This is a genomic window from Tolypothrix sp. FACHB-123 (assembly GCF_014697075.1).
Lineage (GTDB): Bacteria > Cyanobacteriota > Cyanobacteriia > Cyanobacteriales > Nostocaceae > Aulosira.
In genome coordinates, this window is record NZ_JACJRE010000006.1 from 115343 (window position 1) to 173013 (window position 57671).

The following is a 57671-nucleotide window of genomic DNA, read 5'->3' on the forward strand; positions in this document are numbered from 1 at the left end:
AGATCCCTACCCCTTATTATTCCATGCTAGAGAAACTGCCCAAGATGCGATCGCAGATAATCCCACCAATCGCCGCAAAGGATGGCAAAGGATTTCCTTATTTGCCATATACTTTCGTCCTAGCGCTGTAGAAATTACCAACTTAGGCAATATGTGGCGTGATATCTTGCAAGCCCCAAATCGCTCAAGACAAGCTTATTTTGGTTTATTTCCCTTCCGATGGCAAGAAAATTGGCAACAAACATTTGCAGCCCTCAGCAGTCATGGGCGTCCCTTTGTCGCCCCAATTTTACAAACCCTAATTCTTCCCCAAGCACCAAAAGCAGTACTTGACTGGGCTGATAAAGTTGCAAGTTGGGATTTTCAACAAATTATTAGCTGTCATTTTGATTCGCCAATTAAAACCAATCCCCAACAATTTCGCCAAGCATTCGCTTTCTTAGAGAAAAATTCTTTTGTTAACCAAACCCTACCAGAAGCCGATTTAAAATTTATTCAAGAACTTGAAGCTAATCTACTGAAACGCGGTATTGCTACACCACCGAAAGATAAAGTATAAAATTACTCAATTACAACAATACAACAAACCCATCATCGGGGCAGAGTCTCCCCCAATTAGTATCAATTTTGATGTTTTGTAACACTTACATCAGTCTGATTTCAATTGCATTAAAACAACAAAAAATATAAGCTATGATTCAAAAATTCTAGATTGCAAAAGGGGAAAATCAAACGTAACTTTTGAGCCAGCCAATTATCCAGCTTGTCTTTATGCGTCTTAGCTCACCTGTTTTGCGTTCCCTATTGCTTTTGAATTAAGTGTAAGGAGTGTTAAGGTGACTGACCACAGGATAGGACAATTTTTACAAGTAATAACTATAGTAGTTATTGCTACTAGTGGTTTAGCCCTAGGCATACTGAAGAGTGGACTAGACTACACAAAAATCATCAAACAACCAACTCCTAAAAATGCCAAGTTTCAAAATGCTGTACCAGCACCCGCTAAAAACTTAATAGTAGAAGTACCACAGACATGGCAAGGACAAACTATTTATCATGCCCAGCTTAAGCCAAATCAGAAAGTAATTGCTTTGACTTTTGATGATGGCCCAAACCCTAAACACACTGTACAAATATTAGACATTTTAAAGAAAAATCATGTCAAAGCTACATTTTTTGTAGTTGGGGCAATGATGCAAACCTACCCTCAAATTGCTAAACAAGTAGTAGCTGAGGGTCATGAACTAGGCAATCATACTTGGAATCATTCCTATCGTCGCATGGATCGCCCTACCGCGGCGAGCGAAATCGATCGCACAGGAGATATTATTTATCAAAATACAGGGGTAAAAACTGCTTTATTCCGTCCCCCTGGAGGCTACCTTAATAATGGCTTAGCCGACTACGCCAAAAACCAAAAGTATGTAGTCATGATGTGGTCAAGTCTTTGTGGTGATGCTGACCGTCATACACCACAGGTAGCAGGAATGGTTAATAATGTATTGAGAACCGCCAAACCCGGTGCAATTGTGCTACTACATGATGGTGGTGGTAATCGTTCTCGAACTGTGAAAGCCTTACCACAAATAATTGCTGGTCTGAAAGCGAAAGGTTATAAATTTGTTACTGGTTCAGAACTATTAGAAATCCAAGCCAAAGAACAAGCTACAACCATCAAAGCTGTACCTGCGGTCAAAAAAGATGGTAAATCTCAATGATTGTTGACGGTTGATGGTTGACACTTCGACAGGCTCAGTGCGGCGCGGTTGAGGGTTGAGGGACATCCAATTTTTTAAATACCCAATAAATTTGTAGTGGGAGCATCTTGCTCGCTTTTTAACATTAGCGAACAAGATGCTCCCACTACGGAATATGGGTAATTTATTTTTTGTAAGCCTGTTAAGAGTTCCCTACTTACAAGTCAGCCCCTCATGGGAAAAACCCACAACCAAGCATGAAAATCTGTCTTTCCCATGCCCAATGCCCAATGCCCCATGCCCATTTTCAAGTTAGACCGTCATGTGATAAATCACACAACGAGAGCATGAAAATCTCTCTGAACAGTCAACAGTTAACTAGCAACGTGGTTTCATAGCTTAATTTTTCAAGAAAAAGCTTCTAGCAGGTCACTAGAAGCTTGTCAAACTATTGCTTGGTAATTGCAGTATATGCATTTCTCCCTCAGAGTCTCTTCTACTAGAAGCATTAGGCTGGAGGTTAATGTACTGCATCTTAGTATTGATTTTTATGAAGCAACTTTTGAGACACATAGATTCTTCTGATATGTTTTATAGACAGAATTACTACAAAATGCAATCTGTCTAATTAATGACATTGCAAGGATATTTTCATGCAATCTCAGAATGTACCAAATTATTTGCCGCAAGCAATTCTAGTGACACTTTTCTGTTGTTTACCATTTGGAATTGTGGCGATTGTTTATGCGGCTCAAGTAAATACCAAATTACAAGTGGGAGATTATGAAGGAGCAATGCAAGCTTCCAAAAGTGCCAAAACCTGGTGTTGGGTATCTTTTGGGTCAGCATTAGTTTTCTTTGTCATATATATTCTCTTCATCATTGTGCTTTCTTCTGCATCACAAATAAGATAAAAGCTATTTATTGCATTAAACAAATGAACATAATTTCACATCGCTCATCTACTGTGTCTATAAAGACTTTAAAAGTGATAACTCTTACAGGCGTTATCGTTATAGCCACAATTATTTTATACTTTTTTAATCCCAGCAGTTCTTCAGTTTATCCCCCAAGTCCATTTCGGGCGTTGACTGGTTTATATTGTCCCGGCTGTGGTACCTTACGAGCCTTACATCAATTACTGCACGGAAATATACTCAAAGCTTTTGAGTTGAATCCTTTAATGATGGTAGCAATGCCATACTTGATTTATTCTTATATATCCTACAGTGCGCCTGTAATTCTGGGCGTAAAAGTTCCCCAGGTTTTCATCAAGCCTAACTGGATTTGGTTGATTTTGAAAATTATTTTGGGTTATTGGGTGCTGAGAAATCTTCCCTTTGCTCCTTTCTCTTGGTTAGCACCTTAATAATTCGTAATTCGTAATTCGTAATTCGTAATTTATGAGTAGGGTGTGTTGTCGCGTAGCGCAACGCACCATTAATAATGTAAATAATTAAAGCGACACATCAATATATTTTAGAGGGCACGGCAGTGCCGATGCCCCTACAATTTGTCACATTCTTTTTTCCAATTGGTATAAGTTTGTGTAAATAAACCCAAATATATTACAAAACTCTTACCAATGAACAATGACAGCCTTTGCCAGTTATATTTAATTGCACCGACCTACTTACTTTAATTTCAGCAATGACAGCGGAAAAAATATTATTGCAACCTGGCACTTTATGGCAAAGTGTGAAAGAACGGACTGAGTATGCTTTAAATTGCGGCGCATTGCTGTCGATACCGACAGAATTTGAATTTGTTGAACAAGATGGGGTGAATTTCTTGGTGAGGATTTTATCTAATCTTGTGCGTAAGGATGCAGCCAAGAAAAAACAAACTCAACAATCTGTTGCAACTGGTAAAGATTTTAATCCCTTTTTACCCTATGACGAAGATTTATTTGTCGCCAATATTTCTGAAACTCATGTCTGCATTTTAAATAAGTTTAATGTTGTTGACCATCATCTATTAATTATTACTCGCGCTTTTGCAGAACAGGAAAGCTTACTCACCCACGAAGATTTTGCAGCGATGTGGGCTTGTTTGGCAGAGTATGACGGTTTAGTGTTTTATAACGGCGGTCAAGTTGCGGGTGCAAGTCAAAGACACAAACATTTGCAGATGGTTCCGTTACCATTAACCACCGCAGGTGTAAGCATACCGATTCAGCCTTTATTTAAAACAGCAAAATTTGAGAATGCGATCGCTACTTTACCAGGTTTACCATTTAAACATGCCTTTGCTACCCTAGACCCCAGTTACTCAGCCACAACCACATTAGAACTGTATCGCGCCCTACTCCAAGCTGTCGGTATCAACGCCATCAACGATAACATGCAATCTGGGGCGTATAATTTATTAGCTACAAGAGAATGGATGTTGATTGTAGCGCGATCGCAAGAAGAATACCAAGGCATTTCCGTTAATTCCTTAGGATTTGCAGGTGCGTTACTAGTGCGTAATCAAGAACAAATGCAACTCCTCAAGCAGCAAGGGCCAATGAATATTTTAAAAAGTGTGGCGATACCCACAATCCAAAGGTAGAAACCATATTTTTGTGTTAGCTTGGGCAGCATCAATACTACTTTATTCACGAAACTTTGCGCGCGAATTTACCGACTTTGATAAGTTGTCATTGATAGGGGGATGCAAAGCAATAATCAATCACAACTGACAGCAGGCGCGCCAAGCAACTAAAAACCCCAGGAGATTTTATGCAAGCCCTAGACCTAAAATGGATACGCGCCCAATTTCCCGCCCTCACACAAACTATCAACGGTGAACCAGTAGTTTTTTGTGATGGCCCCGGTGGGACTCAAGTACCCGGTGCGGTGCTTGATGCTATCAGCGATTATTTAGTGAGGTCAAACGCCAATTCTCACGGGGTTTTCCCTACCAGCGTCCGCACAGATGCATTAATTACGGCGGCGCGTGCTGCTAGTGCCGATTTGCTAGGATGCCATAGTGATGAAATAGTATTTGGTGCGAACATGACCACCCTCACCTTTAGCATTAGCCGCGCTATTGGGAGAGAACTGCAAGCAGGTGATGAAATTATTGTGACGCGGCTTGACCATTACGCCAATGTTTCTTCTTGGTATGCTTTAGAAGAAAAGGGTGTAATTATCAAGGTGGTAGATTTTCATAGCGAAGATTGCACCTTAGATATGGCTGAATTGGAACGGTTGATTAATCCCCGCACCAAGTTAGTCGCTGTTGGTTTTGCTTCCAATGCAGTCGGGACAATTAACGATATCGCCGCTGTGGTTCGCCTCGCCCATGCGGTAGGAGCTTTAGTATTTGTTGATGCCGTTCATTACGTACCTCACGCACCAATTAACGTCCATGCTTTAGGTTGTGATTTCCTTGCTTGTTCGGCGTATAAGTTCTTCGGCCCCCATCTAGGGATTTTATATGGCAAACGCGAACATTTGGCGCGATTCACTCCGTATAAAGTTAGACCAGCACCCGATGAAGTACCATCGCGTTGGGAAACTGGAACATTAAACTTTGAAGCCTTAGCGGGATTAGTAGCGGCGATTAACTATTTAACAAAACTTGGCTGTCATGTTTCACCTTCCATTGATAGCGAATTAATTTCCGCCTTAATCGCAGCCGATAAAGAAGGTATCGAAAAATTTCACTGTCCCAGCTTCCTCACCACACCAGAACAATCTGCAACCGCCATCACATCGGCTTATCATAGCCGTCGCGCGGCTTTAGTGGCGGCGATGTCAGCAATTCAACAATATGAAAGAGAATTAAGTTACAAATTAATTCCCGGATTGCTAGGGATTCCCGGCTTAGTGTTATATGGAATTACCAATCCAGAAAAATTTACTTCCCGCACTCCCACAGTCGGATTTAGATTAGCCGGACAAACACCGGAAGCAGTTGCCAAAGCATTAAGCGATCGCGGTATATTTGCATGGTATGGTCATTTTTATGCGATCGCTCTTACAGAAAAACTCGGCGTAGAAGCTACCGGCGGCTTAGTGCGGCTGGGATTCACCCACTACAACACAATGGAAGAAGTTGAGCGAGTATTACACGCTTTAAAAGAAATTGCCGTGTAATCATCAACGTAGGGTGTGTTGTCGCGTAGCGCAACGCACCATGAATGTCGAATTTAGACAAACTCTTTTTCCAGTAACAGCAATTAAAGTTATTGTCAAAAAATAAAGACTGCCTCAGCAGCCTTTATTTTTAACTATCAAAATACAACAAATTGCCAAAGAATTTTAAATTGCCAACTTCTCACCGCGAATCGAATAATCCAACAACTCCATCGGATGAATCACCGCAATATCCTTACCTTGCAAATGCAAATGCTTAGTAATCTGCAACGTACAGCCAGGATTAGCCGAAGTAATTAACTCAGCACCAGTATTCAGCAAATTCTGCACCTTTTGCTGTCCTAATTCTTCAGCAACTTCTGGTTGCAACATATTATAAACACCCGCACTCCCACAACATAAAGCCGCATCTAAAGGTTCTTTTAACTTCACCCCAGGAATTTGGCGCAATAACTGACGCGGTTGGACGCTAATTTTTTGTCCGTGTAACAAATGACAAGCATCTTGATAAACCAAATTCACAGGTTTATCGGTAATTGGTAACAGTTTCGCCGTTAACCCCACCGTTGCTAAAAATTCTTGGGCATCTTTCACCTTAACCGCAAATTGCTGCGCTTTTTCCCGATATTCTGGGTCATCAGCTAAAATATGACCGTATTCTTTCAAAGTATGCCCACAACCAGCCGCATTGATAATTACGAAATCGACATCAGTTTTGCCGAAACTATCAATCATTTGTCTGGCTAAAGCCTTCGCCTGTTCGGTTTGTCCTTGATGTTCCGGAAGCGCCGCACAACAACCTTGAGATTGAGGAATTACAACCTCACAACCATTCGCCGTCAACACCCGTACCGTTGCTTCATTCACAGGCGAGAAAAATAGCCGTTGTACGCATCCCAAAATCACCCCAACTCGGTAACGCTTCTCACCTTTAGCTGGAATCACCGTCGGTAAATTATTTTGAAAAGTTTTCAGCGTAATTTCTGGCAGAATTGATTCCATTGCTGCCAATCGAGGAGAGATATTTTTGAGTAAACCTGTAGCGCGCACTAATTTAGATAAACCCAACTTTTGATAAGCCATCAAAGGCACAAGTAATATTCTCAAAATATCGGGATTGGGAAATAGAGAAAATATCAATTTCCGCACCAAAGTATCTGGTAGACTGCGCGTATAATTGCGTTCCACTTGGTGACGAGTAGCCGAAATTAACTTGTCATACTGCACCCCAGAAGGACAAGTTGTCACACAAGCCAAACAACCCAAACAAGAATCAAAATGTTCTACAGTGGCCGTATTTAGAGCAATTTCTCCCTCATTAATTGCATCCATTAAATAGATACGCCCTCTAGGGGAATCCATCTCTTTACCTAATACCCGATAACTCGGACAAGTCGAGAGACAAAATCCACAATGTACGCAACTATCAATTAACTTTGGTTCTGGTGGATGATTAGCATCAAACCCCTGTAAATTCTTCAAACTTGCCGTATTATTAACAGAATTTTCGGAAACTTGCATATTATCTTTTGTCATTAGTCATTAGTCATTGGGAATTGGGCATTGGGCATTGGGCATTGGGCATTGGGTATTGGGCATTGGGCATTGGGCATAGCTATTTCTCCTCTGCTCCCTGCTCCCTGCCCTTATTTCAAATCCCACCCACAAATCGACCAGGGCTTAAAATATTCTTGCTATCAAACTGTGATTTAATCTTACGCATTAATCCTAAGGCATTACCCTTATATCCCCACACATCAAGCTTTTCTTTCACTGTCGCTGGTGCTTCTAAAATAGAGAGAAACCCATTTTTAGATTGACAAATCTCCCGTATTTTCAAAGCTTGTTTTTGATTATTTAAACATAACAATCCCAAACCACTACTAATGTGGATTGTGCCCATTTCTACTTGAGTTAACACCTCAAAAGCCCCAGTCGGTAATACTCCTATTTTGCAAGTAATGGGAAAATTTGTGGCAGCAGAATGTATTTGTTCTGGCAATCTCTGCCATAGATTAGCTTCATCTTCAGCTTGATATATTGTCCCTTTTAATCCTAATTCTTGCCCAACTTCCCACAAACGGTTGGCTTGTTCGTTGACACTCTCACTAATACTTTGAAACCGCGCGATTAATCCTAACCCTGTACCTAAACCAAGGTTAGATACTAGCTTTGTCGATAGTAAATCAGCTTGGGTGGGTGTTAACGCCGAACCGCGCAAAGTCGCCGCCGCCTGTGATATCATTTCCGCTGCGCCAGTTAATACCACCGTTGTGGATGCTTCTTGTTGTGGATAAACTCGAAATGTGACTTGGGTAATAATTCCTAATGAGCCGTAAGAACCAGTAAATAACTTCATCAAGTCATAACCGGCAACATTTTTCACCACTCTCCCCCCAGCTTTGGCGATTTCACCATCAGCACGGACAAAGCTAATCCCTAACAACTGATCCCTTACACTACCATAACGCTGTCTCAGGGAACCTGTATTAGCAGTAGCGACGATACCGCCAATTGTGGCAGAATTGGGTGCTGTCGGATCAAGGGCGAGAAATTGGCGAGATTTAGCTAAAATTTCTTGGAGATGGGAAAACTTCATCCCCGCTTCTACTGTCACCGTTAAATCACCTACGGCGTGTTCAATGAGGCGATTGATGCGTTCTGTACTTACTACGACATCAATGTTTTGCGCTAAACCGCCCCAGCTAAGTTTACTAGTACTACCACAGGGAAGGATACGCCAATTTTGCCGATACGCTTGTGCAACAATGGTGGCTAGTTGTTCTTGGGTACGCGGATAGACAAGACAACTGGGAGTTTTACCCACAGCCATTGCTTTTTGGATAGAATCTTTAAGCTTGGGGTCAAGATTTTCCCAAGGATAGACAGCATTTTCTTCATTGACGATAGATGCCAGATAAGATGCGATCGCATTCATCAGTTTATTTGTTACGCCTTATTTCTAATTTACTGGTTAATTTCACTAAAAAATTGCTGAGTGCGTTGATTTTACAGCCCTCAGTTCTCTTAACAAAAAACACTGGCAAATGCAACTATGATTTATCTGCCATACTGAAGTGCGATTACTAGATAATACAAGTTATTAAAATTACTTTAATACCAGTACTACACTCTAAGTAATAATCCTGAAGCAATAATATTAATTATGACTTAAGCTGACTACAGGATAGTATCATCTAAAAATCTATATTTGTTAAATTTGGCAAATATAGACAATATATGACCATAAACTGCATCTTATTAAATCAGGGTAGCAATGTTATTAATTTATGTTCATACAGCTAAGTCTGTTGGATTACAGTACATACATTTTCATAACCACAGTATCTTTATGGCTAAGCAATCATAAGATGACTAGTTGAGTTATAAAATCATGCTGAAGTAGAGCGATGATTTACCTATCAGGGGTGCTGTTGGTAATGCCTACAGATGCTCATCAGACTGGGATTTTTGCAAAAATCAAATCGGATTGCTATATATCTAACACTGCCATGAGAATTGTAGCAGTCAAAAATTTTTCGCCTTGTTAGTGATTTTGAAACTTGTTGAGCAGAGTAATTGCCGTCTTTAAGTGGCAAAATCCAAGTTGGCTGTCATATTAACTAAATAATTATTCTCTAAAAAATCCGCTTATTGGATTGTTTGATTACTGAATTTAATTCAGGATAATTCAATTGTTATTTTTTTCATGCTTAATTATTTAACTGGATGATTTGCTCTAGTTTTTCATGAGTAATTGAGAAGTTGTCACTATGCGCGTATTAGACTATATTATTCAAAATTCTTTCTTGACCTTTCCTCCTCACAAGTCATTAAAAGAAATTATTATTCGCATGGGACAAGTAGGAGTATCTCTTGATGTAGATAATGGCTCATTTGTGACTGCTAGCAAATTCCCTACCTACCGTAATTCAGTCCAAGTCATCGAAGGAGAATCAAGTTCTACAGTTAAACCTTTAGGGATTACCAAAATAAATTCTCAAAAACCTCAAGCTAAATTGCCAATTGATTGCATATATGTTATAGATAAATGCCAATTATTAGGTATGTTAACAATTGTCGATATTATCAGGTTAATCAATTCAGGTTTAAATTTAGCAGCAGTTAAAGTTGCCGAAGTGATGCGAGAAGCTGCAATTAGTTTAGAACGAGATTTTGATGCTAATAAAACATTAGTTTTAATGCAACACTATGGTATCCGTCAGTTACCAATTGTCAACGATAAAGGTCAATTTTTAGGAATTATTACTCCAGAAAGTCTAGCTTTAGGTTTACAGAGAGAATTAGCCAAGCTGCAAGAAACTTTACAATTAGAAATTGCCCAGCGTTGTGCATTAGAGATGAGTTTTAAAAAGGCTGAAGAAGACTCTGAAAAACGCATTTTAAAAGCAACTGAAGATTTATTAAAAGCTAATAAAAAGTTACAACAAGGAATATGCGATCGCATTGCTACTGAAACACAATTATTACAAACAACATCTGAGTTACAAGAGATTTTTCAAGCTTTTCCCGATTTATATCTTCGCCTAGATCGGGATGGCACAATTTTGAGCCATTACACCAAAAATATCTCAGATTTTTACCTATTAACGGCTGATTCCCTAGGCAGAAAAGTCCAAAATATTTTACCAATTAATGTAGGTGATAAATTTATCGAAGCTATTTTAAATGTTCAGCAAACAAATGCACTTGTAGATATTGAGTATGTCTTGTCTAGAGACGGAATTAATGAAACTTTTGAAGCTCGTCTATTACCCTCAGTTCGTCACCAAATTATCGCCATCATTCGCAATATTTCTGAACGTAAGCAAGCACAAGAAGCATTACAAACAGCGAAAGTAGAACTAGAAATTCGTGTAGAAGAGAGAACGAAAGAATTAAAGAATATTAATCAGCGGTTGCTACAAGAAATTAGCGAACGTCAGCGTGTAGAGAAAGCACTGCGAGTCAGTGAAGATAGATATATTCGCGCTATTACTGCGGGAAAGGTAGGAATATGGGAATGGAATATTCAAACTAATACTATTTATATAGATCCTAACTTACAGGCTATGCTTGGCTATACAGAACAGGAGACACCTAAATATTACGATCATTGGTTAAGATTTGTTCATCCTGATGATGTTGAATCAGTCAAGAATGCAGTAAATGCTTATTTGGAAGGAGTCACACCCAAATATGAGATTGAACATCGAATGCTCAAAAAAGATGGTAGCTATATCTGGTTTTTGAGTCGGGGTATGCTCCTGTGTAATCTGCATAAACATGAATGTTTTATTGCTGGTTCTAATACTGATATTACTGCGCATAGACAAGCAGAAAACCAACTCAAAGTCTCTCTAAAAGAAAAAGAAATTTTATTAAAAGAAATTCATCATCGAGTAAAAAATAATTTACAAATTATATCTAGTTTATTACGATTACAAACTAGATATATTTATGACGAGCAAGCTTTAGAAGTTTTTCAAGATAGCCATAATCGGGTGCGAGCTATGGCAATTATTCATGAAATTTTATATCAATCTAATGATTTAACTAAAATTGAAGTCTCCGATTATATCCAAAGTATAGTTAATAATTTATTGCGTTCTTATGGTATCAATACCAATATTGATATTCAAATGAATATTAAGAAAATTTCTCTAAAAATCGATACGGCAATTTATTGTGGTTTGATTATTAATGAGTTGGTTTCTAATTCTATAAAATATGCTTTTGTCAATAATCAACAAGGTGCTATATATATAGAATTAATAACTATAGCAAATAATAATTACTCATTAATTGTCAGTGATAACGGTGTGGGCTTATCTAAAGATGTAGAAATATATAAACAAGAATCTCTCGGTTTGCAATTAGTTTGGAGCTTGGTAGAACAATTAGAAGGTAAAATTACTCTGGATAATTCCTCAGGCGCTGCATTTAAAATTACTTTCAGTGAAGCAAACTAGGAGCAGAATAAACATGAAAGAAAAAATCCTGGTTGTGGAAAATGAAATAATCATTGCTTCTGATATTAAATCTTGCTTAGAAAAAGCCGGCTATATCGTTCCGGGAATTGCAGCTTATGGAGAACACGCAATTGCTAAAGCGGCAGAATTTATGCCAGATTTAGTTTTAATGGATGTCATGTTGAAAGGCCAGATGAGTGGTATAGAAGCTGCTGCTGAAATTAACACTCGGTTTAATATTCCAGTAGTTTATTTGACTGCTTACTCCGATCAAAGTAATTTACAAAAAGCCAAAACCACGCAGCCTTTTGGCTATATCCTGAAACCATTTGAAGAAAATCAATTAATTACTACGATTGAAATTGCTCTCAACAAATATCAAAAAGAAGTTGTGATGCGTGAGGCTTTAGCACAAGAAAAAGAACAGCAAAAAAATCAAAGCCAATTTTTTTCTATGCTTAGTCATGAATTTCGTAATCCCTTAAATAATATTTCTGTTTGTACTGAATTACTTACCGATCACAGCCATCAATTAAATGAAACTAAAAAAGATGAATATCTCAATCATATTCAAAAATCCGTCCAACATCTTGAGCATTTATTGAATGATATTTTGCTGATTGGTAAAGCAGAAACAGGTAAAAATCAGTTTGATCCTAAACCATTAGATTTAGAACAATTTTGCAGAAATTTAGTTACAAATATTCAACTTAGCGCCAGCCAAAACCACCAGATTATTTTTAATATAGTAGGAAGCAACAGCAGTAAAGAAAATCCCCGATTAGTTGGTTTGGATGAAAAAATGCTACTCCATATTCTGACTAACTTACTGGTGAATGCGGTGAAATATTCGCCACAAGGTGGTAAAGTCAAGTTTGAACTTTTTTATGTAACTGGAGAAGTTATTTTCCGCATCCAAGATGAAGGTATTGGCATTCCAGAGGCGGATCAAGAAAATCTATTCTCCTCTTTTCAAAGAGGTAGTAATGTTGGTAGTATCCCCGGTAATGGTTTAGGACTAGCTATTGTGAAACATTATGTACAGTTACATGGTGGAAATATTTCTTTTGCTAGTAAACCGGGAGTTGGTACAACTTTTATTGTGAATTTGCCAATTTAGTCAGTTGTCAGTTGTCAGTTGTTGTTATTTTTTATGTTCTTATCATAATAGTGATGGGCGGAGTTTCACCGCCTATTATAGATAATTAAACTTTGATTGCTTCTCTACTGTTAGTGGACGAATAATAACTCGGATTATCGTCAAGTTTGCTTGGTGATTCTTGTTCTGTAATTAATCTAGCGCCACGATTACGGGTAACATAGTTCCACACCCATTGAATCATTACTTTTAATTTGTTGTCGAATTCAAGTAAAAAGTATATATGCACTAATAACCAAAATAGCCATGCAAAGAAACCTTTCAGCTTCATAAAACCTAAATCGACAACAGCTAAATTTTGCCCAATTATGGCTAAACTACCCCGATTAATATAATTAAATGGTGGCAGATTATTACCTTGTAACTGCTGTTCAATTAGGTTGGCGACATATTCTCCTTCTTGCTTAGCAACTGGTGCAACACCTGGTAAAGGTTTGCCATCTTGATGAGAGAAATTAGCTAAGTCGCCAATTACAAAAATATTGGCATGTCCTTTAATACTTAAGTCTGATTCAACAATAACTCTGCCTGCACGATCGAGTTCTACACCTGTGCTTTCTGCTAAGACTTTACCCATTGGCGATGCTTTTACGCCTGCTGCCCATAAGATTGTTTTTGAGGCAATTTCTCTAACGGTATCTCCTTGTTTAATAGTAACAATATCATTTTCGATATTAGTTACCAATGTTTTTGTTTGCACCAGAACGCCCAATTCTTTCAGAGATTTTTCTGCTGTTTGTGATAGTTCTGGATCAAAAGGTGGGAGGATGCGATCCAAACCTTCTAAGAGAAGAATTCTAGTTTCTGATGTATCGATGTTGCGAAAATCTTCTTTGAGGGTTTGATATGCTAATTCTGCGATCGCACCTGCTAATTCTACCCCTGTAGGGCCGCCACCAACAATCACAAAGGTTAACCAAGCACGACGTTTCACCGGATCAGTTTCTCTTTCTGCTGCTTCAAAAGCTGTAAAAATCCGGCGACGCATTTCTATTGCATCTTCTACAGTTTTTAATCCTGGTGCAAATTCTTCCCAGTCGTCTTTACCAAAGTAGGAATGTTTAGCACCTGTAGCGACTATCAACGTATCGTAAGGTATGGCTTCATCGCCTAGTATGACTTTCTGTGCTTGGGGATCGATATCATTAACAGATCCCAGCAATACTTGAGTATTTTTACTTTTACTCAACACCGATCGCAAGGGTGAGGAAATATCGGCTGGTGATAAATTACCTGTCGCAACTTGGTATAGCAATGGTTGAAATAAATGAAAGTTGCGTTTATCAATCAGCGTCACATTCACAGGCGCTTTAGCAAGTGTTTTTGCTGCATATAAGCCGCCAAAACCACCACCAATAATCACCACTTGATGGGGTGGTTTATTTTCAAGTGAATTTTCCATAAGATATATTTCCTGACGTTACGACGGTTGTAACTATTCTTCATAAATATGTATCAAACTTTGCCAAATTCTTTCTGTTCACTTTGCACAGATGAAAAAATAATTAAAGTGAGTAAAGTTACAGTTTTGGGGTATTGGGCTTCGGCTCCGCTCAGCCTATCAGGCATTAGGCGTTGCTGGAATATTATGATTTTTTGCGTTTGTGTTTGTATCTATGCGTGAGCTTTTTACGGTTTTAATGACACCAAAATATTGCGTCGGATTCTGTTGGCAAATTGGGATGAAATTTGGAATTTGAGATGAATTTGAGATTTTAGATTTAAAACCAGGAATAAAAGACTATCTCATGTTCGAGTCAGAAATGCGATCGCACTCAACTTCACCTCTTTAACTGTATTTCCGGTAAAATCAAGATCCTAAAGACTGTGGATCGGGAGAAATTAGGGGTGTCTACACTCGGCGTAAACATTGACCACATTGCGACCATTCGCCAAGCACGGCGAACGGTGGAACCTGACCCCGTGGCGGCGGCGGTGCTGGCAGAATTAGGTGGTGCAGATGGAATTACGGTGCATCTGCGAGAAGATAGAAGGCATATTCAAGATAGGGATGTGCGACTCTTACGACAAACAGTAAGAACCCATTTAAATTTAGAAATGGCCGCTACAGAAGAAATGGTAGCGATCGCTCTCGATGTTAAACCTAATTATGTAACTTTAGTACCCGAAAAACGCGAGGAAGTTACAACAGAAGGTGGTTTAGATATTGTGGGGCAAATTGCTAAAATAGGTGAGATAGTTGATAAATTGCAAAGTGCTGGCATTCCAGTTAGTCTATTTATCGACGCCGAACCGTCACAAATTGCAGCATCTGCTAAAGTACAAGCAAAGTTCATTGAATTGCATACTGGGCAATATGCTGAGGCTGTCGATGAAACTAGTCGTAAGCAAGAGTTAGCTGTATTAGCTAAGGGGTGCGAGCAAGCAATTCAAGCCGGATTGCGAGTTAATGCCGGTCATGGTCTTACCTACTGGAATGTTTATCCTGTGGCTAGTCTCCCAGGTATGGAAGAACTCAACATCGGTCATACTATCATTGCTCGCGCCGCTTTAGTTGGATTAGAAAGAGCTGTGCGGGAAATGAAACTAGCAATCCGTGGAGAATTGTAAAGCTGTTGACTGTTGACTGTTGACTGTTGACAGAGTTAAAAGCCTTTTATTGTTAGGGTTTTATCTTAGCTTGATGTCCTATCTATCTGGCTACAGCTATAGATGGTTTATTGAGTTAATAGCTCAGAGGGGTCAATAACTGCGTAATCCAGACAATTGGGAGCAAATCTTCAGCAAAGACTTCTATGAGCGCAACACAATCTAACAGTCTGCCACTTTGGGTACAGGATCGGGATAAAGTTATTGAAGGAAGTACTGATGCCCAATGGCGGTATCAAACACCTCCTGATTATTCTCGCTCAAAAGAGAATTTAGCGGCTGAAAGTACAAGTCATCATGTAGAGGGTAGCCTGGAAGCGATCGTGCAAAACCTGGTTAGAACCTTTGAGATGGAAGTATCTTTCAAAACTAATCCACAACAGTGGTTATCTGTTGTTAATGACAAGTTTCGTGTAAGTACTAATGGAGGTCAAGAATACACAGCTACAGATTTATCAGCCCAAGGTACTTACAATTTATTTATGGCTGATTCAGAGCATTACAAAGCCTCGGCTGAAACCTTTGAATCGTCAGCGCAACTCTTCCATTCAACATTTCCCCAAGGCTTTCCTTGGGAAGTTTTAGAAGTGTACTCCGGCCCGCCAACTGTGACATTCAAGTGGCGACACTGGGGACATTTTAAAGGTGCATACAAAGACTATGCGCCAACTGGAGAGATGGTAGAAATTATCGGCATGAGCGTTGCTAGGGTTACCGATGACTTGCGGATAATTTCCGTGGAACACTACTTTGACAATACGCTGTTTTTAGACAAACTAACAGCTGGCGGTAAACTGCCAAGTAGTAACAAAGCGAGTGCTTGCCCCTTCGGTTCTTGGTTTAAAAAAGTCAAGAAGAGTTAAAATAATTCGTAATTCGTAATTAAGGATGGTTACAAACGGTTATTTAAAAACTGTATGAAATCAAGCCATCTCTAACCGAATGAGAATTAAACTCACAAATTACGAATGCCAAATGACGAATTACTAATTAGTTAATTTTTCCGGGTACAGTTTATATACTGTACTCTGGAATAAAACATTAGCAAACACAGGATGAAAATGCAAACATATTATTACGTTTTGGCAAGTCAAAAATTTTTGGTACAAGAAGAACCAATCGAAGAAGTTCTTAAAGAACGTATCCGTCATTATCACGAACAAGAGAAAGAAATTGATTTTTGGTTGGTGAAACAACCAGCTTTTTTAGAAGCACCAGAAATGGCAGAAATTAAAGCTAAATGTCCACAACCGGCAGCAGCAATTATTTCTACAAATCAGCAATTTATTACCTGGTTAAAACTGCGATTAGAATACGTGATCGTTGGCGAATTTCAAGCTCCTTCCGATACAATTTCTAACCCTATAGCATCTCTAGCTACCGTATCGTAAGATACTGGGGAATGGGCATGGGGCATTGAAACAATTTTGGATTTTGGATTTTGGATTTTAGATTGGAATCCAAAAGACGCTCGCGGACTCGCTAACGCTACGCTAACGCAAATCTAAAATCTAAAATTCCTTGTCCCCCTTTTATTTCTAGCCCCTAGCCCCTAACCCCCTGCTCCCCTGCCTCTTCCCCCCTGCCTACAACTTGGGGGAACAAAATCTAGCTTGATGAAATCCTTAAAAAAATCTTCTTGTATGCCTCTTACTGTCGTGCACAGATTTCCGAATTTACCACATGCTTTAGTGTTAGCGATCGCTGGATTGATGGGTGGTATGAGTTCTGTTACCGCTCAACAGGCGATTCCTGTTTGTCAACCGCCAGAGCCTGGTGAGTATCTTTTATTAATAGTTAGTCCCACAGCAGATAATCAGAAGCAATTGCGCAATGCTTTACCTGCTGAAATCAAAAGCACTACCTGTCAATATTTAACAGATACAGTGACGCGAATCGGGGGATTTTACAAAATTGATGATGCTCAACGATGGGCAAGATACATCAATAATATTGTCGGTTTAAGTGGCATCATTACCACTAAACCCGCAGATCCAGCGACACCGCAAACAGTAACTTATAACCCTCAATCTTTAGGAGAAGGTTATGCTGTATTGGTTGATTATTTCAATCGCCCAGAGCTTGTATCTAATGTACAACAAGTTGTGGGAGGAGATGTGGGGTTTGTTTCCTACGGACAACGCCCTTACTTGCTGGCAGTGTATACCACTAACCAAAAAGAAGCATATAATACATTACAACAGCTTAACGATCGCGGCTTTGTGGCCTATGTCGTAGATAGCCGTAAAGTAATGCTACTGCGCTCAAATGTGCGATCGCAGTGATGGTTAGTTGTCAACAAGATAATAGACAGCAAAATTTCTTGATTTTGAATACTTCACGAACTTCAGTACAAGTTTTGAATTTTGAATTTTGAATTTTGAATTTTTTTGAATTTTAAATTGTTTGCTCCTCTACACTTTTGCATCAAAGACTAGTGACTAAGAAAGACCTAGCTAACCAAGTGATGGTTATGCCCAAAGCTGAACCAGCGATAACCTGAACTGGTGTGTGTCCCAGCAATTCTTTGAGGCGGTCTTGGCTAAAGTCATGCTTGTCATCAAATAATTCATCAATCATTTGATTAAGAATTCGTGCTTGTTTCCCGGCGGCTTGGCGAACTCCAGCGGCATCATACATGACGATGATGGCAAAAACTGTCGCTAGAGCAAAATCAGGCGATGCCCAGCCAAGAGTTTCACCGACACCGGTGGCCAGAGATGTAACTAGCGCTGAGTGCGCGCTTGGCATACCGCCAGTGGTGACTAAAACACGTACATTCAGTTTGCGATTTTTAAATAGCTCAATGACGAGCTTCAGAGATTGAGCAATCAAACAAGCTACCAGAGCAACCAGCAGCACCCGGTTGTCTAAGATGTTGCCTATGTTCTGCATGGTATTTTGGTGAAGTTAGTAAATATTAGCAGCAGTTATTTTTTTTGGAAACTACAAGATACAACCTGGAAAAACCCAATTGTCCGACGCTACCCTACCAGTCAAAATCCCCTGAGTGATGATTTTTTAGCACAAGTTACCCTACGGGCGACTATGCGAGTAGAATCCAAAATTGGGATGAATTCCCCGTAGGGGTTGACTTAGTTATTGCGACTGACAATGAAATGAGCGATCGCTTTTAAGGGTTGTGCTTTGTCGCCAAAGGAATCTAATTCTGCACAAGCTGCTTCAATTAGCTGTTGGGCTTTAATTCGGGATTCGTCAATTCCCCACAGGCTAGGATAAGTGACTTTCTGGGCTTTCAAATCCTTGCCAGCAGTTTTCCCTAATTCTTCTTGAGTAGCGGTGATATCCAAAATATCATCGATAATTTGGAATGCTAAACCAATATTCTGAGCATACTTAGTTAATTTTTGTAAATCTTCTGCCGATACTCCACTTAAAATTCCTCCACAAACTACACAAGCTTCTAACAATGCAGCGGTTTTGTGATTGTGAATAAAATTCAAAGTTTCTAGGGAAGTATCCGCTTTACCTTCCGATTCTAAATCCACTACTTGACCGCCAACCAAGCCTGCTGCACCTAAAGCTCTACCGAGACGCGCTACAACATGCAATACTCTGTCCCTAGGTACGCTTTGGGGTGTTTGGGTGGCGACAAACTCAAAAGCGTAAGCTAATAAGCCATCCCCAGCTAAAATGGCAATATCTTCACCATAAACTTTGTGATTTGTCAACTTACCCCGTCGATAATCATCATTATCCATTGCGGGTAGGTCATCATGAATCAATGACATAGTGTGGATCATTTCCACAGCGCAAGCGGTTGGCATAGCCATATCGATTGTCCCGCCAGTCATTTCGCAGGTAGCAAGGCACAGAATCGGACGTACACGCTTACCGCCAGCTAACAAAGAGTAGCGCATTGATTCATAGATTTTTTCGGGATAGACGACAGGGATCGCCCGATCCAAAGCAGTTTCGCAAAGCTGTTGTCGCTCTTTGAGATAAGCTGATAGGTTAAACGTGTCTGTTTGGGGCGTTTTTTTAAACTTATCAGTTGCTACCATTCTTAAAATTCCTGAGACTTTGGTATTTTTGTCATATACGTCACAATTTTAAGGGGCTTTGGTGCTTAAAACGCGAGTAATTAAGAGTTAAGAATTAGGAACAATCACTCATAATTCAGCATTTGCTATTCCTAGCCGCCTCAAATAGCTGGCAAATGTATTTTGCAACAACATAGCAACAGTCATCGGCCCAACACCACCAGGAACGGGGGTAAGAAACTCTGCTACGCCAGCTGTGGATTCCCCATCGACATCGCCAACTAAACGACTTTTGCCACTGGGATCGGTGACGCGATTCATCCCCACATCTACCACAACAGCGCCCGGTTTCACCATTTCTGCGGTAATCAATCCCGGAATTCCCACGGCTGCAATGAGAATATCGGCATTTTGGGTGATGGATTTTAAGTCATGCGATCGCGAGTGAGCAATAGTTACCGTAGCATTGGCTTCCAGCAGCATCAATGCCATTGGTTTACCCACCAAAATACTACGTCCTACTACGACTGCTTGCTTTCCTTGTAAAGGAATTTCATATTCCGCCAACAATCGCATCACGCCAGCCGGGGTACAACTGCGTAAACCTGCTTCTTGACGTACCAGTCGCCCTAAATTCACCGGATGCAAGCCGTCAGCATCTTTATCTGGATCGATTTTATTCAGCAAGCTCACAGAATCTAAATGTTGGGGTAGCGGTAACTGTACGAGAATCCCATCTACCTGCGGATCTTGATTGAGTGCAGCAATGACATCTTCTAGTTCTGCTTGAGTAGTTTCTGTAGGGAAATGCTTACCAAAGGAAGCAATTCCCACCTTAGCGCAAGCTCGCTCTTTATTGCGGACATAAGCAGCCGATGCAGGGTTATCGCCAACCATTAATACAGCTAATCCCGGAGGACGCCCAAGTTGTGGTTGTAAATCTGTAATTCGTTCTTTGAGTTGTTGCTGAATTTTTTCAGCTAAAGCTTTACCATCAAGAAGTTTGGCAGTTTTTGTTTCCATGAAAATTCCCAGAAATTCGCCTTAAATCCAAAGTCCAACATCTAGCCGGCTGTAGCGGAGTCAACAGTCATCCATAAAATGTGTCTATTGACTATGATGGTCTTGCTATTTTATGGCGTAGCGTGGTTCAAACAGCAAAATCATACTGCCTTATTTTCTCAGATCGACTGCATTATTGGCAGCAGCGCCTCCGCGACCCTCGGCGACCGGGACGGGCGGGTTCACAGATATCCTCACGAATTCATGACGATCTCACATAAACCCGCCCCAACTGACAACTGACAACTGACAACTGACAACTGACTATTAACAAATGACCAAACAAAACTTTTCTCTAACTCACAGTATTTTGCCTTACCGCCTAGCATTGTTATTGCTACTGGTATGGGGGCTTTGTAGTTGTGGTAACGTCTCACAACCTGGCTTTAACATCGGGAATTTTCACATTGGGAGTAATATCACCCCCATTGGGAAAATTCAGCCAGCACAAGCTGATAAGGCTACAGTTTACATTCAAGGTAAGGTAGAAAGGCAAGTTCCCCTTTTGCAACGCTGGGCTTATCAAATCGATGACTCCACTGGCAAAATTTGGGTTGTTACTAGTCAAAATAACTTGGCAAAAGGAGCGGAAGTGGTGATTAAAGGTAAAGTCAAGTATCAAAGCATACCTTTGGCAGGAAAGGAGTTAGGAGAAATATATATTGAGGAAGATTCTTAGGAATGTTGACTGTTGATTGTTGATTGTTGATTGTTGATTGGGAAGAAAATTTAAGTATTGTGTATGTGTTATTTATTTCATAAATATCTAGCTCAGTAAAAGTTTATGAATAATGAAAAGGTGCAGGTTGCGATCGCAATTCTCTACCAAGACAACAAGTTTCTTATGCAACTGCGGGACAACATCCCGAATATTCTCTACCCTGGTTACTGGGCGCTGTTTGGCGGACATATCGAGTCAGGAGAAACACCAGAAATAGCGGTCAAACGCGAAATATTAGAAGAAATCGGCTATGATTTTGCTGATTTCGCCCCATTTGCCTGTTATTGGGATGAAAAAATTATCCGCCATGTCTTTCATGCTCCACTCTTGGTAGGTTTAGATCGACTGGTTTTAAATGAAGGCTGGGACATGGGTTTTTTAACACCAAAAGATATTCGCCAAGGTAACTGTTACTCAAACAATGCTGGTGAAATTCGACCTTTAGGGCCGATGCATCAGCGAATTATGCTTGATTTTATTGATAGTCAATAGTTAGTTGTCAGTAGGGGCGGGTTTATGTGAGATCGTCATGAATTCGTGAGGATATCTGTGAACCCGCCCGTACAGTTGTCAGTTGTCAGTTGTCAGTTGTCAGTTGTCAATTTTCAGTTGTCAACCGTCAACCGTCAACCGTCAACAGTTCCCCCTTTTGTGGAGTTACCAATGCAATCAGTAAACAAACTACCGCGATGGTTAAGTATCGGCTTGGCATTTCCCGTTGCTATTCTCAACGGTTGGCTATTGCTTCAGGTTGTGCAGTATTTTCAACCACTAGTTAGTATTATTGTGGCTGCTGTCTTACTGGCTTTTGTGTTGAATTATCCCATTCAGTTTTTGCAGGAACGGGGGGTAAAACGCAACCTGGCTATTGTAGTAGTGTTACTTTTGGCTGTGGTAGTTTTAGTGGGTTTAGGTATCACTTTAGTACCGCTGATCATACAACAGCTCAACGAATTAGTTAATATTCTGCCCTATTGGATTGATTCTGCGGGCGAACAAATTCAAGCTTTGCAAAGCTGGGCGGCGACACAACAACTACCAGTAAATTTAGCTGGTTTAGCTACCCAAGCCTTAGAACGATTATCTAATCAGTTGCAATCTTTCACTGGGAGAATTCTCAGTGTTGCCGTTGATACTATCGGTGTAGTAGTTAACGTACTGCTGACAGTGGTACTAACTGTCTACATGGTATTAAATGGCGATCGCCTTTGGGATGGAATTTTTCAGTGGTTTCCGCCGCACATCGGCCCGAAAGTGCGGGAATTATTGCGCGAGGATTTTCATAATTATTTTATTGGTCAGGCAACATTAGGTGCTGTTTTAGGCTCGGCAATTACATTAGCATTTTTTACACTTCAAGTTCCCTTAGCCCTACTTTTTGGCATTGCTATTGGCTTTTTCTCACTCTTCCCTTTTGGTACGGGAATAGGCATAGCTATAGTTAGTTTTTTGGTAGCTTTGCAAAATATTTGGTTAGGGGTAGAAGTATTAGGTACAGCTGTAGCAATTGACCAAATAAATGCTAATTTTATTGCTCCTCGGATTTTGGGAAATTTGACAGGTTTAAATCCCGTATGGGTTGTAATTTCTTTATTAATTGGCGCTAAATTGGGAGGCGTTTTAGGGTTATTAATTGCTATTCCCATCGCCAGTTTTATTAAAGATATTGTAGATAGCTGGCGTGATGGAGCATTTAGTCAAATTATTGTATCTAATGACAACATCAAACATGCTTCCCCTGTGGAAGTTGGTGAATAAGTAGAACAGTGGAAATAATGGAAAGTTTGTAGTCAGGACTAAAGTCCTGACTACGAAATGATTGATAAATTTAAAATAGATATTCTTAATAAGAATCAAGACGGACGGGAATTGTAATTATAAACTCTGTACCTTTGCCTACTCCAGATACACATTGTAGTTGTCCGTTATGTTTATCTACGATAATTTGATAACTGATAGATAAACTTAATCCCGTACCTTGACCTATATTTTTAGTCGTAAAGAAAGGGTCAAATAATCGCTTTTGAATATCTTTGGGTATGCCTAAACCATTATCGATAATCCGAATAGTTACATAATTCTCATCTTGTAGTTCAGTCTGAATTTTAATTAGGGGATCTTTAAAAAATGGATTGGGTAAATAACTACTCAATTCTGATGTATTAAAATTATGATAAATCGCATCTATCGCATTGGTGATAATGCTCATAAATACCTGATTGAGTAACCCAGGATAGCATTCTACTAATGGGAGTTTTGCATATTCTTTAACAAGGTTAATAATTTGACCTGTTTGTTGATTTTTCAGGCGGCTTTGTAAGAGTAGTAAAGCACTATCAATTCCTTCATGGATATCAACTATTTTTTTATCAGATTCATCTAGACGAGAAAAATTGCGTAAAGCAAGAACGATTTCTTGAATGCGTTCAGTACCTACTTTCATTGACTTCAGCAGATGGACAAAATCAGCGGTTAAAAATTCTAGTTCAATATCCGCGATCGCATCTTGAATTTCTGCTGCTGGTTCGGGATAATATTTTTGGTATAGACTCACTAAGTCAAGTAAGTCCTGGCTATAGTTGAGAGCGTGAACTAAGTTGCCGGCAATGAAGCTGACAGGGTTATTAATTTCGTGGGCAATACCTGCAACTAGTTGTCCTAAAGCCGCCATCTTATCATTTTGCAGTAATCTTGTATAGTTATTTTTTAAGTTACGAAAGCCTTCTTTAGCTATTCTTGATTGTTCTTCTACTTGTTCTAGTTGCGCTAGGGTTAATACCTGAATTTGAGAGTAGGCTAAAAGTAATTGGTGGAAATCTAAAAGTTTATAATTACCTAATTTAGTTTTGACTACTATCGGTTCATAAGCTAATTGAGATGGACGCTGTAATGCAATTTGAATTGCTTCAACGATGGGTGTTTCTTCACCAATGAGACACACATCTAAGTCGAGAAATTTTAAAAGATTCTCTGTAGGACGTTTGGCAAAGAGTGCAAAACTATAGGGGCGACTCATATGTTCAAAAAATCTTTGCCGAGAAATCATACCTATATATTCTCGCTCGCCAGTCAGAATGATTCCTGGTAGTAAAGGATTTTGCTCAAAAATGATATTTAAATCCTTGGCAGGATGAGCTATTTCAACGTAAACTGACCAAAGTGGTAATTCTTGCAAAGTTGATTCTAATTGCAAATTCAGTTCCTTACCATTCTTTATGGTATCCATAGCCAGCATACTTTCAATCCTTTACTGTTGAAATATGATTCCTGGTAGTACGCACGCCAAATAACGTACTGTAATAATTGCTAAATTCAGCAAACGTTACCAATTTATATTTCCCCTTTGATTTGCCAATATCACATAGGTAGGGAAAATATTAGCTATTTAGATAAAGGTTGTAGTGTTGTCAGAATAGGTAATTTATCTAGTTGAATAATCTATGCTTTAATTTCAAAAAATATGAAAATATTTATGATGCAGTAGGGTGTGTTATGCCGTAGGCTAACGCACCGTTAATTTTTAATAAGATAGTTGGTGCGTTGCGCTGCGCGACAACACACCCTACAAGTCGAATTACGAATTACTAAAAATTCAGGTAACAGGGAAGAAACCGCATTTCCCACAAGCTGTAGGGGCGGGTTAAGCAATATTCTCGTGGGTAATTGAGCATATCTGTAAACCATTGGTGTCAACTTAAGCTAAAAGCTATATACGGCGCGTGTTGTACAAAAACCCTCGCCCTCATCCCCTAACCCCTTCTCCCTCAGGGAGAAGGGGAATTGAATCTCTTGCTCCCCGCTCCCTGAGGGAGAGGGGCTGGGGGTGAGGGCGAAACCTTGCAACCAAGCGGTTTTCACGTTAAGTTGACACCAATGATCTGTAAACCCGCCCCTACTTGGCTATCGCCATTCACCTAAGAAGGTAAACGCCGCCCAATAATTGGGATTACGCCATTTTTCTTGTTGCCACATTTTTAATTGTGCCGCCCGCAATGCTTGATTTGCTGATTTATTTTGCTGCCACATTTGCTTGTAAAATTCTTGCATAAATTCAGCTGTGCCTTTGTCATCAACTTGCCATAAAGACACGACTAATCTTTCTGCACCCGCATACATTAAGCCTCTTGTTAAACCTACTAAGCCTTCGCCTTGAATTTCTTTACCTAATCCAGTTTCGCAAGCACTCAAAACAATTAAATCTGCGGGATAATCGAGGTTAAATAAGTCTGCTAATCGCAGATATCCGCGAATATCTTTACCTTGTTTATCTACTAAAGAAAGTACAAGCCCTGATAATTCTGGGTTAGCATCGTTAACAAAGCCGTGGGTAGCAAAGTGTAAAATTCGGAATTGATTAAGATTGTTGCTAGTAGCTGCGGTGTAATTTGCGGCAAAATCTAAAAGTTGCAGATTTTTGGCATTAGGTACTAGGTTAAATATTGTCTCGGCTTCTGTGCGTGTACCTAAAAGTCGCGTCCAGCCTTGGCGATTGAGGCTATCGGCAGAACGCTTGAGGGCGGAGCGTTCTAGTTCTAAATCTAGGGAATCTTGCTTTTGCAGTTGTTTATTTTGGGCAGTGGTAACTCTTGTATCGGTAGCGTTGTATACGGGATCTGCTAGGATAGCTAAGGCTTGGGGTGCTTGGGGACGATTGGCGAGTTGTTGGCGTTGAATGGCAATGGTAGATGCGGAAGGTAAGCTGACAATTTCGTGGTTTACTAATAAAGGCTGGTAATTTAAACTCTGCGGTTGTGCTGGAGAACAGACACGAATACCACCCGCACCAGAACAAGAAGTTTCTTTTGGTTTTTCATTCTCCTGTGGTGGTGTGGAAGTTGGTTGAGAGTTTAAATCAGCTAAGGCGGCAAAGGGAATATATTGCAAAGCACCATCAGCAACAATCACGAGGCGTTTTGTGCCTAATTTACCTTTGACAGGTGAGAGAATTAGTTGACTGAGTTCTGTGGCGGCGACATCAATTTTGCGGTTTTTAATCCCAGTGCAGGGATTTTCTTTGTTAGTTACAGAAGGCGGTTTAGAGATATGTTGGCTAATTAAACAAAATAGATTAATGGCGCTTTTTTCTATCTCTTGTTTTTTGGGAAGTTCGTAAGTGTCGAGAGAATTGGGAGAAACTACCCATAAAAAACTGCGATCGCTACCTAAGGAATATTGTAATAGCAGGGTATCTTTATCGAGTTGTTGCTGAATTTGCGATAAATTTAGGGGTTGGGGATATTTAAGGTTAGCGTATTGTGGGCTAGTTTGGCGGATTTTGGTTTCTAGTTCCTTTTGTTGGCGGAGAAGTTCATCAATTTCTGCTTGTAATTTCTCGGCGTTGGCTTTATATATGGGGTCTTGAATTTTATTGCTGTTAACTATTTCAAACCTGACTTTTTCTTTACCATCAATTAATGCTTGTATGCGGCGTTCTTCGGCTAAAAGTTCTGGGTTTGCACCTTTGCGGATATTGGCGTGGGCTTCGGTTAACAGTTCTACTAATCCTCTAGCGCGGGATGCTTCGCTTGTTTCAATTGCTTGGGCATTATATCCTTTTGATGGGTCTTTTTTATGCAGTTCCATCAACAGGTCGATTTTGAATTTGTAGTAATCTTGGACTGTCGCGAAATAGGTGCTTTGCAGATCTTTGTTAGTATATGTTTTGCGTAAATCTTCGATAATTTGGATGGCACTGTCGATTTTTCTCAGTGCAGCTTGGAAATTACCTGCTTTGCGTTCTAAGTCAGCAATATTCCATAGGGTAGTCGCCTCTCCTGTCTTATACTCCACCTCCCTCATCAAAGGTAAAGAAGAGTTGAAGAATTTGAGTGCCTGCTGTTTTTCTCCCAATGAAGAGTAGACTTTACCGATATTGTTGAGGGTGGTAGCAACGCCTGCTTTATCCCCCACTTCCCGCTTCAAGGGCAAAGATTGATTCAAGAACTTCAGCGCCTGCTGTTTTTCTCCTAATGAAAAGTAGACACCAGCGATGTTGTTGAGGGTAGTTGCTTCTTGTGCTTTATTCCTCACTTCCCTCGTCAGGGTTAAACATTGATTAAAGAACTTCAGCGCCTGCTTTTGTTCTCCTAAATCAGAGTAGAGTAAACCGATATTGTTGAGGATGGCTGCTTCTTGTGCTTTATCCCCAACTTCCCTAGCTAGGGGCAAAGATTGATTGTAGAAATTCAGCGCTTGCTGTTTTTCTCCTAAATCGTCGTAGACTACTCCGATACTGTTGAGAGTGTTTGCTTCTTGTGCTTTATCCCCCACTTCCCTAGCTAGGGGCAAAGATTGATTGTAGAAATTCAGCGCCTGCTGTTTTTCTCCTAACAAGGAGTAGACTTTGCCGATATTACTGAGAGTAGTTGCAACACCTGCTTGATTTCTCACTTCCCTAGCCAAAGGTAAAGATTGATTGAAGAACTTCAGTGCTTGCTGTTTTTCTCCTAATGAGGAGTAGACCTCACCGATATTGTTGAGGGTGGTAGCAACGCCTGCTTTATCTCCCACTTCCCGCCTCAAGAGCAAAGATTGATTGAAGAACTTCAGCGCCTGCTCTTTTTCTCCTAAATCAGAGTAGACAGCGCCGATATTGTTGAGGGTAGTTGCAACGCCTGCTTTATTTCCCACTTCCTTAGCTAGGGGCAAAGATTGATTGAAGAACTTCAGTGCCTGCTGTTTGTCTCCTAATGAGGAATAGACCTCACCGATATTGTTGAGGGTGATTGCTTCGCCTGCTTTATCCCTCACTTCCCTCATAAGGGTTAAACATTGATTGAAGAACTTCAGCGCTTGCTGTTTGTCTCCTAACGAAAAGTAGACAGCGCCGATATTGTTGAGTGTACTTGCTTCGCCTGCTTTATCCCCCACTTTCCGCCTCAAGAGCAAAGATTGATTGAGGAACTTCAGCGCCTGCTGTTTTTCTCCTAAATCAGAATAAACTTTGCCGATATTGTTGAGGGTGGTTGCTTCTTGTGCTTTATCTCCCAATTTCCTCGTGAGAGGTAAAGATTGATTGTAGAACTTCAGCGCCTGCTGTTTTTCTCCTAAATCAGAATAAACTTTGCCGATATTGTTGAGGGTGGTTGCTTCGCCTGCTGTATCCCTCACTTCCCTCATGAGAGGTAAAGATTGATTCAAGAACTTCAGCCCTTGCTCTTTTTCTCCTAAATCAGAATAGATTCTACCAAGACCGAGGAGTATATTAGCTTGCCATTGTTTATCGCCGACTTTTTGCCACAGTTTCAGCGCTTCTTGCCATTTAACAATCGCCTGTCTTAATGATTCTGCTGTTCCTTGCTGAAACAATTGCCATCCTTCCTGCGTTAATCTTTCCGCTTCCGCACGAGTTGCATCTTGGCTGGTTGTCGCTGGCTGCTGGGCAATTTTTAACCCATAACTCCCCACACTGGCAACTGTTGACTCGGATAATAACAGCAGGGAGAAAAATAAAACTACAGCGCGAGAAGCCAACACAGGGAGTTTCTTATGCTTCGTCATGAGCTTTTATACTGATTTTTTATCTACAAATCAATATATTTCTCGGCGGTGTGAGGGTATGCAGGTTTACGGAAACTTTAAGATAATACGCTGTAAGGGCACGGCATCCATAATCTCTCGGCAATACAGAAATTTTATCGGTGCCGTGCCCCTACTTGTTGGATCGTTGGTTTTTTGGTATGGGGATTAAAACCCCACAGTCGGACATTGACAATCTGCTGAAACGGTAATATCGCTGTAAATGGGCACAATACACCATATTTCATAAATGAGGTACGTGCTTCGGGGCATGGCAGTGCCAATGCCCCTACAATTAACGATTATCTGTACCTCACCAAATTGCAATTCGCTGTAAAACCTTGAGCGATATCTGCTGCGGCGGTTTACGCCTACGCATTTGCTATATTTGCGAACCCATTTGTTATTTTGGCGATGCTTACGGCGGTTTATGCCTACGCATTTTCTATTTTTGATTCTACAATTGCTATTTCGGCAGTTGCATTTTCTATTTTCGATACTACAATTGCGGCTTTTGATAATACATTTGCTATTTTGGCGATCGCATTTACAGCTTTCGATAATACAAAAACAGCTTTTGATAATACATTTGTGACTTTTGCGATCGCATTTACAGCTTTTGATAATACAAAAACGACTTTTGATAATACATTTGCCATTTCTGATACTACAATTGCAATTTTGGCGATCGCTAGATTGGGATACGCCTACGCATTTGCTATAAATGCAAACCTGATACCCAATTTTCTAAAACTGCATACCCTAACCCATCATAGAGGTATATGTTACTGATAAGATTACTTAGGTAACATTTATGAAAATATACAAAACCGCAGTTCTCACCTGTATTACCCTACTTACCCCAATCGCCCAAACACCCATCAACTCATCCGCGATTGTGGGAATTACACCAGTTTCAGCGCAAACTTCAGGGGGGAAAGCTGAAGCTAATAGACTTTTGCAGCAAGGTATTAAGCAGTTTGAAACTAGTCAATTTGCAGCTGCATTACAATCATGGCAACAAGCACTCATTATCTACCGCCAAATCAAAGATCGTAAAGGTGAGGGTAATGTGTTGGGTAATTTGGGTATTGCTTATGATGCTCTGGGGGACTATCCTACAGCTATTAAATACCAGCAGCAAAGTTTAGCGATCGCCCGCGAACTTCAAGATAAACGCGGTGAAGGATTGTCGCTGGGTAATCTCGGACTTGCTTACTATGGTATGGGAGACTACCCAAAAGCCATTGAATACCAGCAGCAGAGTTTAGCAATTAAACGCGAAATTAAAGACAGATTCGGAATGTCCCAGTCTTTCGGGAATTTGGGTATTGCTTATTATTCTTTAGGAGACTACCCAAAAGCCATTGAATACCACCAACAAAGTTTAGCAATTAAACGCGAACTTCAAGACAAATTGGGCGAAGGACAGTCTTTGGGGAATCTGGGTTTAGTTTATTATTCTTTAGGAGACTATCAAAAAGCCATTGATTATCACGCCGCAAGATTAGCGATCGCTCGTCAAATTCGCGATAGGTTAGGTGAGGGACAATCTTTAAATAATCTCAGTGGTGCTTACTATGCTTTGGGCGATTACAAAAAAGCGATTGAGTTCCAGCAACAAAGTTTAATTATCAGCAGAGAAATCAAACATCGTCAGGGTGAAGCTGCGACGCTGGGTAATCTCGGTGGTGCTTACTATGCTTTGGGCGATTACAAAAAAGCGATTGAGTACCATCAGCAAAGTTTAGCAATCGCTCGTCAAATTAAAGATCGTTTAAGTGAAGGACAGTCTTTAAATAATCTAGGCGCTGCTTTCTACAAACAAGGCGATCTCCCCAACGCTGAGAAAACTTTATATGCAGCCATTAATGTTTATGAATCTCTGCGAGATCAAAGATTAGCTGATAGCAACAAAGTTTCACTTTTAGACACCCAAAGTAACACCTACAGAATTTTACAAAAAATCCTCATCGCCCAAAATAAACCAGATGCAGCTTTAGAAATAGCCGAACGCGGTCGTGCTAGGGCGTTTGTTGAATTGCTTGCATCCCGTCTATCTACTAACAATCAACAGGCTAATCAAGCACAGCGATCGCCAACAATTGCCGAAATTAAACAAATTGCCCAAAAGCAAAATGCTACTCTCGTACAATATTCAATTATTGTTGATGATTTTCAAGTAGCAGGTAAACAAGAATTTCACGAATCAGATTTGTATATTTGGGTCATCAAACCTACAGGTGAAATTGCTTTCCGGCAAGTTGACCTTAAACCACTGTGGCAAAAAGATAAAACAAGTTTAAAAGAATTAGTTAACAGTAGCCGTACAGGTATAGGTGCCCTCAGAGGTCGAGGGGGAATTGTGGTGACGGAAAATCCTCAAGGAGAAAAAAAAGAAGAATCATTACAAAAATTGCATGATTTATTAATTAAAAATATCGCTGATTTATTACCAAAAAATCAGAGCGACAGAGTTATTTTCATTCCGCAAGATTCTTTATTTCTCGCACCATTCCCAGCCTTGCGCGATGAACGAGGTAAATATTTAGTAGAAAAACATACCATGCTCACTGCCCCAGCAATTCAGGTGTTAGATTTTACCCATAAATTAGGGCGAGGCAGAACCACCAATTATAAAAATGCTTTGATTGTCGGCAATCCAACCATGCCGCTAGTCTCTACCCAACCGCGTCAACCTGCTACTAGGTTAGATCCATTACCAGGGGCGGAACTAGAAGCCAAGACAATTGCTGATATGTTAAACACCAAAGCAATTCTCGGTAAAGATGCAACTAAAGTCAATATATTGCAACGCTTATCACAAGTAGATGTAATACATTTAGCCACTCACGGCTGGGCTGATGATAACCGGGGTTTAGGTAGCTGGATTGCCCTAGCACCATCAGGAAAAGATGATGGTTTACTCAAAGCTGAGGAAATATTAGATTTAAAATTAAATGCTCAATTAGTCGTTTTAAGTGCTTGTGAAACCGGCAAAGGAAAACTTTCCGGTGATGGGGTAATTGGGTTATCGCGTTCGTTGATTTCTGCCGGTGTTCCCAGTGTATTAGTATCCTTATGGCAAGTACCGGATGAACCGACACAATATTTAATGGTGGAGTTTTACAAGAATTTAGAAACTCAGCCAGATAAAGCTGTGGCGTTGCGTCAAGCAATGTTGAAAACGAAAGAGAAATTTCCTTCTCCTGGTGATTGGGCGGCGTTTACTTTGATTGGAGAAAGATAAGTTTTAAGGTTTGTAATTTATTCCAGGACTTACGCAGGTGTCACAATTAAACAACCATTTGTAGGGTGGGTATTGCCCACCATATCCGGGTTTCGGTGGGCAGTGCCCACCCTACAAAATGAAATTCTGTGCCAAGACATTTTGGCTTGAGACAAAACTGGGGTGGGGTAAAGTTGATCTTGATGGTAGACAATCTAATTCAAAATCAAGTCTTGATAAGGCTTTCGCGTTAATTTGACACCTATGTGAGGAAATCTCGCCCCTACGTGTCAAATTAATATTACCAATGCCCCATGCCCAATGCCCCATGCCCAATACCCTATGCCCCATGCCCAATACCCTATGCCAATGCTGGTACGGGAATTTCTAGATGAGAGTATAGAGGGAAGCGATCGCATAATGCTGCTACTCTTCGCAGACAATCAGCCGCAACTTCTTCGGAATCTGGTGAGAGCAGGCGATCGGCAATAATATTCCCAATCTCGATAAATTCTGCCTCACCTAATCCTCTACTGGTCATTGCTGGTGAACCTAATCTCAAACCACTAGTAACAAATGGTGATTGAGGGTCGAAGGGAACTGTATTTTTATTAGCGGTGATATTTACACCACTGACTAACTGATCCGCTTGTTTTCCAGTCATGCCAACAGACCGTAAATCTACTAACATTAAATGGTTATCTGTTCCATTAGAGACTAGCTTTAATCCCCGCTTTTGTAATTGCGCCGCTAAAGCACGAGCATTATCAATTACTTGCGCAGAATAAGTTTTAAACTCAGGCTTTAACGCTTCACCAAAAGCTACCGCTTTCGCTGCAATTACATGTTCTAAAGGCCCGCCTTGAGTTCCGGGGAAAACTGATTTATCGAGCTTTTTACCAAGTTCTGCATCCCCAGTCAAAATTAAACCACCACGAGGGCCGCGGAGAGTTTTATGGGTGGTAGTGGTAACTACATGGCAGTGAGGAATCGGGTTAGGATGAAGACCAGTAGCCACTAAACCAGCAATATGAGCAATATCTGCTAGTAAGTAAGCACCTACTTCATCAGCAATACTGCGGAACTTTTCAAAGTCAATAATTCTGGGATAAGCCGAATAACCGCAAATTAAGAGTTTAGGACGCTCCTTCAGCGCTAATTCGCGAATTTGTTCGTAGTCTAATTGTTCAGTTTCTTGACTGACGCCATAATGACGCACTTGGAACCATTTACCCGACACATTTACTGGGGAACCGTGGGTTAAATGTCCACCATGAGACAAATCCATCCCCATAATTTTGTCGCCTGGCTCTAGGAGTGTTAAAAACACAGCAAAGTTAGCCTGTGCGCCAGAATGGGGTTGGACGTTGGCATGAGCAGCACCAAATAGCTGTTTGGCGCGGTCGATGGCTATTTGCTCAACTTTATCGACAAACTCACAACCGCCATAGTAGCGTTTACCAGGAAGTCCCTCGGCATATTTATTAGTCAGTACGGAACCTTGAGCAGCTAATACAGCGGCGGAGGTAAAGTTTTCACTCGCAATTAACTCTAAATGGTCGCGTTGACGTTTAAGTTCTTGATTCAACAAATCCGCGATCGCTGGATCGCTAGCGTTCAAAAAATCTGAATTAGTCTTACTCACTTCAGCTATCCTTAGGGAAATTGCACAAGGGTTGTTTTTGGCTGGGTGTTACATTTTAGCAACAATCCACAGTCAAGATTACATAGTTAAACGTCTATAGTTCAATGACTTTCGCTCATAGATGTTAATTTCTGCTGACTTATTTATTATGAGATGTCAGTCCCAAACTTTACAAAATACCAGCCCCAAAGATTTGGGTAAGCTATTCTGCTTTTAAGTTGCACAATCCGTTGTAAAGGCTGTTGAGCGTTGACAGTAGGGGCGGGTTTATTTAAATCTTTGTTGCTCAACGCGGATATCGGTGAATCCGCCCCTACACCCGCCCGTACAACAGTTAATAGCCCTTATTAGTAGTTGTGCAATTTAGATGCGCATTAGCTTATGCAGACTTTTGCTGAGTCTGACTAGGCTTGAACTATAAAAATATATGTATTACTTTTTACTAAAAAAACTCCGCTTAACTATACACAACATAGAATAAATATAGAGTCTACTAAGCAATTTTGATTGCTTGGCGATCGCTTTTATCTCATTGAAGTGTTTCTGCTGACAACTCCTGAGTTGCTCTCCAGCGCACTTGCGAGCTTCTACGCGCACATCATTGCCTAAGAGACATCAGCGGTTACTTTTAGGCGTTCATTGCCCAATTGAATCAGAATTTACTTTTCTCACAGGTAATTCTCCGGCTGGAGCGTCTAAAAAGCCAATCCTCCCTAAATCAAATGTAGATAATAGTGTGAATTTACAGGAGGAAATAGAATGCTAGTAATTTTAATGGAAGATCAAATCCTCACACCCCTTAAGGTTTGTCAATCTTGTTTACTAGCTGATCGCAGCGGACAACCACGTTGGAGGCAAGGTCAACTGCGTTGTGGTCAACAACTACCCACTATCAACGCCCAGCATCCAGAGCAATATGAGTGCATGATGGGTTTCCGCATTGCCAATATAGAATAATGAGATTTGCTAGCAACCGCAGGTAACTGCGTTATCCTAGGCTCAAGTAACTGTTGAAATTTAGCCACAGGAGAACGCACAATGGCTTGGCGCGGGTCTACAACGGTGTCCGATCGCATTCTTGCTTGTTTACCTTATTTACTGCCCTTAATTGATGGGTTGATGTTCGGTTATATTTCCTTATTAAGGCAATTTCCCGCACTTCGATTGTTTTTTTCGCCTCTGGAACCGATAGCTGCTATCTACGCTAGTTTAGGACAAATAGGACAACTGATTGTTTTCTTTGCCTTATTCTTTTTAGTGGTGAGAAATGAAAAAATTGCTCATTTCATCCGCTTTAATACTATGCAGGCAATCCTTTTAGATATCATTGTGTTTCTTTGCAGCATAGTTTTGCGGGTTGTCGCACTCCCTGGTATAGATTTTGCCGTGCAAACGGTAGCCAGCACAATCTTTCTCGGTTTAGTTGCAGCAGTAGGATATTCTGTAGCTCAGTCGCTGATGGGACGTTACGCAGAAATTCCCGCAATTTCTGATGCTGTTTACATGCAAGTACGTTAGCAATTAACGGGCAATCACAGTGTTTTCTAGGCGACCAATACCTTCAATTTCTACACGGACGCGATCGCCTAGTTGCAACGCGCCTATACCCTCTGGTGTTCCTGTCAGCACCACATCCCCTGGTAGCAAGGTCATCACCTGACTGATGTAGGATACTAAAACATCCGGTGGAAATACCATCTGATCGATACAGGCGGATTGCACGGGATTGACATCGTCATTTAAAAACGTCTGCAATCTCGCTCCCGGATTTAATTCTCGAACAATCCACGGGCCTAAAGGACAGAACGTGTCAAAACCCTTGGCGCGCGACCATTGACCGTCCTTTTTTTGTAAATCCCTAGCGGTAACATCATTAGCGATGGTATAGCCCCAAATTTTAGTTTGGGCTTCTTCGGGAGTACAATCACTAGTGCGATCGCCAATAATCAACGCTAACTCGCCTTCGTAGTCTACCCGTTGAGACAGCGACGGATATTTGATTTCTGTCTCTGAGGCAATAATACATGTTGACGGCTTGAGAAATAGCAAGGGTTCACTCGGTACGGGAGTTCCCATTTCTGCTGCATGATCTGCATAATTTTTGCCCACCGCCACAATTTTTGAGGGAGCACAAGGAGCCAGAATGTGATAATTTTCTGGTTCCAAAATTAAATCTGTCGGCTGTCCTTGTAGCCAAGGTGGAGCATCTAGTACTTGGACTTTCAAGGATAGTTGTAATAGCCCATAGTAAATCTGTCCTTCTGGATTTTGAACTCGCACATAGCGCTGCGCCATAACCTTGATTAATATCCTTTTGGATGCAATTAAAAGCTGTTAGCTGGTAGCCACCGTAAGTTAGCTTTTGGAAAATTACAAACAGTCAATATTCAACGGTAGAGCCTTTAGTCTCCCACCGATAGATATTGACCTTGAGTGGCTGACAACCACTAGCTGAATTCCCCTGATGAAAATTAGTCCTAGGGTTTAATTAACTGCCACTGTCGTGACTCAGCAACTTACCATTAGGATATTGCTGAAGTTGCTCATTGGGCTGTTAAACTTCAGAAGTCAAGGGGTAGCTTCTGGTGAGAAATTGAAACTTAGGCTGATTTGGCTCAAGATTCAATTTAAAAACTGGTAAGATTATAGTTCCTTGTTGCTTCAGATGTTGATCTATACCGAGATTTTTTATTGAATTTCATGTATAAATCGATATCAGCAAGCAGCCAATCTGTCCATAAGGAGACTCAAAAGCCATGTCGATAGTTTACGAAACAATGTACATCTTGCGTCCCGATTTAGGAGACGAACAGGTAGAGCAAGCAATTACCAAGTATCAGAACTTGCTCAAAGAACAAGGTGCAGGTGAGATCCAAATCCAAAATCGGGGTAAGCGTCGTCTGGCTTATGAAATTAAAAAGCAGCGTGATGGCGTTTACATTCAATTTAACTACACTGCTCCAGCAACTGCGATCGCTCCTTTAGAAAGAGCTATGCGCTTGAGTGAAGAAGTAATTCGCTACCTGACAACTAAACAGGAAGTCAAAGAAGACAAAGCAGACAAGGCAGACAAAGCAGATCAAGCAGCCGTACCTGCTTAAGCGATTGTCAATAAATCAGTGCTGAGGTCTTGCTACTCAGCACTGAGAAAATAATTAACATAAAACTTATAAAAAAATGTGCCTTTTTTGCTCCTTGGCTTGGTTAGTAATGCTAAATTAACAACAACTTACTCGCAGTAAGTTGACCGTAATTCTAACTAAAAGTGGACAAGATTCTGAATGGGAGCTGTAAGCCACTGTGAGCCAATTTGATACACCCGACATCCAAGCTCTCTCTAATGAAGTATCGCAGCTACGCCAAGAGTTGCAACTTCGCGATCAACTAGTGCAACAACTATCTCAAGAACTTTTCCGGCTAGTGAAGGGCAATACTACTTTTATGCCCCAAAAATCTGAACCGGAAAAAGATCTTCAGCAGTTGCAAGCTTTGCAAGAACAATTGCAAGCCGTCGAACAACAGGTGACTTTCTACCAAGAACAAATTACAGCGCGAGACGCTGAAATCTACCAACTGCGTCAGTCAGTCCAAGAACTCACCGATCGCAGTCGGATGTTGGAGCAAGTAGTCCAAGAGTTACCGCAAATTTATCGACGCAAATTTGAGGAGCGTATGGCTCCAGTGCGAGAAAAAGTGGCAATGCTACAAAAAGAAAATCGCCAACTTCAAGCAGAGCTGCAAAGTGTGAGTTATCGTTTGGCAGTAAAAAGCCGTAATGCTAACCATAGTGGCATCGATTTGCCAACTTTTCCCCGCCCATCTGCTGACCAAACTAATATTTCTGCTATTCCTAATAGTTAATATTAATTAACGTTGACTGCGAATTTATTCTGGGAATTTTCTAACTAGTGCGGCGGAATTCCCCTCCCTACTTTGTTGAGGGAGGGGAATTCCGCCGGATGACTACGCATTGACCCCCGAATGTTCTCAACCGTTGGGTTGATCGGGGAGTGGCGAAACATAAATAAACTTAAAACCCTTACCAAATGACCAATGACAGCCTTCTCCTGTCAAAGACGCTCTTGCTAGCTGGCTTCCCCCAGGGGTACGCCAGTATTTAATCGCGCCGACCCCTAAAACTCAAAACAGCACCTCAAACCGCCTCAAGGGCAATTGCCCTTAAGGTATGTGAATTCACTGCTGCTCTGGCAGCATAAATCTGGTAATGTAGATGATGGTGAGGGTTTCATATTAAAAATATGTTAATAATTATTAAAAAACGGGAACTCACCATCAGTTATTTGCTATGAACAAAGGTTCACCCTACTACTAATAGCCTGTTATCTTCAGCGATAGTTACGACATCCTCATAGGTATGAAAGATTTCAAACACTGAATCCAACTGAGTCAATTCGAGGATCAAGCGTACGGGTGCTTTGACATTGCACAGAACTAAGCGACAACCACTTTGATGTGCAGCCTTTAATCCTGTGACGAGAGACACTAAGCCAGAACTATCCATAAAATCGACTGCTGCTAGGTCAACCACCCAGAGTTGATGAGGTTGGGGTATTACTTGAGACATTTCTTGACTTAAGGCGATGCCACCCTGTAAATCAATACTTCCTTGGGGTTTGAACAAAACTACTTGAGTTTCTTGTGTCTGATTCATGAATTTCACGGAATTAATTGCAACACTATAACAGAAAACACAAAATTGGCACTGATACTGAGTTGGTTTTGGTTATGTAACTTCTGTGCTTACCTAAGTAAACAAGGCATAACAAAAGAGCAACCAAGACAACATTTTTCAGTACTTATGCCGTATAATTTGTCTTAACTTTCACAATATTAGGCATAAGCTACTAATAATTACAGTAGCGTGTGTATCTTTTACAGGATTTTTACATTAATTAGCGTTCAGGTAAATTTTTTATAAAAAGATTATAGTTAGTCTCAGTACCTATACGGGTATGTTAATACCTGAAAGGGGAGCTACCGTCAAGACTCTAGAGATAATGGTTAGGATAGAATAGAAGCTATTCAATCTTGTTAAGTGGCTTGATTGACACCCCAGCCAAAATGGAGCAAAGATTATAGTACAAGTAAAAATTTGTAAAGGCGGCGGTGCGGAATGTCTCTTGAGTTGATTTCACTAGAAAACATCCAGGAATTCGCCCACCATTATGGTTATTGGGCAATTTTTTTGGGAATTTTGCTAGAAAATTTGGGCATTCCCCTTCCTGGTGAAACCGTAACCCTTGTCGGTGGGTTTCTTGCAGGCAGTAATGAACTGAATTACTGGCTGGTGCTGGGGGACGCCGTTGCTGGTGCGGCAATTGGTGGTACCTGTGGTTATTGGATTGGTAGACTCGGTGGCTGGAATGTCTTGCTACAAATCGGTAAGTTGTTTCGGATCTCTGAAGAAAAACTACTAAATATTAAAGCCCAATTTAGTGAAAATGCTGTTAAGGCTGTATTTTTTGGCCGCTTTTTTGCGTTATTACGAATATTTGCTGCACCACTAGCTGGTATAGCCGATATGCCCTTCGGAAAATTCTTTGTATATAATTTAGCAGGAGCAAGTGCTTGGGCAAGCGTGATGGTAACATTGGCTTTCTTTGCGGGAAGAGTTGTTTCTTTAGAACAATTAGTTTCTTGGGTAAGCCATTTTGCGATCGCCGCCTTACTTATTTTGGTGGCTTTAATTGTTGTTCCCATTTGGTTAGAATCTCGCCAAGTTAAGCGGGCGGCGGGAGAATAATCAAGTAAAAAGTCAAAAGTCAAAAGGTAAAAGCAAGTGATTACTTTTGCCTTTTGACTTTTGCTTTTACCTAGTCTGTTGTGCCCAAATACGTGTTGGTAAACCCCAAACGTAGATAAAGCCTTCAGCGGCTTTATGATCGAATCGATCCTCAGCGCCATAGGTGGCTAAATCTGGGCTGTAAAGGGAATTATCACTCCAACGCCCGACAAGGGTAGCATTACCTTTAAACAGTTTGAGTCGTACAGTTCCAGAAACTCGCTCTTGAGTTTTTTGAATAAACCCATCTAAAGCTGCTTTGAGAGGACTGTACCAGAGACCGTTGTAAACTAATTGAGTATAAGTCTCTTCAATACCGCGCTTATAGTGACTGACATCTGCTGTCAAAGTTAAGCTTTCTAAATCTCGGTGTGCCTGAATTAACACGATCATTGCGGGTGATTCGTAGATTTCCCGCGATTTAATACCCACCAAGCGGTTTTCGATCATATCGATCCGCCCGATACCATGATTTCCAGCTACCTGATTGAGTTCTTCAATCAGCGCTACTGGGGTTTTAGCTACACCATTGAGGGTAGTAGGAATACCTTGTTGGAAACCAATTTCAATGTACTCTGGTTCGTTTGGGGTATCCGCGATCGCCTTTGTCATCTGATAAATTTCTTCTGGTGGCTCATTTGCTGGATCTTCGAGGACACCAGCTTCAATACTACGACCAAGCAAATTTTTATCAATACTATAAGGAGAAGATTTTTTCACTGGTACGGGGATACCATAGCGTTCGCCATAGGCGATGGTTTCCTCACGACTCATTCCCCATTCTCTAGCTGGTGCGAGGATTTTCAGATTGGGATTTAGCGCCGCACAGGAGACATCAAAGCGCACCTGATCGTTTCCTTTACCGGTACAACCGTGAGCGATCGCATCTGCTCCATATTTTTCTGCTGTTTCTACTAATATTTTGGCAATTAGTGGGCGAGCAAGTGCAGTTCCCAGAGGATAACGATTTTCATACAAAGCGTTAGCTTGAATCGCTGCAAAGGCGTAATCTTTTACGAAGCTGTCTTTAACATCCGCCACCAGAGATTCACTTGCACCCGATTTTAGGGCTTTTTCGCGAACTGGTTCTAATTCATCACCTTGACCTAAATCTGCGGCTAGCGTAATTACTTCTTCTACACCCCACTCATGCTTGAGGTAGGGAATGCAAACTGAGGTATCAACTCCCCCAGAATATGCTAAGACAACCTTTTTGGCGCGACCCATTAGTTTCTCCACTTAGGAAAACAAAGAATGAGTCATTATTATATCTAACTAATACACGTATATTTTATTTAACGATCGAACTCTGGAAGCTTAAATAGAAATTCCGTTAAAGGCAGAATTAGGAATTAAGTAAGTGTAAACCTACTGCCTTTAATTTTTACATTTGAAACAATATTTTTGCGCTTGATTTGCGCCTGAATTTTATTTTGTCACCAAAGGAGAAACTTGGTTCCAACTGCCAGAGAAAACAAAATTTTCTAGGTTCTTACGCTGGCGTGGAGCTAATTCGCGTTGTTGCAACTTTTCGGGTAAAGTTTGTACATCTCCGAGGTAACCCAAAGCGATCGCGGCCACAGGTTCATAACCCTCAGCTATGCCGTAAACTTGTTTGGCTTTTGCAGCATCAAATCCCGCCATTTGGTGGATATATAGCCCTAATGCAGTAGCTTGGATCGCTAAAGTAGCAGCAGCCGCTCCCACATCATGAAAAGCATGTTTGTTTTCTACACCTTTGTGCTGAAAATAAAGCTTAGCCACTGATAGCATCAGTACTGGAGCATTTTTTGCCCACTGTTGATTTCCTTCGGCTAGACAACTTAGTAGCTGTTCAAATTCCCCCGGATTATCTTTAGTCGCAATTATAAAGCTCCAAGGCTGCTCGTTAAAAGAAGATGCTGCCCATGAAGCAGCTTCTAAAACCGTACATAACTTTTCGGTTTCTACTGGTTGATCGCAGAAAGCCACCGGACTCCAACGCTGTCGCACTATCTCTGCAACTGGATATTGGGTATTAGCTATTTTATTGCTCATTTGCAGGTATTTTCTTGCACCAGTATTTATCATACCTAACGGGGGCAAGACCTTGACACTTGGGCAAGCTCAGTGTTGATAGTCAAGAGGATTAGGGAAGGAAGACAAGGAAGCAGAAGCGGGGAGGGGGAGAACAAATTAAGAATGACCAATAACCAATGACTATATGACTATTGAATATTGACCAATAATTTATTTTTATCTCCCAGGTAAATAAAGTTGAAAATAATTAGTTAAAAAAGTTTGTAAAGTCTCCACTTGCTAAGAAGAGTTGCGGTATCATAAGTAAAGATGAGAATTAATTCGGTGATAGTGTTTTTTGTTAGTATTGATTGGCTTTTTCCTTTTGGTATTTTCAGACTCTCTCCGAAATCTAAATCTCTACAAGTTGACGATTTTGGAGACATTCTATGTCAGTTTATGTAGGTAACCTTTCTTACCAAGTTACAGAAGATGCACTGACTGCGGTTTTTGCAGAATATGGTTCTGTAAAGCGAGTTCAAATACCTACCGACCGTGAAACAGGCCGTGTACGCGGCTTTGCTTTTGTGGAGATGAGTTCAGACACTGAAGAGACTGCTGCAATTGAAGCTCTCGATGGTGCTGAATGGATGGGACGCGATCTTAAAGTGAATAAAGCCAAACCAAAGGAAAATAAAGGTTCCTTTGGTGGTAATCGCGGTGGCTATGGCGGTGGTGGTAACCGCGGCGGTCGCTACTAAGTTACAGGGTTTATTAAAAAAAGTTTAGGGGCTGGTATTCATCAGATCCATTAACTTAATTAAATTTTGTAAAAGCTCAAGCAGTAATGCTTGAGCTTTTTTAATCTGGTTCAAATGAGCGGCTTGTCTAATTAGCCATAGCACGTCACGATCGCGAATCTTTGATTCTCAGGTGGGATTATTAATAATGAGTCCCGGATTTGCGATGATGTAAAGCTGTGACACCATCTTGATTTAGTACTTTGCCATTCTCGACAGTCGCATAAACTAGCCAATGATCGCCGGATTCCATGCGATTTTTCACAGAACACTCTAAATATGCTAGTGCATCATTGAGAACGGGAGAACCGTTTTCAGCTTCTTGTGTGGCGACACCAGCAAATCTATCTTGTCCGGGGCCAAAGGGTTTGAGGAAGTGTTTCATCAAGCCTAGGTGATTTCCTTCTTGGAGGATATTCAGAACAAATTTATTCCCTGAGTGCATGAGAGATTCTACAGCCCGGTCTTTAGCAACGGCTATGGTTAAACCAGGAGGACTAAAGCTGGCTTGAGATACCCAAGAGGCTAACATTGCACTAGATATATCTTCTTGCTTGGATGTGAGAACGCAAAGAGAACCAACAATTCGCCCTACTGCTTGTTCTACAGTTGTAGCGGGTACACTTTGCGATCGCACTTTTCTCGCTTTCTTCAATGCTTGCGCAAAGTCGGTTCCGGCTTCTTCACACAGTTGCAAGGTAACATCGTTGGGTTTGAATTTGACGCGGATGGTGTCAAAACCAAAGCGATAACCTGCGTCTTTGAGTTTACTTTCAATTAAATCAACAGCTTCACCACTCCAGCCAAAGGAACCGAATACACCCGCAAGTTTATTATTAGTGGCGGTGGCGAGGACAATCCCTAAAGCTGTTTGTACTGGTGTGGGTGCATGTCCTCCCAATGTCGGCGAACCCATGACAAAACCAGCAGATTTCTCTACAGCCGCGCGGATATCTTCTGGATCTGTAAATTCGCAGTTAATCGATTCTACCGCCACACCTGCTTTAGTGATTCCGCGAGCGATCGCCTGAGCTAATGTAGCTGTATTTCCATAGGCAGATGCATAAATTAGTGCGACTGTCAAGTCTGCGGAAGTTTGTTGCTGACTCCATTCCCGGTAAGCTTTGGTTAGTTCAATTAGGGCGTAACGCACCAAAGGCCCGTGTCCGGTGGCGTAAATTCTCGCGGGGAAATCGGCTAGTTTATCTAGGGCTGTTTCCACTTGACGGGCATGGGGAGCCATCAAACAATCAAAATAATAGCGGCGGTCTTCGTTAATTGATTCCCAGCCTTCATCAAACACCTGATCGCCACAAATATGCGCCCCAAAGAACTTATCTGTATAGAGAATTTCCGTTTGTGGGTCATAGGTGCAGAGGAGGTCAGCGTAGCGGGGATTGGGGGTAGGAATGAATTGTAAATCGTGACCCTTACCTAAATTTAGGGTTTCATCGCCCCGCATCACCAAAATTGGGACATCTGGATTTTCTAGCGCCCCCCGTAAAGCGATCGCCCCAGGATTAGAACAAACAAAAGTAATTTGCGGTGCGACTTCCAGCAACGCCTTTAAAGTGGCGGCGCGGTTAGGGTTGATATGACCCAAAATTACATAATCTATAGCTTTGATATCAAATCTCTGCTGCAAAGCGTCTAAATAGATTTGCGTAAAAGTTTCGCCAGGGGGGTCAATCAGGGCGAGTTTATCACCTTGAATTACATAGGAATTAGCAGTTGTACCCTTGGCTAAAGCATATTCAATTTCAAACCTTAACCTTGACCAACTGCGCGATCTCAGTACGGTGGTATCTGTAGCTATGGGAAAAACTTGAACGTCACGAGGTTTAGTAGACATAGGGCATTGGGAATAGGGCATTGGGCATGGGGCATGGGGCATTGAAACAATTTTGGATTTTGCGAAAAGTCGGAGCGCCGGCTTCCGGCGATCTGAACTTTTCAAGACGGATTTTGGATTTTAGATTGGAATCCAAAAGACGCTCGCGGACTCGCTCTAAGCGAAGCTATGCCGTTAGCGTAGCGTCTCCGATAGGAGAAGGCTTTACGCTACGCTAACGCAAATCTAAAATCTAAAATTCCTTGTCCCCCTTCTAGCCCCTAGTAATGGTTACCAACTTTACGATGATGCACAGCTGTTAGGGCTTCTGGCTTAGATACTCGTCCGGCGTAGACGGTGCTATATACTGCCCAGTGATCGCCGCAATCCATCCGGCTTTGGACTTCGCACTCGATATAAGCTAAGGCATCGGTGAGGATGGGTGCGCCATTTTCGGCTGGCTGGGTTTTTACGCCTTCAAAGCGATCGGCACCAGGGGCGAATCGCTTTAAGAAGTGCTTCATTAATGTTTGATAATTGCCTTCTTCTAAGATGTTGAGGACAAAGCGATCGCCTACTTGCATCAGTGATTCAATCGCCCGATCCTTAGCGACTGCGATGGAAAATCCTAGAGGTTTAAAGCTGGCTTGGGCTACCCAAGAAGCTAACATGGCGCTGGAAACATCGCCTTTTCTAGCAGTGATGATATATAAACCACCGCTAAGTCTACCGAGGGCTTTATCTAAGTCAGCACTCAGAGATTTCATCGCTTTAATACTGCGATCGCGTGTTACCCACTGGGCTAAGTCTGTACCAGCTTCTTCACAAAGTTTGTAGGTGTTTTCCGTGGGGGTCTGTTTGATCCGAATGGCGGGGAAAACTGTTGTTAAGCCCAAGTTTCGGAATTTACTCACTAAAGGATCTATCGGTTCGTCATCGCCACCACCAGTTTCAAATATACCAATGGCTTGTTTTTCCTTAGTAGAACCTAAAACAGTGCTGAGGGCGGCTTGGATATTAGCAGAACTGGAAACTGGCGGTACACCCACAACTAAGCCAGCACAACGACCTACTAATTCTCGCAGTTCTTGTAAATCAATGCCTGAACCTAAGTCTACCCATTCTATAGCTACCCCAGCTTTGTTGATACCATTGGCAATGGCTTGGGCGAGGCGATCGCTATGACCGTATTCCGAAACGTAAAATATGCCAATGACTGTTTCTGGTTTGGGTTGGGTTTGACTCCAACTGCGGTAAAATCCGGTAAGTTTAGCAACGTTGTGATAAAGTAACGGCCCGTGACCAGTACCAATCATTTTTACTTCGGGAAGTTCGCCCATGCGCTTTAAAGCTGACAGTACTGACCGCGCATTCGGCCCCATTAAGCATTCGTAGTAATATTTAAAATCAGGTTCAATCGCTTTTAAATCGTCATCAAAAGTACTCTCGGTGCAATAATGCATCCCAAAAGCGTCGCAGGTGTAAAGAATTTGTGTTTTATGGTCGAAACTAAAGATAGTATCTGGCCAGTGCAGGTTGGGAGCAATCACGAATTCAAATTCATGACCGTTACCAATATCCAAGCGATCGCCATTTTTAACAATCCGGCGCTTAAACGGCTGATGTACCAAATCCTCCAAAAACTGAATTGCTACTTTTGAAGCAACTACAGTAATATCTGGAGCCATCTGTAATAAATCTTTCACTAAGCCGCTATGATCTGGCTCAGTGTGGCTGACAATTAAATAATCAATTTCTTGAGGATTAATCAGCCCTGTCAGCGTATCAAAATATAGCTGGCGAAACTTCTCATGGGAGGTATCAACAAGCACGGTCTGCTCACCGCGAATCAAGAATGAATTGTAAGTTGTACCGTTTTGCAGACCAAATTCAATATCAAAGCGATCGCGATCCCAGTCCAAAGAGCGAATAGCTGTAGTATCTTCAGCAATATCCACAGTCTGAATGGTTAGCCTTTTTTCAATTCTTTCGGTGAGCGCTACCATAACTCCCCTCCTTGACAAAATGAGTATATTTTCCTCTAACTTTATTTTGACATGGCTTGATTGTAAATTTTTATTAAAAAATCTATAGGGAACTTAAGAAAATTAAATTGGGGCATGGGGCATTGGGCATTGCAAAGAAGGATATTTAGGAATCGTGAAAGAACAAGTGGGTAAAACAGACAATATTTGGTTGGCATTGGAAATTGGAAATTCTCGGCTACATTGGGCGTTATTTATCGGCGCAAAGCTTGACTGTACCTGGGATACCGACTATTTACCAGAATTAGTCATCCAGCAACTAGCACAATCTCAAACACTGGCTGATTTACCCCCAGAAATTTTCCCCGCGTCTCCGCGTCTCCATATCCCCGCGTCCCCGCGTCCTCTTCCCCTCACCATCGCCTCTGTAGTTCCCAATCAAACAGCACTTTGGCAAACTTACCCTCATGTTCGGGTAATCACCTTAGAGCAAATACCCCTCAAAAATATCTATCCCTCATTAGGAATCGATCGCGCTTTGGCTTTATGGGGTGCGGGTAAAACTTGGGGATTTCCCATGCTGGTAATTGATGCGGGAACAGCACTAACATTTACGGCTGCGGATGCTAACCATTGTTTAGTGGGAGGAGCGATTTTACCGGGTTTAGGCTTGCAATTTGCGATTTTGGGGCAAAAAACCGGACAATTACCCCAAATAGACACAGAATCTATGGCATCTCTTCCGCCACGCTTCGCTTTAAGTACCGCAACAGCGATTCAAAGCGGCGTCATTTATACCCTGTTAGCTGGAATCAAAGATTTTATTGAGGCGTGGTGGCAATTATATCCTGAAGGGAAGATTGCGATTAAAGGAGGCGATCGCACTTTACTATTCAATTATCTCCAAGTTTTGTATCCCGCGATCGCACCACGTTTAACTGTAGAACCTAATTTAACTTTTTGGGGTATAGCCGAAATATTAGCAGCCCCATAAAAGCCACGTTTGGTAAAGTAAGAGTCGAACCTTATCAAACAACAGCTATGTACGTGCTAATTGGTGGATCTGGTTTAGTAGGACTCAGCCTAGCGCAGAAATTAATCGAATTAGGACATACTGTAGCAGTCATTGACATCGATCCTAATGCTTGTCGCTACGCCCGCGAGCAAGTAGGCGCAATGGCTTTTGAAGGTAGCGCCGTCAGTACACAAGTTTTATTAGAAGCAGGAATTCGCAAAGCTGATGCTTTAGCAGCTGTGCTGCGGAGTGATGCGTTGAACTTAGCAATGGTAACCCTCGCTAAACATTACGGCGTTCCCCATATTGTGACGCGGATGCGCCATTCCGATTTTGCTGAACCTTTTAAATTAGCTGGAGCCAATCATATTATTGGCGCAGTTGAACTAGCAGTTTCCACAATGGTAAATGCAATTGAATATCCGCAAGTAGAATCAATGATGCATTTTGAGCAAGGACAAATTGAAGTTTTAAAACTAGCAATTCCCAATAACTGCTATGTGGTAAATCGCAGCATTGCCGAAATTGCTCAAGATTACCGCTTTCCTACAGGTTCTCTAATTATTGGCTATCAAGCCCATCCCCATGAAGATTTAACTATTCCTAATGGCAGTACAGTCTTAGAACCTGAATCAACTATACTAGTTGTCACCAAACCGGGTTCATTGCATCAAATGATAGATTTTATTGAAGGCTGTAAATAAAATTAATGAGGCTATATATACGTTTTTATTTAATAGCTACTTTTTTGATTTTTCTCGTAGCTTGTACATCACCCAATAAACCACAAAATTCATCACCACCAAATATTAACTCTACATCATCTCAACAAGTTGTCACTCTAGACAAAAATTTTCTTGTAGCAATGGGTCAAACTATTTATGTACCTATATATTCCCATATTTATCATAACGATGAGCGACAAATTTTAAATTTAGCAGCCACCTTGAGTATTCGGAATACAGATTTGACCAATCCTATTATTATTACTGCCGTGCGCTACTACGATTCAGATGGAAAATTAATTAAGCAGTATTTAGAGCAACCTATCCAACTCAATGCTTTAGCTTCTACAGATTTTTTCGTCAATAGAACAGATACTAGTGGTGGTTCAGGGGCAAATTTCCTTGTAGATTGGGTATCCCAAAAAGTAGTTTCTGAGCCAATTGTAGAAGCTGTGATGATTGCAACTGAATTCCAACAAGGTGTGTCCTTTGTTAGTCCTGGTAAAGTGATTAAAAATCAAAAAAACTCCCAAAGCACATCTTTAAAGTGAATCTTACAGAATTAGTCAACATTTCAATTATTCTCCTGCTCATTGCCACTATTGTAGCCCTGCTATCCCGTTGGTTACGAGTGCCTTATGTCACAGGTTTAGTGTTGGCTGGTCTACCAATCAACGAGTTATTATCTCGTCGCATTGGTTTAGATCCATCCCTAGTTTTGAATCTTTTCCTGCCAATTCTCATCTTTGAAGCTGGTATCAATACAGATGTTAGTCGCCTACGCAGCACGTTTAAACCAATTGCTTTGTTGGCTGGGCCAGGATCTTTGCTTTCCAGTGCTATTATTGCCGTTATATTGAAATTTTTACTAGGACTAACTTGGATACCTGCTTTATTTGTAGCAGTAATTTTGGCAAATACGGATACTGTTTCAATGATTGCCGTATTTAAAGATATATCAGTACCCTCTCGCCTTTCTACCATTGTCGAAGGAGAAACTCTATTCAACGATGCAGCTGCCTTAGTTTCATTTAACCTCATTTCACAAGTATATTCTACAGGTTCAATCACATTATTACAGGGAATCCAAGAACTATTATTTATTGCTCTGGGCGGCGGTATCTTGGGGTTAGTCTTAGGTTATTTGAGCATACCTGTATTCTCCCGTTTGGACGATCCTCTGAGCAGTCTCTTACTAACTGTGGCAGTTGCACTAGGAACTTTTCAAGTTGGACAATTTATAGGTGTATCTGGTGCTGTAGCTGTGGTTGTTGCAGGATTAATTTTTGGAAATTTAGGGCTTTCTAGTAATACTTCTGCTTCTAATCGCATCACCTTATTGAGTTTCTGGGAATATGCCAGTTTTAGTGTCAACACGTTTATTTTTTTGCTAATCGGTGTACAAATAAATCCAGTAGTCTTGTGGAAGACTTTAGTTGCAATTCTCCTAACAGTTTTGGCTTATCAGTTAGGGCGGATTTTTTCAATCTATCCGCTTATGGCGGTGGTTCGCTGGATTGACCGTCCAATTCCCCTCTCCTGGCAACATCTACTTTTTTTAGGGAATATTAAGGGTTCGCTCTCGATGGCTCTGGCGTTAAGCTTACCCAATACATTACCAGGGCGAGAATATCTCATTACTTTAGTCTTTGGTAGCGTGCTGGTATCATTGGTGGGCCAAGGTTTAAGCTTACCCTGGCTGGTGAAACGCTTAAAATTATCTAAATTTTCAAAGCATCAGCAGCAAGTTGAACAATTGCAAGCTCAATTAATTACAGCTAAAGCAGCACAAGATGAATTAGACACTCTCTTGAAAAGCGGTGTTTTGCCAAAAGCTGTGTATGAAGAAATGCGTTCAACTTACCAAGTGCAAATAGCAGCTGCTGAAAAAGTATTACGTGAATTTTATAATCGCCGTGCAGGTGAGTTTGATGGTGAAAGTGGAGCTTTGAGTAAACTCGATGCCATCCGTCGCCGTCTACTACTAGCAGAAAAAGGAGCGCTCAATGAAGCAATGCGTAAGCGAATTCTTTCAGAAGAAATTGTACGAGAGCGGATACAATCTATTGATGAACAATTGCTGCAACTGGACGATGATTAATGTTGTTAGTTTTGTATCCGACCGCACCACGTTTAAATGTAGAACCTAATTTTATTTTCTGGGTCATGGAAAAACAGGTAAATTGCTCAAATTTAGTCTGGTTATACCAAGGTTTTTAAGGGGTAGTCATTTTATATAGCTGCGACTCTCTGCCCTAAAAATTTATATAATTCTTGAAGATTTTGCTTTTACATATTCCTGAATATCTTCAGCTACCAGCCCTACACAAGATTCTGGTAAATTATCGCCAGCGTGAGGAATAATTTTTAATTCAGCTTTAGGTAACCGTTGTTTGTAAGTTTTACTCTTCGCTAAAGCATCAGCTGTGTCTTTGCCACCTTGTAAAATTAAAACTGAATTTGTTAGCAAATGCAATCGGTCTTGTAGATACTCTGCGGCAATTTCTGGCTTTGACCTGTTGAAGAGTAATTGACAGGCTGTTGAGTGTTGTAATAGTGTTTTACGCTTTTGTAAAGATTGTTCAATTTTTTTATGCAAACCGAAAATTCTCACTATGGGCAGAAGCGATCGCAAAATTTTAAATAATAATTTTGGCCCGTCCAATAACCACTGCATTTTTTGCCATCTTTTCTCCTCTCCTTCTATTGCCACACCCTCTGGTGATAATAATATTAAACCTTCAATTTGTTCTGGATACTTTAAAGCATAAGTACCAGCAATCCACCCGCCAAGAGAATGTCCTACTAAATATACTTTCTCCAGCTTTAACGCTTCTAGAAACTCAGCTAAACACTCTACTTGCAACTCAACTGAGTAATGAATATTAGGATTATCTGACTCACCGCATCCTAATAAATCTAAGGCAAAGCAATGAAAATGCTGTGACATAGATTCCATTACTGATACCCATTGGCTACTATCGTTCCAAGCACCATGTAAAAAAATAATCGGCATTCCCTGACCAGCTTCGCGCCAGAATAATAGCCCTTGAGAAAGTTTTCTCCGGGAGTTACGAAATAGCGTATCCATCTGAATTTTAACGATTAAGTTTTAGCATATTAGTCAATAATCATTGCTCAGTAAACATAGACAAATGACTTTATGACTAAAAAGAATGAAGTGTAAAGGATGTAGATTCAAAGCAACTTGTTGAGCCTAAAATCAAAAAAAATTACCTACCCCAAAAGTAGCTATTTTCAAAAATCAGCAGTTTGTCCCTTCATACTTTATACTTCATACTTTAGTTGACTACCGACTAAGTAAATATTGTTATGCCACTGTTGTCAAGCCATTTAAATAGTCTTGCAACTGCTGAAAGTGGTCGTGAGACATTGGTTCTAGAGGTAGGGAGTTACGAGAGAAAGCTTGAATTTCTGTAACTTCCAATGTATCCTGAATTTTCATCACACCTTGGACTTCAGCTTCCACTGCAATACAAATCGAATGAATACGAGGATCTCGGCTTGGCGAAGAATAAACTCCAACTAAACGCCGGATTTGCACTAACTCTAATCCAGTTTCCTCTAACAACTCTCGGCGGACTGTATTAGGAATATCTTCTCCCCAATCCACCATACCTCCAGGTAATGCCCAGCGACCGTTATCACTGCGCCGAATCAGCACAATCCGACCATCAGGTAGAATCGGGATAATGCTGGTGCCAGTAATGGGATGACGGAAGATAATACCCAATACTGTTTGCCCAAAGCGCCATAAGCTACGTGTGGACTGTAAAGCTATAGTAAACAAAGCAAGAACGTTCAATCTTCAAATCTTTGTATTGTATTGTAAAATTCCTGACCAATTAACATAAATGTCTCAATACCAAGTTATTTAGTTATGTATTATACAAAATGTTAATGGTAAGGAGCCTTTATTCTAACACTTTCCTAGAAGAACTTCCTGGAAGGATCTAGTTTTTATAAATTAGCTTCTATTCATAGCTAATAAAACTAATTAATTAGCAAAAATTTTCATAAAATAAAATCTTAATTTAGTAGTAATCTAGAGATTTTATATACAATTAATTAAATACATTTAAATGTGTGAATAACAAGCATTGCCAATTCTTACAATGCTTTTTCATTGCTGCATATTTGAATCAGTCTGATTATTAACTATTTTGCCTTTTAACTTGCTTGTAAAAATTTGTTTAACTATTTTATCAAATGCTTATTGAATAAAAAGTTATTTGATTTATTGATTTGAACTCAAAATTTATCCTAGATTCTAGATGTGCATAAATTTATTGATGATTGAAATTAGTTTTTCAAAAATTAAGGCTTTTCTCTTGAGTTTAAATAATGTTCCTCGATAGTTTATTATGTGTATTTACCTCTTTTGATAGATAAAAAGATTGGCATGTGTATGCTGGCTAACCAGTAATATAAATAGAATAAATGTTGACATTACCCAATTAAATAAGTTATAATTGTATGCTGTTCAAACTGTGTGATAGCTAAACTAGGCTAAATATATATCAATAACAACGGTAGCTGATATTGCCTAGTAGCTTTTTTTGTTGTTTATTTAATGAGGTGAACATGGCTAAGCGCCGTAACCCGAAAAAAGAAAAGGCGCTACGGAACCAGGCATATGCCAGAAAGTTTCGTAAACGAACTACTACAGGAAGAATGCAGAGAAGGTTCCAACAAAGACCACCTAAGAGTGAGGAAGATGAGGGCGCAGCAGCAATTGATGCTGAGTAAGCCATCTATTACAATTCTTACTCTTTAAAATCTTTGATTTTTCAGGACGTACATATAATGTACGTCCTGAATTATTTTATGGACATGGGGCATGGTGCATAGGGCATTGGGCATTGTTAACAATTTTCAAAATCTAAAATCTCTGCTTCCTTATCCCCCTAGCCCCTAGCCCCTAGCCCCTAGCCCCTAGCCCCTAGCCCCTAGTTGATTGCGTGCGGCATTAATTGCGTTACGGACTTGAGCAAAGCCTGTACCACCATAACTATTACGGGCGGCTACGACTTGACGGGGAGAGATGGCTGCATAAATATCGGCTGCAAATGCTGGATGTATTTGTTGCCACTCTTCTAATGTCAAATCTTTGAGGAGTTTACCGGCGGCAATACTGGTTTTGACTACCTTTCCTACAAGGTTGTAAGCTTCTCGGAAGGGGACACCTTTTGCTGCTAGATAATCTGCTACATCGGTGGCGTTAGAAAAGTCTTCGGCTACAGCTTCTGCTAGGCGTTGAGGACGAAATTCTAAACCTTCTCGGAGCAAAATTGTCATTGCTTCTAAACAGGCTTTGACTGTGTTAACGCTGTCAAATAAACCTTCTTTGTCTTCTTGCAAATCTTTGTTATATGCCAGAGGTAGCCCTTTCATAATTACCAACATGGCTTGCAAATGACCAAAAACACGCCCGGTTTTTCCCCTTACTAGTTCGGGAACATCAGGATTTTTCTTTTGGGGCATGATGCTGGAACCTGTAGCACAGGTATCTTTGAGGGTAACAAAACGAAATTCCTCTGATGCCCAAAGAATCACTTCTTCACTCAGGCGGCTGAGGTGAACCATAATTAGACTGGCAGCACAGAGAAATTCGATCGCAAAATCGCGATCGCTCACTCCATCCAGGCTGTTAGCATAAATACTTTCAAAATTCAAGAGTTCGGCTGTATAGTGCCGATCGATGGGGAAAGTTGTCCCAGCTAAAGCACCACAACCCAACGGTGAGATATTCACTCGGCGGTAAACATCTACTAAGCGTTCCCAGTCGCGTTGCGCCATATTAAAATATGCCAAGAGATGGTGGGCTAAACTCAGCGGTTGGGCGCGTTGTAGGTGAGTATAGCCAGGAATCAGAGTTTCGACGTTATTTTCCGCTATTTCTAGTAAAACAGTTTGAAATTCCCGTAATTGGCTCTTAATTTGTTGGATTTGGTCGCGCAGATAAAGCCTAGTATCAGTGCCAACTTGATCGTTACGCGATCGCGCCGTATGCAGCTTTTTACCCACATCACCCACAATTTCTGTCAATCGCCGTTCTACAGCAAAATGAACATCTTCCGCATCAACACCAGGCTGAAATTTTCCTTGGCGATATTCTTGACGAATTTGTTCTAACCCAGTAACTAATTTTTCTCCTTCTTCTGGGGAAATAATGCCAGTATGAGCCAGCATTTTTGCATGGGCTTGAGAACCAGTCAGGTCATATTCAATTAGTTCAATGTCAAAATTTATACTTGCGTTAAAAAGAGCGATCGCTGGATGCAACGCTGATTCAAACCGCTGGCTCCAAGTTTTTTGTTCGGTCATAAACGTTAAAGGTGGGGCAATCAACTTAAGATTTTAGATTTATTTACAATCCGTCTTGAAAAGTCAGCTCGCCGGCATTCGGCGAGCTGACGCCAGTCGCCTCAAGTCGGCAAAGCCACCCAAGGCGCTGGCTCGACTTTTCGCAAAATCTTAAATCTTAAATTACTTTAACCGTAGCTAGTTAGATTCCGAATCAGATAGCCAATAATCAAACCAATCAACAGTGCCCAAATTTGCCCTGTCTTGACAAAGTGGTTCCAACCGCTCTGCATTTGTCCTATAACATTCGGATCGTTAATCGTTTGAGCTAACCATGAAGTTACAGGCGAATGCCAAAATAACTCAGATAGCGCATCACTGAAGTAGTTCATACTTAGTACCCTGAAGGATGGTAATGTCATAACCTCTACTTGCAGGTGATGTCCAGCATTGGGAGAAGGGATGCGATACGTCGTAGGAGCACGGCACCGATAAAATTACTGTATATACTAAAAGATTGTGGACGCCTTGCCCCTACAATATTTCTTAACTGAACCGTATTGGGACAAGGGGGACAAGGAAGACAAGGAAGTGTGGGGAGTATGGGAAAAAATGACTTATGCCCAATGACGCCACTTGCTACCCTGCGGGAAGCTCCCTTCGGGTGTCTACAAGTCGGGAAACCCGCCCACGGCACTGGCTCCCCAATGCCCCATGCCCCACGCCCCATGCCCAATAACTATTTATTTAATTTCTCGGCTGTCCGCAAAATTTGCCCGGCTAATACGGCTGCGCCAAAGCCATTATCAATATTGACTACGCCGATTCCTGGCGCACAAGAGTTGAGCATTGTCAATAGTGGTGCTAAACCGCCAAAACTCGCGCCATAACCAATACTGGTAGGTACGGCAATTACAGGACAATCTGCTAATCCAGCAACTACGCTGGGTAATGCGCCTTCCATCCCGGCTACAACGATCAAAACTGATGCTGATTCGATTAAGTGGCGGTTACTCAACAAGCGGTGGATTCCAGCAACGCCGACATCCCATAGGCGTAATACGCGAAAACCAGACAGTTCTGCTGTCACTGCTGCTTCTTCAGCTACAGGTAAATCAGCGGTTCCTGCTGACAGAATGCCCATAACACCATCAAACTGCGGTGCAATTTCGCCGGGAGTAATGGCACAGATTTTTGCCAATTCATAGTAGCGTAAACCTCTCACCCTAGATTGTAAGATGGTGTAGATTGCAGGTTCAATCCGGGTTGCCATAACTACCGGATTGCGCTGACGCATCACCTCAATAATTTGCACAATCTGATCGGGAGTTTTACCCAAACCCCAAATTACTTCGGGGAAACCAGTCCTCAGCGCCCGATGGTGGTCAATTTTGGCAAAATCACCTACTCGTTCATAATCTAGGTCTTTGAGAGAGTCTAATGCTTGATTTGGCGTAACATTACCATCTGCAACTGCTTCTAAGAGCGATCGCAAGGCTTTTTCATTAGTCATGTGTAATTTGTCCTTTGTAAATCGCCACAATACCTCATAACTAATCGGTTACTCTCAGTTCATACAAATTCCAAAATGGCCCGCCTAGCGCAGTGTAGCGAATACCTTGAAAGCGATCGCGCACCGCTTGTAAATTTAACCTTTCCACTAAATGAATAAATGGCAATTGTTCTGAGGCGATGCGCTGATATTGGTAATAAATTTCCTTGCGCTTGTTTTCATCCACTTCCTGTGCGCCTTTAATGTATAGGCTATCAATTTCTTTTTCCCAGTCAGAGACTTCCCAGCCAATTAGCGGCGGATCTCCTGGTTGTGGCCCCAAATTAAAGGCGTGGGATGCACCGGCAATTCTCCAAATGTTGCTAGCACTGTGGGGTTCAACACCACCTCCAGCAAATCCTCCCAAGTAACAATCCCAATTTTGGGTAACTTTTAGTTTTTCTAGATAAGAATTAAAACTGAGAACTTGCAAATCAACCTGAATTCCAATCCGCGCCAAATCCCGTTTAATTTGAGATGCCATATCGCCCCTAACTTTTCTTTCGGAATTGGTTAAAAGCGTAAATCGGACTCGATTACCATCAGCATCTAATAGTTGATTTTGCGCATTATATTTGAACCCAGCATCTAACAGTAATTTCTTAGATTTTTCTGGTTCATAATTATATACTCTTAACCCTTTTTCTGGAGGCAGGAAGTAAGGGCTTTTCACATAAACAAATGAATTTTGAAGTTCGCCCAAACCTCGAAAAGAATTTGTTTTCATCGTTTCGCGGTCGAGGGCATAAGCTATGGCTTGCCTAAATTCCTTTTTATTAAACCAGCGCGACTTAATTGGATCTACTAAAGGCTTACCTTGAGCATTCTTAGCTTTATTCAGATTAAAAGCAATAAAAGTTGTACTTGTATCCGGGCCTCCATTATAAATTTTAAATTTTGCTCTCTTTTCTTCTCGTTTCAGCAAACTAAAACCTTCAGGAGGAACTTCCAGATCGTCTAACTGTCCAGAACGAAAACTAATCAATTGGTTTTCCGTAGATTCAATAATTTGCCAAACAATCCGCTCAATGTAAGGCTGTGGATTTCCCTGAGCATCTTTGCGCCAGTAGTAAGGATTTCGTTTAAATATAACTCGCTGGCTAGGAACATAACTTTCCATTACATAAGGTCCGTTACCGACAATTTTTGTGGGGTCGGTACCTGTTCCCCAAGTTGAAAGAAACTTAGAATTCTTATCAGAGCCAATAGTGCGAACTGCTGCTTGGAGAGCGTGGGCTGGCATAATGGGAATGCCGCCGACATATCTTAAAAAAGGAGCAAATGGTTCCTGGATACTAAATTCTATCCGACGTTCATCGATTTTTTTAACTTTTGGCAAAGTACCTTTATCGCCAATTCTTAAAGCATCTTTAATAGAGGTAGGAATTTTCGGATTCAGGTAGATTTCGTTATAAGTAAAAATAACATCATCAACAGTCATCGGCTTGCCATCTGACCACTTAATTCCGTCTCTTAAAGTGATGACAATCCGCTGTCCATCTTCAGCAACTTCCCAAGATTCTGCCAAACCAGGTTCTAGTTGTGTAGTAACAGGATTTTCATTAATTAATGAGTCATATAAGAAACCAAAAACACTATATGCTGATTCATTCAAAGCATAGTTAAAGGTTGAAGGTTCGCTCAAAACTGCGGTGACGAGTTGCGGCACTTGTGCCGCCGCAGTTTTGAATCTTGCTGGATTGCAGGCAGTAACTGTTAATGCTATTGCTGGAATCAGAATTATTGGCAACCAAAACCTTTTAACTATAGCCCATATACTAGAAAATTTCATAATTGTAATAATCACATAGTAATTTTTAACTGGACTGGGAATTTAGCCAACCTAGAAAATTCTTAGTATTAGTGAAATATTTTTCAATTCCAGCATTCTCCAAAGCTTGTTTAACTTCTAGTTTGCCAAAGTCGTTACTAT

51 protein-coding genes (2 of these 51 running past the window's edge) are annotated in these 57671 nt (G+C 40.9%); 29 read left to right on the plus strand and 22 right to left on the minus strand.

The features are described 5' to 3' along the window. The 6 genes from H6G41_RS06340 to H6G41_RS06365 form a co-directional block, all read left to right on the plus strand. Positions 1 to 559 carry the 3' portion of a DUF4336 domain-containing protein gene (locus H6G41_RS06340; protein ID WP_190744664.1) on the plus strand. The gene continues 641 nt to the left of window position 1, outside the view, so only the last 559 of its 1200 coding nucleotides appear in the window; its start codon lies off the left edge, out of view; its stop codon occupies positions 557 to 559. A 277-nt stretch (positions 560 to 836) separates the two neighbouring features. After that, complete coding sequence (locus H6G41_RS06345; protein WP_190744666.1) at positions 837 to 1718, plus strand: polysaccharide deacetylase family protein; 882 nt, start codon at positions 837 to 839, stop codon at positions 1716 to 1718. A gap of 632 nt (positions 1719 to 2350) precedes the next feature. After that, complete coding sequence (locus H6G41_RS06350) at positions 2351 to 2611, plus strand: CD225/dispanin family protein (protein WP_190744668.1); 261 nt, start codon at positions 2351 to 2353, stop codon at positions 2609 to 2611. A gap of 23 nt (positions 2612 to 2634) precedes the next feature. Next, positions 2635 to 3066, plus strand: coding sequence for a DUF2752 domain-containing protein (locus H6G41_RS06355; RefSeq protein WP_190744670.1), 432 nt, complete (start codon positions 2635 to 2637; stop codon positions 3064 to 3066). A gap of 281 nt (positions 3067 to 3347) precedes the next feature. Then, positions 3348 to 4250 (plus strand): DUF4922 domain-containing protein, encoded by a 903-nt coding sequence (locus H6G41_RS06360; protein WP_190744672.1) that lies wholly within the window; start codon positions 3348 to 3350, stop codon positions 4248 to 4250. 170 nt (positions 4251 to 4420) lie between these two features. Then, complete coding sequence (locus H6G41_RS06365; protein ID WP_190744674.1) at positions 4421 to 5782, plus strand: cysteine desulfurase-like protein; 1362 nt, start codon at positions 4421 to 4423, stop codon at positions 5780 to 5782. 165 nt (positions 5783 to 5947) lie between these two features. Here H6G41_RS06365 and H6G41_RS06370 read toward each other — a convergent pair whose 3' ends face one another. After that, positions 5948 to 7303, minus strand: a complete 1356-nt coding sequence (locus H6G41_RS06370; protein ID WP_190744800.1) for a (Fe-S)-binding protein — start codon at positions 7301 to 7303, stop codon at positions 5948 to 5950. 130 nt (positions 7304 to 7433) lie between these two features. Next, positions 7434 to 8720 carry an FAD-binding oxidoreductase gene (locus H6G41_RS06375; RefSeq protein WP_190744676.1) on the minus strand — a complete coding sequence of 429 codons (1287 nt, stop codon included), beginning with the start codon at positions 8718 to 8720 and terminating at the stop codon, positions 7434 to 7436. 835 nt (positions 8721 to 9555) lie between these two features. On the opposite strand from H6G41_RS06375, the gene H6G41_RS06380 reads away from it, so the two are divergent. Further along, positions 9556 to 11754, plus strand: coding sequence for a histidine kinase dimerization/phosphoacceptor domain -containing protein (locus H6G41_RS06380; RefSeq protein WP_190744677.1), 2199 nt, complete (start codon positions 9556 to 9558; stop codon positions 11752 to 11754). 13 nt (positions 11755 to 11767) lie between these two features. Next, positions 11768 to 12874 carry an ATP-binding protein gene (locus tag H6G41_RS06385; protein WP_190744679.1) on the plus strand — a complete coding sequence of 369 codons (1107 nt, stop codon included), beginning with the start codon at positions 11768 to 11770 and terminating at the stop codon, positions 12872 to 12874. Positions 12875 to 12959: 85 nt separating this feature from the next. Here the strand turns inward: H6G41_RS06385 and H6G41_RS06390 are convergent, their stop codons facing one another. Beyond that, positions 12960 to 14315, minus strand: coding sequence for an NAD(P)/FAD-dependent oxidoreductase (locus tag H6G41_RS06390; protein WP_190744681.1), 1356 nt, complete (start codon positions 14313 to 14315; stop codon positions 12960 to 12962). A gap of 446 nt (positions 14316 to 14761) precedes the next feature. On the opposite strand from H6G41_RS06390, the gene H6G41_RS06395 reads away from it, so the two are divergent. The 4 genes from H6G41_RS06395 (at position 14762) to H6G41_RS06410 (ending at position 17808) form a co-directional block, all read left to right on the plus strand. Then, on the plus strand, positions 14762 to 15484 hold the full coding sequence (locus H6G41_RS06395) for a pyridoxine 5'-phosphate synthase (protein ID WP_190744683.1): 723 nt from the start codon (positions 14762 to 14764) through the stop codon (positions 15482 to 15484). Positions 15485 to 15669: 185 nt separating this feature from the next. After that, positions 15670 to 16386: a SnoaL-like polyketide cyclase gene (locus tag H6G41_RS06400; protein ID WP_190744685.1), complete on the plus strand. Its 717-nt coding sequence runs from the start codon at positions 15670 to 15672 to the stop codon at positions 16384 to 16386. 198 nt (positions 16387 to 16584) lie between these two features. Beyond that, positions 16585 to 16914 (plus strand): MgPME-cyclase complex family protein, encoded by a 330-nt coding sequence (locus H6G41_RS06405; RefSeq protein ID WP_190744687.1) that lies wholly within the window; start codon positions 16585 to 16587, stop codon positions 16912 to 16914. A 252-nt stretch (positions 16915 to 17166) separates the two neighbouring features. Then, entirely contained in the window at positions 17167 to 17808 is a 642-nt protein-coding gene (locus H6G41_RS06410) for a hypothetical protein (RefSeq protein WP_190744689.1), read from the plus strand. A 142-nt stretch (positions 17809 to 17950) separates the two neighbouring features. Here the strand turns inward: H6G41_RS06410 and H6G41_RS06415 are convergent, their stop codons facing one another. Further along, a complete protein-coding gene (locus H6G41_RS06415) occupies positions 17951 to 18418 on the minus strand; it encodes a divergent PAP2 family protein (protein WP_190744691.1) in 468 nt (155 codons plus the stop codon). 6 nt (positions 18419 to 18424) lie between these two features. Between H6G41_RS06415 and H6G41_RS06420 the strand changes: the two genes are divergently transcribed. Continuing rightward, positions 18425 to 18610 carry a hypothetical protein gene (locus tag H6G41_RS06420; RefSeq protein ID WP_190744693.1) on the plus strand — a complete coding sequence of 62 codons (186 nt, stop codon included), beginning with the start codon at positions 18425 to 18427 and terminating at the stop codon, positions 18608 to 18610. 8 nt (positions 18611 to 18618) lie between these two features. Here H6G41_RS06420 and crtE read toward each other — a convergent pair whose 3' ends face one another. Both crtE and folD read right to left on the minus strand, forming a co-directional pair. Next, positions 18619 to 19548, minus strand: a complete 930-nt coding sequence (gene crtE / locus H6G41_RS06425; RefSeq protein ID WP_190744694.1) for a geranylgeranyl diphosphate synthase CrtE — start codon at positions 19546 to 19548, stop codon at positions 18619 to 18621. A gap of 108 nt (positions 19549 to 19656) precedes the next feature. Continuing rightward, positions 19657 to 20550, minus strand: a complete 894-nt coding sequence (gene folD / locus H6G41_RS06430) for a bifunctional methylenetetrahydrofolate dehydrogenase/methenyltetrahydrofolate cyclohydrolase FolD (protein ID WP_190744696.1) — start codon at positions 20548 to 20550, stop codon at positions 19657 to 19659. 313 nt (positions 20551 to 20863) lie between these two features. Between folD and H6G41_RS06435 the strand changes: the two genes are divergently transcribed. From H6G41_RS06435 to H6G41_RS06445, 3 genes are all read left to right on the plus strand, one after another. Beyond that, a complete protein-coding gene (locus H6G41_RS06435; protein WP_190744698.1) occupies positions 20864 to 21268 on the plus strand; it encodes a hypothetical protein in 405 nt (134 codons plus the stop codon). Positions 21269 to 21373: 105 nt separating this feature from the next. Beyond that, complete coding sequence (locus tag H6G41_RS06440) at positions 21374 to 21802, plus strand: NUDIX hydrolase (protein WP_190744700.1); 429 nt, start codon at positions 21374 to 21376, stop codon at positions 21800 to 21802. Between the two features lie 171 nt (positions 21803 to 21973). Then, entirely contained in the window at positions 21974 to 23068 is a 1095-nt protein-coding gene (locus tag H6G41_RS06445) for an AI-2E family transporter (protein WP_190744801.1), read from the plus strand. Between the two features lie 85 nt (positions 23069 to 23153). Here the strand turns inward: H6G41_RS06445 and H6G41_RS06450 are convergent, their stop codons facing one another. Both H6G41_RS06450 and H6G41_RS06455 read right to left on the minus strand, forming a co-directional pair. Next, positions 23154 to 24545, minus strand: a complete 1392-nt coding sequence (locus H6G41_RS06450; protein ID WP_190744702.1) for an ATP-binding protein — start codon at positions 24543 to 24545, stop codon at positions 23154 to 23156. A gap of 665 nt (positions 24546 to 25210) precedes the next feature. Further along, the gene (locus tag H6G41_RS06455) at positions 25211 to 28810 is read right to left on the minus strand and encodes a CHAT domain-containing tetratricopeptide repeat protein (protein WP_190744704.1); all 3600 of its coding nucleotides are present in this window, start codon (positions 28808 to 28810) and stop codon (positions 25211 to 25213) included. A gap of 432 nt (positions 28811 to 29242) precedes the next feature. Between H6G41_RS06455 and H6G41_RS06460 the strand changes: the two genes are divergently transcribed. Together H6G41_RS06460 and H6G41_RS06465 are read left to right on the plus strand one after the other, a co-directional pair. Next, positions 29243 to 29620: a hypothetical protein gene (locus H6G41_RS06460; protein ID WP_190744706.1), complete on the plus strand. Its 378-nt coding sequence runs from the start codon at positions 29243 to 29245 to the stop codon at positions 29618 to 29620. 22 nt (positions 29621 to 29642) lie between these two features. Next, positions 29643 to 32078 (plus strand): CHAT domain-containing protein, encoded by a 2436-nt coding sequence (locus tag H6G41_RS06465; protein ID WP_190744708.1) that lies wholly within the window; start codon positions 29643 to 29645, stop codon positions 32076 to 32078. 340 nt (positions 32079 to 32418) lie between these two features. On the opposite strand, the gene glyA is transcribed toward H6G41_RS06465, so the two are convergent. Beyond that, entirely contained in the window at positions 32419 to 33702 is a 1284-nt protein-coding gene (gene glyA, locus H6G41_RS06470; protein ID WP_190744710.1) for a serine hydroxymethyltransferase, read from the minus strand. Between the two features lie 759 nt (positions 33703 to 34461). Between glyA and H6G41_RS06475 the strand changes: the two genes are divergently transcribed. Together H6G41_RS06475 and H6G41_RS06480 are read left to right on the plus strand one after the other, a co-directional pair. Next, a complete protein-coding gene (locus tag H6G41_RS06475; protein WP_190744712.1) occupies positions 34462 to 34659 on the plus strand; it encodes a hypothetical protein in 198 nt (65 codons plus the stop codon). 81 nt (positions 34660 to 34740) lie between these two features. Continuing rightward, entirely contained in the window at positions 34741 to 35220 is a 480-nt protein-coding gene (locus tag H6G41_RS06480; protein WP_190744714.1) for a Tic20 family protein, read from the plus strand. Between the two features lie 3 nt (positions 35221 to 35223). On the opposite strand, the gene H6G41_RS06485 is transcribed toward H6G41_RS06480, so the two are convergent. After that, on the minus strand, positions 35224 to 35997 hold the full coding sequence (locus H6G41_RS06485) for a fumarylacetoacetate hydrolase family protein (protein ID WP_190744717.1): 774 nt from the start codon (positions 35995 to 35997) through the stop codon (positions 35224 to 35226). A 461-nt stretch (positions 35998 to 36458) separates the two neighbouring features. On the opposite strand from H6G41_RS06485, the gene rpsF reads away from it, so the two are divergent. Then, on the plus strand, positions 36459 to 36803 hold the full coding sequence (rpsF, locus tag H6G41_RS06490; RefSeq protein ID WP_190744719.1) for a 30S ribosomal protein S6: 345 nt from the start codon (positions 36459 to 36461) through the stop codon (positions 36801 to 36803). 199 nt (positions 36804 to 37002) lie between these two features. Continuing rightward, positions 37003 to 37563, plus strand: coding sequence for an Npun_F5560 family protein (locus tag H6G41_RS06495; protein WP_190744720.1), 561 nt, complete (start codon positions 37003 to 37005; stop codon positions 37561 to 37563). Between the two features lie 457 nt (positions 37564 to 38020). On the opposite strand, the gene H6G41_RS06500 is transcribed toward H6G41_RS06495, so the two are convergent. Further along, on the minus strand, positions 38021 to 38374 hold the full coding sequence (locus tag H6G41_RS06500; RefSeq protein WP_190744721.1) for an STAS domain-containing protein: 354 nt from the start codon (positions 38372 to 38374) through the stop codon (positions 38021 to 38023). A gap of 462 nt (positions 38375 to 38836) precedes the next feature. Here H6G41_RS06500 and H6G41_RS06505 point away from each other — a divergent pair, with 462 nt between their 5' ends. Further along, positions 38837 to 39466, plus strand: a complete 630-nt coding sequence (locus H6G41_RS06505) for a DedA family protein (protein WP_190744722.1) — start codon at positions 38837 to 38839, stop codon at positions 39464 to 39466. Between the two features lie 66 nt (positions 39467 to 39532). Here the strand turns inward: H6G41_RS06505 and H6G41_RS06510 are convergent, their stop codons facing one another. Both H6G41_RS06510 and H6G41_RS06515 read right to left on the minus strand, forming a co-directional pair. Continuing rightward, positions 39533 to 40732 (minus strand): argininosuccinate synthase, encoded by a 1200-nt coding sequence (locus H6G41_RS06510; RefSeq protein WP_190744723.1) that lies wholly within the window; start codon positions 40730 to 40732, stop codon positions 39533 to 39535. Positions 40733 to 40933: 201 nt separating this feature from the next. Next, the gene (locus tag H6G41_RS06515) at positions 40934 to 41542 is read right to left on the minus strand and encodes a nitroreductase family protein (RefSeq protein ID WP_190744724.1); all 609 of its coding nucleotides are present in this window, start codon (positions 41540 to 41542) and stop codon (positions 40934 to 40936) included. A 410-nt stretch (positions 41543 to 41952) separates the two neighbouring features. On the opposite strand from H6G41_RS06515, the gene H6G41_RS06520 reads away from it, so the two are divergent. Further along, a complete protein-coding gene (locus tag H6G41_RS06520; protein WP_190744725.1) occupies positions 41953 to 42264 on the plus strand; it encodes an RNA-binding protein in 312 nt (103 codons plus the stop codon). Between the two features lie 181 nt (positions 42265 to 42445). Here the strand turns inward: H6G41_RS06520 and H6G41_RS06525 are convergent, their stop codons facing one another. Then, positions 42446 to 44155 carry a diflavin flavoprotein gene (locus H6G41_RS06525; RefSeq protein ID WP_190744727.1) on the minus strand — a complete coding sequence of 570 codons (1710 nt, stop codon included), beginning with the start codon at positions 44153 to 44155 and terminating at the stop codon, positions 42446 to 42448. Positions 44156 to 44415: 260 nt separating this feature from the next. Beyond that, positions 44416 to 46140: a diflavin flavoprotein gene (locus H6G41_RS06530; RefSeq protein WP_190744729.1), complete on the minus strand. Its 1725-nt coding sequence runs from the start codon at positions 46138 to 46140 to the stop codon at positions 44416 to 44418. Positions 46141 to 46291: 151 nt separating this feature from the next. On the opposite strand from H6G41_RS06530, the gene H6G41_RS06535 reads away from it, so the two are divergent. The 4 genes from H6G41_RS06535 to H6G41_RS06550 are packed head-to-tail and all read left to right on the plus strand — an operon-like array spanning position 46292 to position 49960. Next, positions 46292 to 47113, plus strand: a complete 822-nt coding sequence (locus tag H6G41_RS06535) for a pantothenate kinase (RefSeq protein WP_190744802.1) — start codon at positions 46292 to 46294, stop codon at positions 47111 to 47113. Between the two features lie 47 nt (positions 47114 to 47160). Then, entirely contained in the window at positions 47161 to 47838 is a 678-nt protein-coding gene (locus H6G41_RS06540) for a TrkA family potassium uptake protein (RefSeq protein WP_190744731.1), read from the plus strand. A 5-nt stretch (positions 47839 to 47843) separates the two neighbouring features. Then, positions 47844 to 48410, plus strand: coding sequence for a DUF3124 domain-containing protein (locus H6G41_RS06545; RefSeq protein ID WP_190744733.1), 567 nt, complete (start codon positions 47844 to 47846; stop codon positions 48408 to 48410). After that, a complete protein-coding gene (locus tag H6G41_RS06550) occupies positions 48407 to 49960 on the plus strand; it encodes a cation:proton antiporter (RefSeq protein WP_190744734.1) in 1554 nt (517 codons plus the stop codon). The genes H6G41_RS06545 and H6G41_RS06550 overlap by 4 nt, the downstream gene beginning before the upstream one ends. Before the next feature lie 162 nt (positions 49961 to 50122). Here the strand turns inward: H6G41_RS06550 and H6G41_RS06555 are convergent, their stop codons facing one another. Beyond that, positions 50123 to 50950, minus strand: a complete 828-nt coding sequence (locus H6G41_RS06555; RefSeq protein ID WP_190744736.1) for an alpha/beta fold hydrolase — start codon at positions 50948 to 50950, stop codon at positions 50123 to 50125. 240 nt (positions 50951 to 51190) lie between these two features. Next, positions 51191 to 51685 (minus strand): NUDIX domain-containing protein, encoded by a 495-nt coding sequence (locus tag H6G41_RS06560; protein ID WP_190744738.1) that lies wholly within the window; start codon positions 51683 to 51685, stop codon positions 51191 to 51193. A 779-nt stretch (positions 51686 to 52464) separates the two neighbouring features. Between H6G41_RS06560 and H6G41_RS06565 the strand changes: the two genes are divergently transcribed. Then, the gene (locus H6G41_RS06565) at positions 52465 to 52629 is read left to right on the plus strand and encodes a hypothetical protein (RefSeq protein WP_009457656.1); all 165 of its coding nucleotides are present in this window, start codon (positions 52465 to 52467) and stop codon (positions 52627 to 52629) included. A gap of 186 nt (positions 52630 to 52815) precedes the next feature. Here the strand turns inward: H6G41_RS06565 and argH are convergent, their stop codons facing one another. The 5 genes from argH to H6G41_RS34975 form a co-directional block, all read right to left on the minus strand. Continuing rightward, positions 52816 to 54207 carry an argininosuccinate lyase gene (gene argH / locus H6G41_RS06570; protein ID WP_190744740.1) on the minus strand — a complete coding sequence of 464 codons (1392 nt, stop codon included), beginning with the start codon at positions 54205 to 54207 and terminating at the stop codon, positions 52816 to 52818. Positions 54208 to 54374: 167 nt separating this feature from the next. After that, entirely contained in the window at positions 54375 to 54578 is a 204-nt protein-coding gene (locus tag H6G41_RS06575) for a hypothetical protein (protein WP_190744742.1), read from the minus strand. 347 nt (positions 54579 to 54925) lie between these two features. Continuing rightward, positions 54926 to 55699, minus strand: a complete 774-nt coding sequence (larB, locus tag H6G41_RS06580) for a nickel pincer cofactor biosynthesis protein LarB (protein WP_190744744.1) — start codon at positions 55697 to 55699, stop codon at positions 54926 to 54928. Between the two features lie 40 nt (positions 55700 to 55739). Continuing rightward, positions 55740 to 57530: an ABC transporter substrate-binding protein gene (locus tag H6G41_RS06585; protein WP_190744745.1), complete on the minus strand. Its 1791-nt coding sequence runs from the start codon at positions 57528 to 57530 to the stop codon at positions 55740 to 55742. A 25-nt stretch (positions 57531 to 57555) separates the two neighbouring features. Further along, positions 57556 to 57671 carry the 3' end of a hypothetical protein gene (locus H6G41_RS34975; RefSeq protein ID WP_242037820.1) on the minus strand. The gene runs 142 nt beyond the window's last position, so only the last 116 of its 258 coding nucleotides appear in the window; the start codon falls outside the window, past its right edge; it ends in the stop codon at positions 57556 to 57558.

Bases quoted from the DNA above. Each gene is read 5' to 3' on its own strand.
- H6G41_RS06355 (WP_190744670.1), top strand. From the start codon at position 2,635: ATGAACATAATTTCACATCGCTCATCTACTGTGTCTATAAAGACTTTA.
- H6G41_RS06435 (WP_190744698.1), top strand. From the start codon at position 20,864: ATGACCAAACAAAACTTTTCTCTAACTCACAGTATTTTGCCTTACCGC.
- H6G41_RS06410 (WP_190744689.1), top strand. From the start codon at position 17,167: ATGCCTCTTACTGTCGTGCACAGATTTCCGAATTTACCACATGCTTTA.
- H6G41_RS06480 (WP_190744714.1), top strand. From the start codon at position 34,741: ATGGCTTGGCGCGGGTCTACAACGGTGTCCGATCGCATTCTTGCTTGT.
- larB (WP_190744744.1), bottom strand. From the start codon at position 55,699: ATGACTAATGAAAAAGCCTTGCGATCGCTCTTAGAAGCAGTTGCAGAT.
- H6G41_RS06445 (WP_190744801.1), top strand. From the start codon at position 21,974: ATGCAATCAGTAAACAAACTACCGCGATGGTTAAGTATCGGCTTGGCA.
- H6G41_RS06510 (WP_190744723.1), bottom strand. From the start codon at position 40,732: ATGGGTCGCGCCAAAAAGGTTGTCTTAGCATATTCTGGGGGAGTTGAT.
- H6G41_RS06585 (WP_190744745.1), bottom strand. From the start codon at position 57,530: ATGAAATTTTCTAGTATATGGGCTATAGTTAAAAGGTTTTGGTTGCCA.
- H6G41_RS06365 (WP_190744674.1), top strand. From the start codon at position 4,421: ATGCAAGCCCTAGACCTAAAATGGATACGCGCCCAATTTCCCGCCCTC.
- H6G41_RS06350 (WP_190744668.1), top strand. From the start codon at position 2,351: ATGCAATCTCAGAATGTACCAAATTATTTGCCGCAAGCAATTCTAGTG.
- H6G41_RS06400 (WP_190744685.1), top strand. From the start codon at position 15,670: ATGAGCGCAACACAATCTAACAGTCTGCCACTTTGGGTACAGGATCGG.
- H6G41_RS06360 (WP_190744672.1), top strand. From the start codon at position 3,348: ATGACAGCGGAAAAAATATTATTGCAACCTGGCACTTTATGGCAAAGT.
- H6G41_RS06460 (WP_190744706.1), top strand. From the start codon at position 29,243: ATGCTTACGGCGGTTTATGCCTACGCATTTTCTATTTTTGATTCTACA.
- H6G41_RS06475 (WP_190744712.1), top strand. From the start codon at position 34,462: ATGCTAGTAATTTTAATGGAAGATCAAATCCTCACACCCCTTAAGGTT.
- folD (WP_190744696.1), bottom strand. From the start codon at position 20,550: ATGGAAACAAAAACTGCCAAACTTCTTGATGGTAAAGCTTTAGCTGAA.
- H6G41_RS06465 (WP_190744708.1), top strand. From the start codon at position 29,643: ATGAAAATATACAAAACCGCAGTTCTCACCTGTATTACCCTACTTACC.
- H6G41_RS06405 (WP_190744687.1), top strand. From the start codon at position 16,585: ATGCAAACATATTATTACGTTTTGGCAAGTCAAAAATTTTTGGTACAA.
- H6G41_RS06530 (WP_190744729.1), bottom strand. From the start codon at position 46,140: ATGGTAGCGCTCACCGAAAGAATTGAAAAAAGGCTAACCATTCAGACT.
- H6G41_RS06375 (WP_190744676.1), bottom strand. From the start codon at position 8,720: ATGAATGCGATCGCATCTTATCTGGCATCTATCGTCAATGAAGAAAAT.
- H6G41_RS06545 (WP_190744733.1), top strand. From the start codon at position 47,844: ATGAGGCTATATATACGTTTTTATTTAATAGCTACTTTTTTGATTTTT.
- H6G41_RS06390 (WP_190744681.1), bottom strand. From the start codon at position 14,315: ATGGAAAATTCACTTGAAAATAAACCACCCCATCAAGTGGTGATTATT.
- H6G41_RS06450 (WP_190744702.1), bottom strand. From the start codon at position 24,545: ATGCTGGCTATGGATACCATAAAGAATGGTAAGGAACTGAATTTGCAA.
- H6G41_RS06485 (WP_190744717.1), bottom strand. From the start codon at position 35,997: ATGGCGCAGCGCTATGTGCGAGTTCAAAATCCAGAAGGACAGATTTAC.
- H6G41_RS06455 (WP_190744704.1), bottom strand. From the start codon at position 28,810: ATGACGAAGCATAAGAAACTCCCTGTGTTGGCTTCTCGCGCTGTAGTT.
- crtE (WP_190744694.1), bottom strand. From the start codon at position 19,548: ATGGTAGCAACTGATAAGTTTAAAAAAACGCCCCAAACAGACACGTTT.
- H6G41_RS06525 (WP_190744727.1), bottom strand. From the start codon at position 44,155: ATGTCTACTAAACCTCGTGACGTTCAAGTTTTTCCCATAGCTACAGAT.
- rpsF (WP_190744719.1), top strand. From the start codon at position 36,459: ATGTCGATAGTTTACGAAACAATGTACATCTTGCGTCCCGATTTAGGA.
- H6G41_RS06380 (WP_190744677.1), top strand. From the start codon at position 9,556: ATGCGCGTATTAGACTATATTATTCAAAATTCTTTCTTGACCTTTCCT.
- argH (WP_190744740.1), bottom strand. From the start codon at position 54,207: ATGACCGAACAAAAAACTTGGAGCCAGCGGTTTGAATCAGCGTTGCAT.
- H6G41_RS06555 (WP_190744736.1), bottom strand. From the start codon at position 50,950: ATGGATACGCTATTTCGTAACTCCCGGAGAAAACTTTCTCAAGGGCTA.
- H6G41_RS06415 (WP_190744691.1), bottom strand. From the start codon at position 18,418: ATGCAGAACATAGGCAACATCTTAGACAACCGGGTGCTGCTGGTTGCT.
- H6G41_RS06520 (WP_190744725.1), top strand. From the start codon at position 41,953: ATGTCAGTTTATGTAGGTAACCTTTCTTACCAAGTTACAGAAGATGCA.
- H6G41_RS06370 (WP_190744800.1), bottom strand. From the start codon at position 7,303: ATGCAAGTTTCCGAAAATTCTGTTAATAATACGGCAAGTTTGAAGAAT.
- H6G41_RS06575 (WP_190744742.1), bottom strand. From the start codon at position 54,578: ATGAACTACTTCAGTGATGCGCTATCTGAGTTATTTTGGCATTCGCCT.
- H6G41_RS06515 (WP_190744724.1), bottom strand. From the start codon at position 41,542: ATGAGCAATAAAATAGCTAATACCCAATATCCAGTTGCAGAGATAGTG.
- H6G41_RS06540 (WP_190744731.1), top strand. From the start codon at position 47,161: ATGTACGTGCTAATTGGTGGATCTGGTTTAGTAGGACTCAGCCTAGCG.
- H6G41_RS06500 (WP_190744721.1), bottom strand. From the start codon at position 38,374: ATGAATCAGACACAAGAAACTCAAGTAGTTTTGTTCAAACCCCAAGGA.
- H6G41_RS06440 (WP_190744700.1), top strand. From the start codon at position 21,374: ATGAATAATGAAAAGGTGCAGGTTGCGATCGCAATTCTCTACCAAGAC.
- H6G41_RS06385 (WP_190744679.1), top strand. From the start codon at position 11,768: ATGAAAGAAAAAATCCTGGTTGTGGAAAATGAAATAATCATTGCTTCT.
- H6G41_RS06505 (WP_190744722.1), top strand. From the start codon at position 38,837: ATGTCTCTTGAGTTGATTTCACTAGAAAACATCCAGGAATTCGCCCAC.
- H6G41_RS06565 (WP_009457656.1), top strand. From the start codon at position 52,465: ATGGCTAAGCGCCGTAACCCGAAAAAAGAAAAGGCGCTACGGAACCAG.